The sequence below is a fragment of the Nocardioides sp. P4_G10 genome, assembly GCF_056401175.1.
On the sequence record NZ_JBFUJV010000002.1, the window covers coordinates 115,343 to 170,191 of the forward strand.

The window sequence follows — 54,849 nt, forward strand, 5'->3', positions numbered from 1 at the left end:
GCCGGTCGCGGTGACGACGACGTCGGCCTCGAGCCGCTCCCCCGACTCCAGCTCGAGGCCCGTCTCGGTGAAGGTGGCGATGCGGCCGGTGACCACGTCCGCCCGGCCGTCACTGATCGCGCGGAACAGGTCGCCGTCGGGCACCAGGCACATCCGCTGGTCCCACGGGTCGTAGCTCGGGTTGAAGTGGGTGTCGACGGCGTAGCCGGGCGGGAGCTGGGCGACGTTGGTCCTGCGGACGAGGCGGCGCACGAGGTCCGGGCGCTTCCGGCTCACGCGGTAGAGCGCGGACTGCAGCGCGATGTTCTTCCACCGCGTCGCGACGAAGGACCGCTCCTCGCCGACGAGCCGGGTCAGCCGCCCCTTCACCGCGTCCCTGGCCGGCACCGAGAGGACGTACGTCGGTGAGCGCTGCAGCATCGTGACGTGCGCGGCGCCGTCCGCGGCGAGGGCGGGCACGAGGGTGACGGCGGTCGCGCCGGAGCCGATGACGACGATGCGCTTCCCCGTGGCGTCGAAGTCGTCGGGCCAGTGCTGCGGGTGGACCACCTGGCCGCCGAAGCGTTCCTGGCCCTCGAAGTGCGGCGTGTAGCCCGCGTCGTAGTCGTAGTAGCCGCTGCACGCCCACAGGAAGTCGGCGGTCGTCGTGCGCCGCTCCCCGCCGACCTCGGAGGTCACCGTCCACCGCGCGGCGCTCGAGTCCCAGTCGGCCGCGACGACGCGGTGGCCGTAGCGGACGTGGCGGTCCACGCCGTACTCGCGCGCCGTGTCGCGGAGGTAGTCGAGGATCGAGGCGCCGTCGGCCAGGGCGGTGTCACCGCGCCAGGGCCGGAACCGGTAGCCCAGCGTGTGCATGTCGGAGTCGGAGCGCACGCCCGGGTAGCGGAACAGGTCCCACGTCCCGCCGCTGACCTCGCGCCGCTCCAGGACGGCGTACGACGTCGCGGGCAGGTCCTTGGCGAGGTGGGCCGCGGCGCCGATGCCCGACAGTCCGGCTCCGATGATCAGCACGTCGACGTGCTCGGCAGTCGTCACGCGACAAGCGTAACCGTGAGTTACGAGAGTCCTCAGGTCCGCGCGTACAGCTCCACGAACCGCGCCAGCAACCGCACCGGCTCGGTCACCATCGCCTCGCGGGCGGCGGTCTTGAGGTGCTCCTGCTCGTGCGGCTCGTAGTAGCCGTGGGCGCTGTAGGCGTCGATCCGGTCGCAGATCGCGACGGCGTCGAGCTCGGGGTGGAACTGGGTGGCGTAGACGTTGCGGCCGATCCGGAAGGCGTGGACCGGGCAGGTGTCGGTGGAGGCGAGCAGCACCGCACCGCCGGGCAGCCGCGCGACCGCCTCCTTGTGACCGAGGTATGCCGTGAACTCCACCGGCAGCGCGCCGAAGAGCGGGTCGTCCCGACCCGCGTCGGTGAGTCGCACGGGCAGCGCTCCGATGGGCTCGCCGAAGGTCCGGTCGACGACCCCGCCGGGCAGGATGCCGAGCACGCCGATGCCGTAGCAGGCGCCGAGGAACGGGACGTCGGCCGCGACCACCCGTGCCGCGAGGGTGCTGAGGTCGGCCTCGGCCCGGCGCTGGGCCGGCGACTTCGCGTCCTCGGGGTCGGACATGTTGTAGGGCCCACCGCCGAGGATGATCCCGGACCACTCATCGAGGTCGACCTCCCCCAGCGGGCCTGCCTCGAGGCGGACGCGCACCAGCTCGTCGGACCGCAGGCCGCAGCCGGCGAGCACGGCGTCGTACTCCTGCTGGGCGACGTCGTCCTCGGCGCGGGTGCCGAGGAAGAGGAAGGGCCTCACGCCTGCACCGCGGCCCCGCCTGCGATCAGTCCGTCGACGTCCTCGATGCCCCAGGCGGTGAGCGCCGCCCGGGTGTGCTCCCCCGGCAGCGCTGGCCCGCTGCTGATGGTGGACGCGGTCCGCGAGAAGCGCGGCGCGGGCGCCGGCTGGGTGACGCCGTCGCGCTCGACGAAGGTGCCACGCGCCGCGAGGTGCGGATGGGCGGGCGCCTCGGCGAGGGGTACGACGGGCGCGACACACGCGTCCGTGCCGTCGAAGACCTCGGCCCACTCGGCCTGCGTCCGCTCCTTGAACCGCCTGATCAGGGCGCCGCGGATGGTGGCGTGGTTGGCCGGGTCGTCGCGGTCGGGCAGCTCGACGCCGATGCGCTCGACGAGCGCAGCCCAGAACTGCGGCTCGAGCGCCCCGACGCTCACGTGCCGGCCGTCGGCGGTCTCGTAGACGTCGTACCAGGGGGTGCCGCCGTCGAGCAGCCCCGAGCGGCGCGTGCCGGTGTCGAGGCCGAGGGCAGCGAACGTCGAGGCCATCGCGTTGAGGTGGGCCGTGCCGTCCACGATCGCGGCGTCGACGACCTGTCCCCGACCGCTCGTGCGCGCCTCGAGGAGCGCGGCGAGGATGCCGATGACGAGGTAGGTCGAGCCGCCGCCGAAGTCGCCGAGCAGGTTGCCCGGGAAGTGCGGCCGGTCGCGGTCCTGGCCGAGGCCGTGGAGCGCGCCGGTGATCCCGATGTAGTTCATGTCGTGGCCCGCGGCCTGGCTCCACGGCCCGTCCTGGCCCCAGCCCGTCATCCGGCCGATGACCAGCCGTTCGTTGCGGGCGTGGCAGGCGTCCGGGCCGAGCCCGAGCCGCTCCATCGCGCCCGGGCGCATCCCCTCGACGAGCACGTCGGCCCGCTCGACGAGGTCGAGCACGGCCTCGATCGCCTCCGGCCGCTTCAGGTCGAGCGCGACGCTCGGCCGGCCGCGGTTGAGCACGTCGGCCCGCCCGCTGGCGAACATCCCGCCGCCCGGCCGGTCGATCCGCACCACGTCGGCACCGAGGTCGGCCAGCAGCATGCACGCGTGCGGCCCGGGCCCGATGCCCGCCACCTCGACCACCCGCACGCCCCGCAGCGGCCCGGTCCCCTGCCCCAGCTCGTACGTCATGCGCCGATCATGACACCGCCGCTGTCAGGGTCGGCGTTCCAGTGATCCCCGGCTGACCGGGGACCACTGAAGTTGTCAGGCTTTGCACGGGCCGACAACGTACGGAATCCCCGGTCGACCGGGGATCGCTGGCGACGAGCGGCCGAGTGATCTTCGACCTAGATCCTTGCAACTCGTTGCATAGGTCGGGCACCATGGCCCGCATGGCCCTCGAGCACGCCCTCCTCGTCGCGCTCAGCGAGCGCCCGGCGAGCGGGCTCGAGCTGACCCGGCGGTTCGAGAAGTCGCTGGGGTTCTTCTGGCACGCCACCCACCAGCAGATCTACCGCGTGCTGGCGCGGATGGAGGCCGACGGATGGGTGGGCGTCGAGGTCGTCGAGCAGGAGGGCCGGCCCGACAAGCGGGTCCACACGCCGTCGACCGAGGGGCGACGGGTGCTGGCCGAGTGGCTGGCCACGCCGATGCCGATGGAGACGTTCCGTAGCGAGCTGGCGGTCAAGCTGCGCGGGGCGTCGTACGGCGACCGCGCCGCGCTGGCCGCCAACCTCCTGGACGCCCGGGCCGACCACGCCACCCGGCTCGCGCACTACGAGGGGCTCGAGCGCGAGCAGTTCCCCGACCCGACCGCCCTCGACGGGGCCGGGCTCGACCAGTGGCTGGTGCTGCGCGGCGGCATCCGCCTCGAACGCTTCTGGATCGACTGGATCACCGACTACCTGCACGCCCACGCGAAGGACTGACATGACGCACCCCCTCTACCCCCACCTGCTCGAGCCGATCACCCTCGGCGACGGGCCGGACGCGCTGACGCTCCGCAACCGCGTCGTCATGGGCTCGATGCACACCGGGCTCGAGGACCACCCGTGGGACATCGACAAGCTCGCGGCGTTCTTCGAGGAGCGGGCGCGCGGGGGTGTCGGCCTGATCATCACCGGCGGCTACGCGCCGACCAAGCGTGGCTGGCTCAAGCCGTTCGCCTCCGAGATGACCAACCGCCTCCACGCGAAGCGGCACGAGCGGATCACCGGCGCCGTCCACGACGCGGGCGGCGCGATCGCTCTGCAGGTCCTGCACGCCGGCCGCTACGGCTACCACCCGCTGTCGCAGAGCGCGTCGGACAAGAAGTCGCCGATCACGCCGTTCAAGCCGAGCGCCATGTCGACCAAGGAGGTCGACCACACCGCGACCGCCTTCGCCAGGAGCGTCGCGCTCGCGAAGAAGGCCGGCTACGACGCCGTCGAGATCATGGGCTCCGAGGGCTACCTCATCAACCAGTTCCTCGCCGCCCGCACCAACGACCGCGACGACCAGTGGGGCGGGTCGGCCGCGCGCCGCATGCACTTCCCCGTCGAGGTCGTACGACGAACGCGTGAGCTGGTCGGCGACGACTTCCCGATCGTCTATCGGATCTCCCTGCTCGACCTGGTCGAGGGCGGCCAGACCTGGGAGGAGACCGCCGAGCTCGCCCTGCACCTGCAGGCCGCCGGTGTCACCGTCTTCAACACCGGCATCGGCTGGCACGAGGCGCGCGTCCCGACGATCATCACGCAGGTGCCGCGCGGCGCCTGGCGCTCGTACACGGCGCGTCTCAAGGAGGTCGTCGACGTCCCGGTCTGCGCGTCCAACCGGATCAACACCCCCGAGCTCGCCGAGGACATCCTGGCCGCCGGCGAGGCCGACCTGGTCTCGATGGCGCGACCGCTGCTGGCCGACGCGGCCTTCGTCGCGAAGGCGATGGACGAGCGCGCCGACGAGATCAACACCTGCATCGCCTGCAACCAGGCCTGCCTCGACCACGTCTTCAGCAACGAGCGCGCCTCCTGCCTGGTCAACCCGCGCGCCTGCCACGAGACCGAGCTCGTCCTCATGCCCACTCTCCGCAAGCAGACCGTCGCGGTGGTCGGCGCCGGCCCGGCCGGCCTCGCCGCCGCCACGTCGGCGGCCGAGCGCGGCTTCGCCGTGACCCTCTTCGAGAAGTCGCCCGAGCTCGGCGGCCAGTTCCGCTTGGCCATGGCGGTCCCCGGCAAGGAGGACTTCGCCGACACCCTGCGCTACTTCACCCGACGCCTCGAGGTCCTCGGGGTCGACGTACGCCGCTCGACGGAGGCCGCCGCCGACGACCTCGCCGGCTTCGACCAGGTGATCGTCTCGACCGGCGTCACCCCGCGACTCCCGGAGATCGCCGGCATCGACCACCCGAGCGTGGCGTCGTACGCCGACGTGCTGAGCGGCGCGGTCGTCCCGGGCAAGCGGGTCGCGGTGATCGGCGCGGGTGGCATCGGCGTCGACGTGAGCGTCTTCCTCACGCACGAGGAGGAGGACCTCGACGACTGGATGGCCCACTGGGGCGTCGGCGACCCGTCGCTGACCGCGGGCGGGCTCACCGAGGCCAAGCCGCGCACGCCCGCGCGCGAGGTCACCCTGGTGCAGCGCAAGACCACCCCGATCGGCATCGGGCTCGGCAAGACGTCCGGCTGGGCGCACCGCGCGGTGCTCAAGCAGTCGCGGGTGACCCTGGTCAGCGGGGCGGCGTACGACCGCATCGACGACGCGGGCCTCCACGTCACCGTCGACGGCGCCACGCGCGTGATCGAGGCCGACACGATCGTCGTGTGCGCCGGCCAGGACTCCGTGCGCGACCTCTACGACGGACTCGGGCGCGAGGCGCACCTCATCGGTGGCGCCGACGTCGCCGCCGAGCTCGACGCCAAGCGGGCGATCAAGCAAGGGACCGAGGTCGTCGCGGGGCTGTGAGGCCTCCGGCCCGGGCGGCGCCGCACCCGCTCCGAGCGATACGTTGGGAGCGTCGCGGCCCCCTCCCGCGACGATGGACGTGAGGAACACCGTGCCGGCTCAGCAGCCCCCGTGGGCAGAGTCCTACGCCCCGGGCGTGCCCCTGCACCTCGACTACGGCGACACCACGGTGCTCGACCTGTGGGACGACGCAGTGCGCCACCACGGCGATCGCCCCGCGGTCGACTTCCTGGGCCGGGTGTCGAGGTACGCCGAGGTCGACGAGGAGGTACGCCGCGTGGCGGGCGGCCTGCACGCGCTCGGCGTACGTCCCGGCGACAACGTCGCACTGGTGATGCCGAACTGCCCGCAGAACGTCATCGCCTTCTTCGCGGTGCTGCGCCTCGGCGCCGCCGTCGTCGAGCACAACCCGCTCTACACCGCGGCGGAGCTGCGTCGCCCGTTCGTCGACCACGCCGCCCGGGTCGCGATCGTGTGGGACAAGGTCGTGCCGGTCGTCGAGGAGCTCGTCGCCGGCTCGGCCCTCGAGCACGTCGTCGCCGTCGACATGACCACCCGGCTCCCGTGGCGCAAGCGGCTGGCGCTGCGCCTGCCGATCGCGAAGGCGCGCACGGCCCGGGAACAGCTGACGGCACCGGCGCCCCAGGTCATGCAGTGGGCCGACCTGGCCTCCGCCGCTCCGCTGGACGACTCGCACCCGCGACCGCACCGCGACGACGTCGCGCTCCTGCTCTACACCTCCGGCACGACCGGCGTGCCGAAGGGCGTGCCGCTGCTGCACCGCAACCTCGTCGCCAACGTGATGCAGGGTCGCGCCTGGGTGCCGGGGCTGAAGGAGGGCGAGGAGTCCTTCCTGGTGGCGCTGCCGCTGTTCCATGCCTACGGCGTGACGGTGAGCGTGCTGCTCGGCGTGGCCCTCGCCGCCAAGCTGGTGCTGCTGCCCAAGCCCGAGATCGGCCTGATCATGGACGCCGTCGCCCGCGAGGTGCCGAGCTTCGTGCCGGCGGTGCCGCCGCTCTACCAGCGCATCGTCGACGAGTCGCAGCGCCGCAACGTCTCGATCAAGGGCATCCGCTACGGCCTGTCGGGGGCGATGCCCCTGCCCGCTGCGCTCGTCGAGCGCTGGGAGGCCGTCACGGGCGGGCTGCTCGTGGAGGGCTACGGCCTCACCGAGACGTCGCCGGTGATCGTCGGCAACCCGATGACCGGCGCGCGCCGCCCGGGTGCGATCGGGGTGCCGTTCCCCGACGTGGAGATCCGGATCGCGAACCAGGACGACCTCGACAGCGCAGTGCCGCAGGGCGAGCGCGGCGAGCTGCTGGTGCGGGGTCCGCAGGTCTTCGCGGGGTATCGCGGCCTGCCGGACGAGACGGCGGCCGCGTTCCACGACGGGTGGTTCCGCACGGGCGACGTGGTGACCATGTCGCCCGACGGGTTCCTGACGATCGTGGACCGGATCAAGGAGGTCATCATCACCGGCGGGTTCAACGTCTACCCCTCCGAGGTGGAGGCCGTCCTCCGCACGCACGCCGGGGTGGTGGACGTGGCGGTCGTCGGCCTGCCGCACGAGGACGGTGGCGAGGAGGTCGTCGCCGCCGTCGTGCTCGTGGAGGGCGTACCCGTGCAGCCGGACGAGCTCCGGGCGCACACACGGCAGGACCTCACGCCCTACAAGGTGCCGCGCCGGGTGGTGTTCGTCGAGGAGCTGCCGACCAACCCGATGGGCAAGGTCCTGCGGCGCGAGGTCGTCGCCCTGCTGCAGGATCCGCGCGACTGACGTTCCCCGGCCCACACGTGGCTGGGAGGATCGGCGGGTGAACCGTCGCGCCCTCGTCCGCCGCCCCAGCCCCCGCCTCGCCGAAGGCCTGCTGACCCACCTCGACCGTGTCCCGGTCGACGTCGACCTCGCTCAGCGCCAGTGGGAGGCGTACGTCGCCGCGCTGCAGGCCGAGGGCTGGGAGACGATCGAGGTCCCGCCGGCACCGGACTGCCCCGACTCGGTCTTCGTCGAGGACACGGTGGTGATGTACGACGACCTGGCCGTCCTCACCCATCCCGGCGCCGACGAGCGCAAGGCCGAGGTCGCCGGCACCGAGCAGACGCTGCGCGAGCTGGGCTTCCGGATCGCCCGCATCGAGTCGCCCGGCACGCTCGACGGCGGTGACGTCCTCAAGCACGACGGCACGGTCTGGGTCGGTCTCGGCGGGCGCACCAACCAGGCCGGCATCGACCAGCTCGCCGCGTACCTCGCACCGCTCGGCGCCTCCGTGGTCGCCGTACCCCTGACCAAGGCGCTGCACCTGAAGTCGGCGGTCACCGCGCTGCCCGACGGCACCGTCGTGGGGTGGGAGGAGGTCGTCGACGACCCGTCCGTGTGGGACTCCTTCCTCGGCGTCCCGGAGGAGCCTGGGTCGCACGTCGTGCTGCTCGACGAGGCGACCGTGCTGATGTCGTCGGCGGCGCCCCGGACGCGCGCCCTGTACGAGGAGCGCGGGCTGCGGGTGGTCGCCGTCGACGTCACCGAGTACGAGAAGCTCGAGGGCTGCGTCACCTGCCTGTCCGTGCGCCTGCGCGGCTGACGCCCTCCCGGTCCGGACCGGCGGACCGTGCCCTTGCCAGCGCCTCGTGGCGCGGAGGACTCTGGCCGGAGACACGGACCGAGGAAGCGGGACACGGATGGGCGAGCCGTCGCTGGAGCTGACGCCGCAGACGGCCGCGCTCGCCGGCGCCGCCGACGCCCTGGACTCGGCGGGCCTCGAGCACTGGTTCTTCGGCGGGTGGGCCGTGGACCTGTGGGTCGGTCGCCTCACCCGCGCGCACGACGACATCGACGTCCTCGTCCAGCGCGTTGACGAGGCCGCGGTCGACGCAGCGCTCACCGTCGCCGGCTGGGTCCACACGCCTCGCGACGACGACCTGGTCGGCACCGAGTATGCCGGGGACGGGTACGCCCTACAGCTGACGTTCGTCGAGACCGACGACCAGGGCCGGGTCGTCGTGCCGGTGCCGGGACAGCCGATCGTGGTGTCCGCCGGACCGCTCGACCACGCCCGTCGCCCGCTCGGCCACCTCCGGGTCCGCGTCCTGACGCTGGAGAAGATGATCGAGGGCAAGGGTGTCCCGCGGCCCGACGATGCGGGCGGCGAGAAGGACCGGGCGGACCTCGCCGCGCTCCGCGCCGTCGTCGCGACGAGGTGAGCCGGGACGCTCACCGAGCACGTACGGGCCACGACCGCCTGGCACCGACGGGCCGGGTCGTCAGACCCGGCCCGTCGGGCAACCCCTGCCGATGTGGTCGGACCACTGTTCACGGATCACGGTCGCCGCGCAGGTCGAGCCTGCGGAGCTCGTCCGCCCCAGGGGTGGGGCGAGGGCTCGAGGCTAGCCCGCGACCATGGCGGCGCGCACCCGACTTGTGCGGCACGGACCCGTCCCCGTGCCCCTACGCCCGAGACACGGCGTGCTGGCCCACGGCCGCCAGGTCCTCCTCGCGGGTACGCATCGTGCCGCGGCCGGTCAGGATCCTCTGGCGAAGGCTGTCGGTGATGTAGTGCCGCCAGGCGTCGTGGCAGACGTCGAAGCACTGGTCGCCCGCCGCGATGCCCTCGTGCGTGAACGTCACCCGCGTCCGGCCGTCGTCGGCGGTGATGTCGAAGCGGGCCGTCGTCCCGATCCACTCGCCCTTGTCGGCGATGAATCCGAGGTGTCCGTCGGTGAACTCCCACACGACGCGCTCGCCGGGGACGAGCTCGGCGGTGCGCTGCTTGGAGTAGTGGAGGTCCGGCACCAGGTAGAACCAGTCGGCTCCCAGTCGGTCGGTGTCGCCGACGATGTTGGTCGCGCCCCACCAGGAGCGGACGTCGATGATGGCCTCATAGGCCTCCTGCGGCGTCGCGTCGACGGTGAAGGTGTGGGTCAGGTCGTTCATGTCGATCCTTTCGTGTGGGGGCGGAGGGTCCGCCGGAGGATTCAGTCCTTGCGCTCGTTCTGAAGGGCCTCGGCGAGGCGCTTGATCCGTCGGAGCCGGCCGTCCCAGGCCGTGCTCACGGCGTCGAGCTGCGCCAGCGCGCGGGCGAGCTCCTCCTCGTCGATCCGGTAGTGCCGCTCCCGCCCGGCCGTCTGCCCGTGCACGAGCCCCGCCCTGTCGAGCACGGCCAGGTGCTTCGCGACCGCTTGTCGGCTGACCGGGAGCCGCTCGCTCAACGACGTCGAGGTGGCGGACCCAGCCGCGAGCAGCAGGTCGATCATCCGGCGCCGAGTGGGGTCGCCGATCGCGGACCACAGCGCGTCATCGACGAGTTGCGTCATGGCCGGACGTCCAGGGCCGCGGCGTGCGTGACGAGGCGCGGCAGGAAGTAGTCCCACCCGCGGACGTGGTCCTCGTAGGTCGCCTGCTCCACGGCGGCTGCCCAGCCGCGCTCACGGAAGCCGGTCTCCCGGAAGCGCACGAGCGTGCCCGTGCCTCGAGGGACGAGCTCGAAGGTGACGAGCAGCGAGTTGCCCTCCACCGCCTCCTCCCCGGCCGGGTGTGTCCAGCGGAAGGAGAAGCGGGTGGGAGGCTGCATCTCCACGACGGTGAACGCCTCGACCTTCCCGCCGTCGGCGTCGGCGAACAGGATCTCGCCCTCCGACCCGACGACGGCCTCGTAGCGCGCGTCGTCGGACCACCACTGCTTCACGTGGGCCGGGTCGCTCACCACCTCGAAGACGACAGCGGGGGTCGCCTCGACGTACAGCTCCCGCTCGATGGTCCCCAGCTCCATGACAGCCTCCCGCAACTCTTGGTTGCTCATCACCGTACGCGGGCCGCCGCCCACGCGCAACCATCAATTGCGCGACTGGCCGCGAGCGCGAGGCTGGTGGACCTGCTTGCCCGACGTACAGTCCCGGCATGCCCTCCCGCACCTGGCCGACCGGCGCGGCCGTGCTCTCCGCCACCGGCCTCCGGTCCCGTGCCAGGGCCCGCGACGACGCCCGTGACCTCTCCCGCCCCGACGGCCCGCCGACGCCTGTGACGATGTTCGGCGAGCTCGCGGCGCCGCTCGACGCGGCCCGCCTGGTCGCGGCCCTCCCCCGGCTGGCGGCGGCGCCCCGCGGCGACGGCCACCTCGTGGTCGACATCCCCGGCTGGAAGGCCCCCGAGCTCACGGGTGCGCCGCTGCGCGCCTACCTCAACCGGCTCGGGTACGACGCCCGCGGCTGGGGCTTCGGCACCAACACCGGCGACCCGCGCCGCGACGTCGAGCGGCTGTCGAGGCGTGTGCTCGAGCTGGTCGACGAGAAGGGCGAGCCCGCCTCGCTGGTCGGGTGGAGCCTCGGCGGCGTCATCGCCCGGGAGGTGGCGCGACGCCACCCGGACGCCGTACGACGTGTCATCACCTACGGCACGCCAGTGGCCGGCGGGTCCCGCCACACGAGCGTCGCCCGCTCCTCGAACGCCGGGGCCGACGCCCACGCCGACCGCGTCGCCCGCCGGCTCGACGCGTCCTCCCCGATCCGGGTGCCGCTCACGGTGCTGTTCTCCCGCCGCGACGGCGTCGTGTCGTGGCAGGCGTGCATCGACCGCGCGACGCCGTCGGCCGAGCACGTCGAGGTGTCGTCGACGCACCTCGGGATGGGGTTCGACCCGGACGTGTGGACGGTCGTGGCCGACCGCCTCGCCCGCCCGACCTGACTCGCGTCAGGGCACGAGCAGTCAGGGCACGAGCACGAGCTTTCCACCGGGGTGCTGGCCCATCAGCAGCTCGGTCGCGGCGAGGGCGTCGGCCAGCGGGAACGAGCGGGCCACGGGCACGACGAGCTCGCCCGCTCCCGCACGACGGACCAGCTCGGCCCGTACGGATGCGCGGAACTCACGGCTGGCGGGCCGCGCACCCGCGATGGCCAGGAAGCCCTCGTCCCGCGCCCGGTCCGCGGCCGCGATCGTGACGATGCGACCGCGGTCGGCGACCAGGGACAGCGACACCGCGACTGCCTCCTCGGTGCCCACGCAGTCGAGCGCCGCGGCGACGCCCTCCGGTGCGGCGGCGCGGACGCGCTCCTCGAGTCCGTCCCCGTAGGCGACCGGCTCGCCACCGAAGCGGCGTACGACGTCGTGGTTGGCCGGGCCGGCCGTGCCGATCACCCGTGCGCCGATCCACGCGGCCTGCTGCAGCACGCTGACGCCGACGGCACCGGACGCACCGTGCACCACGATCGTGTCGCCGCGGGCGACGCCGACCACGTGCAGCATCTCGGCGGCGGTCGTGCCGGCGAGCAGCAGGTTGGCGGCCTCGCCGAACGACAGCGACGGCGGCTTGGCGAAGACGTCCTGCGCCGGCACGGTCACCTCGGTCGCCCAGCCGCCACTGATGCGGAAGGCGAGGACCTCGTCACCCACCGCCACCGGTCCCGAGCCGATCTCGGCCCCCGGTCCGACCGCGGTGACGACCCCGGCGACCTCGTAGCCGATCGCCCTCGGGAAGTCGCCGGCGCCGGTCGCCACGTGCTTGGCGTCCGCGGGGTTCATCCCGGCGGCGCGGACGGAGATCGTGACCTCGCCCGCCTGCGGGGCGGGGACGTCGTGCTCCTCGAGCACGAAGACGTCGAGGCCGCCAGGACGGGTCGCGATCCACCGATGTGCCATCGCCCGAACCTAGCCGGGACCCCGTGACCGCCCGGGAACCGGACCGGCTCGGACCTACTCCTGAGCGAGCGGCGGGACGGTGACGACCTGGCCGGCGTAGCTCAGCCCGGCACCGAACGCGATCAGGAGCGCGGTGTCGCCGGCCGCCGCCTCGCCCTTGCGCAGCATCGCCTCCATGGCGAGCGGCACCGACGCGGCCGAGGTGTTGCCCGAGTCGACCACGTCGGTGGCGATGGCGACGGAGTCGGGGAGCTGGATGTTCTTGGCGAGGGTCTGGGTGATCCGCAGGTTGGCTTGGTGCGGGATGAAGGCGTCGAGCTCGTCGACGGAGACGCCGGCCAGGTCGAGCGCCTCGTGCGCGACCTTCGCCATCGCGAACGGCGCCCAGCGGAAGACGGCGGTGCCCTCCATCTGGACCACCGGGTGGTCGGCCCCCTCGCGCCCGGAGTGGCCGCCGATGCAGCTCGGCGTCTGGGTGATGACGTGGGCCTGCGAGCCGTCGGAGCCCCAGGCCGTGGGACCGATCCCGGCTGCCTCGGACGGACCCACCACGACCGCACCCGCGCCGTCGGCGAAGATGAACGCGGTGCCCCGGTCGGTCGGGTCCATGAAGCGGCTCAGCTGCTCGACCCCGATGACCAGCACGTGGCTCTCGGCGCCCGCGCGCACCATCGACGCGGCCAGGTTGAGCGCGTGGCAGAAGCCTGCACACCCGGCGGAGATGTCGAACGCTGCCGCCGTGATACCGAGCGCGGAGGCGACCTGCGGGGCCGAGGCGGGGGTGTGCTCCGGGTGGGTCGACGTCGCGACGATGACGCAGCCGATCTGCTCGGCACCCACACCGGCGGCCTGCAGCGCCTTCTCGGCCGCCGAGATCGACATGCCGATGAGGGTCTCGTCCTCGGCGGCGAAGCGCCGGGTCTTGATGCCCGACCGGGTCTGGATCCACTCGTCGGAGGAGTCCAGGACCTCGCAGACCTCGTCGTTGGTCACGACCCGCGCGGGACGGTGGACACCGAGCCCCAGCATCGCGGCGTGGGTGAGGTCGGTCGACTGCTGGATGGTCATGGGGCGAGCATAAGCAGGCCTGCGACGAGCGTCACAGGTCGCTGGTGGGCTGGGTCTCCGGGACGGGCGAGTCGGGCACCTCGCCCGGGTCGATCGGGTCGAGGCCCGGGTCGCCGGAGGGCACGATCTCGGGGTCGGAATCGGGTTCGACTGGTGTGGTGGTCATCCTCCAGTCCTACGCCGACCACCCGGACGTGGCAACGCCTTCCCACCCTGAGTGATGGGAGTGCGCCCGTACGTTGGCCGCGTGCCCGCCACCCCGTCGCGCGCCGCCCTGCTCGGCGCGCTGGTCCTCCTGCTGCGGCCCACCTACATCGCTGCCGAGGTCGTCACGGCCGCCGCCACGACGGGCGGCTACAGCTTCGTCGCCGACTCGGTCAGCCGGCTCGGCGAGGTCGGGTGCACGGCGTCGTACTGCTCACCGCGGCACGAGGTGATGAACGGCGCCTTCATGGTCTACGGCGTCGCGCTGGCCGTCGGCGCGCTGCTGCTCGCGAGGCAGCTCGGGCCCTGGGTGACCGGGCTGCTCGTGGTGTCGGGACTGAGCTCGTACGCCACGGGGCTGGCGCCACTCGACCAGGACGCCGCGCTGCACGCCCTCGCCGCGACGCCGCTGTTCGTCGCCCAGCCGCTGGCGCTGCTGCTGCTCGGGCGTCAGGTGCGCCGGGAGCGGCCGCGGCTGGGCAACGCGCTGCTGGCCACCGGGGTGCTCACGGCTACGGCAGCGGTGGGGTTCGTGGTCTCCGGCGACGGGCGGGCGGCCGGAGCGATCGAGCGGGCCGCGCTGTGGCCGGTACTCCTCGGCCTGGCGGCGTACGCCTGGGACGCCGGCCTGCGCCGGCGCCCGCGAGGCTCGGCCGCTCAGTAGCGCTTGCCGCCGCGGCGCTCCTGCACCTTCTGCACGGCCTGCTTGATCTTGGCCTGGTTGTGAGGCTTGCGCGCCTCGTCGTAGACCTTCTTGGCGATGCCGAAGGCCGCGATCTTCTTTGCCATACCCATGTCCGGACCGTACCCAGCAGCGGCAAGGTGATCCGTGGCAATCCGTGAGCCGGATCACTCCGAACACAGAGGGAGCCGCCGGTCCCGGCGGACATGTCGACGAAGGGTCCCAGACCGATGCGCTTCCCCTCTCTCCGCCGCCCCTCCCCCTCCATGGCCGTCTCCGTGATGGCGCTCGTCGTGGCGTCCACCGGGACGTCGTACGCGACGGGGCTGATCGGCTCCGACGACATCCGCAACAACTCGATCCAGTCCAAGGACATCAAGAACAAGACGATCCAGGGCAAGGACATCAAGAACGACACGATCGGGGCCCGTCAGGTCAAGGACGGATCGCTCCGCTCCCGCGACTTCAAGGAGGGCCAGCTGCCCGCCGGCCCGAAGGGCGCCCAGGGCCCCGCCGGGGTCGGTCGTTGGGCGCTCGTCGACGCGACCGGCGCCATCGTCGCGCAGTCCGGCGGCTTCTCCGTGACCGCCGCCTACCCGACCCTCGCGGCGGCAGGCCCCGACACCGCCGGGCTCCGTGCCAACGGCAACGTCTACATCGACGCCGGTGAGAACCTCACCAACAACGGCGTCCTGGCCGTCGTCGCCCTGCAGAACACCGTGGACCAGAACGGCGACGGCGTCACCAACGGCCGCGCGACGGGTGCGGACGCCAACCCGGAGTTCGCCGGCGAGATCTCGGCGGCGATGTGCCAGCCCGGCGTGGTCAACTGCGCGCCCCCCGGCACCGGCAACACGAACCACCTCGTGGTCAGCCCGCGCAACAGCGACGGCACCGTCACCGCCGACGGCACCCGCAAGCGGTTCTACGTCGTCGTGACCGGGGACTCCTCCGAACGCGGCTGACCCGCCCACCCGGGCCGGCGCGGTAGACATGCCTCATGCGCCTGCTCGAGCACCTTCTGGTCCTCGCAGCCGACCTGGTGCGGGCCGCAGCCTCCCAGCGGCCCCACCAGGTCTTCGTGCCCGCACCGCTCGCAGCTGCCCCACGTGACCTCCCCACCGGACTCGTCCAGCCGGACCGCACCACGTGCGGCTCGGCGTGCCTGGTCGTGGCGCAGATGCTGGGCGACCGCGACTACGCCCGGTGGTTGGACACCGGCGAGGCCGCCGGCCGCACGCGTGACCCGCGGCCGCGCCGGCGCCGCTTCGCCGACGAGGTGCTCGCCACGCACGTGCGCACCAACCGCTGGTACGGCGCCTCCGGTGCGCTGCAGGTCGCGTGGCCGCGGTCCCTCGGCACGGCCCCCTGGGCGCTCGCCCACGAGCTCACCGTCACCGGCGGGACGTCCGCCCCGGGCACCCGCCAGCGGGTGCTCGCCGTCTCGCCGCGACGCCGCGGTGAGGCGTACGACGACGTGGTGCGCGCCGTCGCGCTGGGCCACGCCGTGCCGCTCTACGTCGGCAACCGGACGCTGCCGCGCCACGTCGTCCTGGTCGTCGGCGGGGACGACGCGACGTTGACGGCGTACGACCCCGCGAGCGGAGGTCCGGTGACGATCACGCGCGACGCCTTCGACCGCGGCGCCCTGCGCGTCGCGGGCTGGTCGGAGCCGTGGTTCGCGGTCCTGCCGGCCTGACGTGGGGCAGACTGACCGCGTGACCACGAAGATCTCCGTCGCGGGCCTCGGCTACGTCGGCCTGTCCATGGCCGTGCTGCTCGCCCGGCACAACACCGTCGTCGGCCTCGACCTCGACGCCCCGCGGATCGACAAGCTGCGTCAGGGCGAGAGCCCGATCCACGACGACGACATCTCGCGCTTCCTGGCCGAGGAGGAGCTGGACGTCACCTTCACGACCGATGCGGAGGAGGCCCACACCGGCGCCGACTTCGTGATCATCGCGACGCCGACCAACTACGACCCGGTCACCAACTACTTCGACACCAGCTCGATCGAGGCCGTCATGCGCGACGTGCACCGCATCGAGCCCGGCGCCACCATGGTCGTGAAGTCGACCGTGCCGGTGGGCTACATCGAGGACGTGCGCGAGCGGCTGGGGATCGCGGACGTGATCTTCTCCCCCGAGTTCCTGCGCGAGGGGCGAGCGCTGCACGACAACCTCCACCCCGCGCGGATCGTGGTCGGCGAGGACTCCGAGCGGGCGCGCGCGTTCGCCGAGCTGCTCGTCAAGGGCGCCGACGCCGACGACGTCCCCGTGCTCTTCACCGAGCCCACCGAGGCCGAGGCGATCAAGCTCTTCGCCAACACCTACCTCGCGATGCGGGTCGCCTTCTTCAACGAGCTCGACTCCTTCGCCCTCTCCCGCGGCCTCGACAGCCGGCAGATCATCGACGGCGTCGGCCTCGACCCGCGGATCGGCACCCACTACAACAACCCGTCCTTCGGCTACGGCGGCTACTGCCTGCCCAAGGACACCAAGCAGCTGCTGGCCAACTACTCCGACGTCCCGCAGACGTTGATCTCCGCGATCGTCGACGCCAACACGACGCGCAAGGACTTCATCGCCTTCGACATCCTCGACCGCGCCCCGGAGGTCGTGGGCATCCACCGGCTGATCATGAAGGCCGGGTCGGACAACTTCCGCGAGTCGTCGGTGCAGGGGATCATGAAGCGGCTCAAGGGCAAGGGCGTCGAGGTCGTCGTCTACGAGCCCGAGCTCGCCGTCGACTCGTGGTTCGGCTCCGAGGTCACCGCCGACCTCGCCGCCTTCAAGGAGCGCGCGGACGTCATCGTCGCCAACCGGATGGTCGACGAGCTCCGAGACGTGGCCGACAAGGTCTACACGCGCGACCTCTTCGGCGCTGACTGACCGGGCACTTCCTCGCGCACCAGACCACTGACCGGGCACTTCCTCGCACACCAGACCACTGACCGGGCACTTGCTCGCGGAAGACGGGTGCCGTAGCGCGAGGAAGTGCCCGGTCGGCGCGTCGTAGCGCGAGGAAGTGCCCGGTCGGCGCGTCGTAGCGCGAGGAGGTGCCCGGTCGGCGGATCAGCGGCGGCGGCCGAAGAGCCCGCGCCGGTGCTCCTCCTCGACCGGGGCGACCGTCGGACCGGGCGCGTCGACCGGGCGCTCGGCGGCCTTGTCGAGGGACTTGCGCAGGCGCTTCTCCGACTTGTCGGGGTCCATGGGTGGGCGGGCGCCGAGGACGAAGCGCTCGACCACGCGATCGGCGACCGGCACCCAGCCGACCGACGTCGCGGGATAGGTCTTCACGCCGAACGACTCGTCGAGCAGCGCCTCGCGGTCGTCGTCAGGACCGGCGAGGCGGTCGACGCGGGCCAGTGCCGAGGTGCGCTCGAGCCGCGCGGCCGCGCCCGAGTCGTACGACAGCACGCGGGCGCCGTGGTGGGTGCGCTCGAGGTCGTCGAGGAGCGCCGCCACGGCAGCGGGCTGCGGGGCGAGCGAGACGTCAGGGAGCGTCAGCACGAACTCCGCGTCGGAGCGTGACGGCGCCTCCTCGACGAGGCGCACCCGCGGCTCGTGGAGGAAGGACCGGTGCACCAGGCGGGTCTCCAGCACCGGGTCCTCGACCGGCTGGACGCGGTCGTCGTGGACGCTCGACCACGGGCCGACGACGCTCACCCGGAGGTCGGGGACGTCTCCGTCGAGCAGCGAGTCGACGAGGTGGATCGTCTCGTCGGCGGGACCGGCCTCGAGGACGACCTCGAGGTAGGGCACCTGGTAGGCGCGCCCGTGGCGGTTGCGCTTGGGGCGCATCGTCGGCACGAGGTCGGCGAGGTAGGGGTCGTTGAACCGGTTGACCTGTTCGGCGCGGCGCAGGACCTGCGAGCGGCCGAGGTGCCAGCTGCGCGCCTCGCGGTCGACCACGAAGACACCGCCGGCCTGGGCGAGCGAGTGGCCGAGGTGCATGTCCTCGCCGAGGCGCAGGGTGCGGTCGAAGCCGTCGGAGTCGAGGTAGAGCGCCTTGGTGACCGAGCCGGTCATGCCGATGTGGAAGCGCTGGGCGCGCGGGCCGGCCTCGCGGAGGTCGTGGGTCTTGGCCCAGTAGTCCTCGACCCACTGGTGGGGCTCGTGCTCCTGGCCCGGGAACAGCTCGCCCGCCTCGCCGGCGGCCACCCGGTCGCGCACGACGGCGGGGTCGACCTCCAGCAGGGGGGCCGGGTCGACGAAGAGCTTGTGTCCGCCCGGGACGGCGTAGTCCACGAGGTGGTGCCAGCGCGCGTGGGCCTCGACCTCCTCGCGGTGGGCGAGCATGTCGGCGTCGTACCAGTGCAGGACGTCGCCGTCGGCCGCGAGCGCGCCGAGGTGGCACGCGTTGGCGCGTCCCCAGCCCTCCTCGACCCGGATCAGCCGCGTGTTGTCGGGGCGCACCTCGGGCAGCTCCTGCGCCGGCGAGCTCTGGTCGTCGACGACGAGCACCTCGAGCAGGTGCGAGGGGTAGGACTGTCCGGCGAGCGCGGCGAGGACGTAGGGCAGCGTGCGCTGGTAGTTGAACGTCGGCACGACGACCGTCACCGACAGCGTCGGCTCCCACCCACCGAGGGTCGGCGGGGTGAGCGACCCCCAGTCGTTGTGGCGCACCACCGGCTGCCGTGCCATGTCCTACCTCCCCCCGTCAGGCCGGTCGAGCGGGTCGACCTCCAGCGCCAGGCTCGGCTGGAAGCCCTCCCACTCGGAGGCCACGATGTCAGGTCGGCGGAACTCCTCGTCGTCACGCTGCCAGGTGTGTCCCGCTCCGGTGCGCCGCAGGACGTAGCCGAGGCCGTGGGTGCGGTAGATCCGGCCGCCGGACGCCTCGACCCCGGCGAGCAGCTGGGCGTCGACGAACTTCCGCACGCGGCGGAAGTCTCCGAGCGAGCGGAGCAGCCCGCGGTCGAGCAGGAGCGTGCCACCGGCGACGAAGCGGGCGAAGAGCTCCGAGGGGTGGTTGCGCCGGACGGTGAGGTCGTCGCGGTCGTCGTTGGCGTGGAGGTAGACGAACTCCGACGGCATCCCGACCACGTCGGCGCCGGAGAACCGGCGGGCCATCAGCAGGTCGTGCACGGCGTCGGGTGAGTACCAGTCGTCGTCGTCGACCTTGAGCAGCACCTCGCTCGACGCGGCCCGCGCCGCGGCGGTGAGGACGTCGCCGAAGAACGTCGACTCGTCGAAGCTCAGCACCTGGTGCGGGCGGTCGCCGAGCGCGCGGCGTACGGCGTCGCGGTCGGGCTCGAAGCCGTGCGCGGCCAGGACGAGCTCGACCTCCGCGCCCCGCTGCCGCGCGACCTGCCGCAGCGCGAAGTCGAGCATCTCGGGCCGCTTGGTCGACAGCAGGGCGCTGACCGCCGGAAGCCCGACGTGGCGCACGCCGGCGCGCGCGGCGAGCGCCGAGCGCCAGGCCAGGGTGGAGTGGTGGTCGAAGGCGGCGCGACGCACGACGAGGCTGTGCTCCTCGCGGCGGAGCGGGTCGTCGAGGTCGACCGTCGCGTCGAGCGCGGCGGCGAGCGGCGGCGCCACGTCGAGCACGCCCTCCGTGACCACCGGCACCCCGGAGATCGCCAGCGCGAGCAGGTCGGCGGTGCTCGTGTCGGCCGGCAGGCGCACGGCCTGGAAGGCGCGGGCCGCCGCAACGACGTCCTCGGTGACCGGGCCGCGGCCCGAACCGGCGACCAGCCGGGCGAGGTCGACGACGGGGTGGTCCCAGTCCTTGCGGAAGCCGATCGGGTTGAAGACCAGCTCGTCGACGGGCTCGGGACCGGGGTCGGTGACGACGGTCGGCGCGCGGTCGATGACGTGGTGCTCCGCGACGTCCCCTCCGCGACGGGCGACGACCACGTCGGGCGGCACGTCGCGCTCGGCGTCGCCGGCACCCGAGACGTCGGGCAACAACACGGCCCGGGCGTCGAGACCGGGGGCGGCGGGACGACCGGCGTACGACACGACGAGGCCGCCGTGGGTGGTGTCGCCGGGGCCGGCGGCCTGGCGGGCCATCTCCATCACGACGAGCTGCGCGCGGGCGCCGGAGGCGAAGCGGGCGACGGTGAGCACCCCGCGGTCGTCGGCCTCACGGGCGGCGAGGTGGACGAGTCGCGGCCACTCCGGGCGCGGCACGAGCACCCACGGGGTGGGCGCGTCGGTGAGCCAGCAGGCGACGGCCTTGCACTGGCCGAGGAGGGGTACGGCGCTGGCCATCCGCCGCAGGCGGGCGCGGTCGGCGGCGACGACGAGCACCGAGCCCCAGCCCTTGCGGGGACCGTCGAGCGTGGACAGCGGCACGACGGTCGGCTCGATGCCGGGCAGGTCCTCGATGCCCTGCAGCGCGCCGAGCGCGAGGCTGTCGGAGTCGTCGACCAGGACCAGCGTGGGGCCGGGCAGCCGGAGGTCGTGGAGGGGATGCGTCACGGTCGTGCGCGCTCCTTGAGGTCTGGGCTGAGGTCTCGGTGCTTGAGGGAGGCAGGCAGCGAGTGCTGCACGAGCGGGCGGGGCTGGCGCCAGAGCCAGTCGCGGCTGACGTGGTCGATGATGTGGACGCCCTCGGGAGCGGTGACCCTGACCAGCCCGCCGAGCGCCTCGGGGTCGCCGTTGCGGATGGCCTCGTCGACCTCGAACTCCCGCAGCTTGCGGTAGAGCCGGGTGTTGGTGAAGTCGACGCCGTCGCGCCGCCAGTGGGCGTACTCGTCGGCGTCGAGCCACTTCACCTCGAGCACCAGGCCCTGCTGGAGCACGATGCGCTCGACACCCGGCGGGAACTCGCGGATCTCCCAGTCGAAGGCCTTCACGAAGGTGAACTCCGGCCCCATGGGGTAGATCCACGGCTCGAGGAACCGCAGCGACAGGTCGAGCCAGCCGGTCGTCTCGTCGACGACGGTCAGCGGGTGTCGCGGCATCGCGACGATCGCGCGGGTGGACTGGAGCTGCCACGACAGGTCGCGCAGGATGCCCGTGCCCTCCGGGGTCAGCACCATGTCGCCGTCCCACTTCATCGAGTACGTCGTGCGGACGTGGGAGAAGCACCAGTTGTAGAAGTGGGTCAGCGAGTGGACGCTCGTCGCTGGCGTCGCGAGGTGCTCGCCGCCGGCGCGCGAGACGCGGTGGGGGTAGTCGAGGACGGTCAGCCGGTCGGCGGCGCCGCACTCCTCGGCCACCGCGCGCGCGACGTCGGCGGTGCCGTCGTCCGAGCCGTTGTCGACGACCAGCACGTGCTGGACGGCCGCGAAGATCGGCGGCAGCACCCACGGCAGGTTGCGCGCCTCGTTGCGGACCCGGAAGACGCACGTCAGCCCGGGGACCAGCGGCTCGCCGGACGTCCAGGGCCACGTGACGTCGTACGCCGGGTCCCCCTCGAGGGAGGCGATGTCGGGCATCAGGCCCGATCCTGCTGGGACGAGCGCTCCCGGCCGATCGCCTTGCGCAGCTTCTGCCGGGCCGCGGGCGGCACCATCGCGCGGACGGCGTGGGGCACGCGGTCGGCGCCGCTGCGGGTCTCGCCCGTCGCGCCGGCCTCGCGGCGGGCCTCCGCGGCGGCCGCGCGCCGCTGGGCGACGACCGTCGAGTGTGCGAACGCCTCGGCCTCGGCGTACTGCTCCGAATAGGCGGCCCGCAGCTGGTCGCACCGTTCCCGGGACGCGGTCGAGTCGTCCCGGGCGATCGCGTCGAGCGCCTCCCAGGTCTCGTCGGCCAGCTCCCGGAGCCGCGTGGGGACGCCGATGTCGTCCCACGTCATCGTCACCCGCCGCAGCGACGGGTCGATGAAGCGGTGCACCTCGGCGATGTCGACGGCCATCGCGGTCTTCACCGCGGCGAGGTCGAAGGCCTCCCCGAGCGCGAACACCGGCTGCGTCCAGTCCTCGAGCAGGTCGCCGTAGTGGACGAACGCCCGCTGCTGGCCGCGGGTGGCCCGCTCGGTGTGGAGCATCATGTTGACCCATGCGGCGGTGCGGGTGACGGCGCCCTGGTCGGAGCCGGCGCCTCTCCGCCCTCCAGCGGGCCCGTAGTAGGTCTGCTTGGAGCCGACGACCTCGGTGACCGGCCGCAGCATCGTGACGTACGACGACGTGGCACCGCAGCGGTCGGCGGCCGCCCGCCACAGGCCGAGGAACCAGGCGGCGCGGGGGTCCTTGATGACGAGCTCGTCGCCGAGGTCGAACTGCTGCTCCAGCCACGCGGTGACGCGCTCCCGGGTGGCGTGGTCGCCGCTGGTCGTGCCGGTGTCGAGCCACGCCCGCGGCCGAGCGTCGGAGACCTGGACGTTGCTGCGCGCGAGGAGCTCGGCATGCAGGTCGACGACCCAGCGCGGCTCGCCGAACCCCTTCGGGTTGGTCGCGTCGGCGACCACCTCCGGCTGGGGCACGTGCAGGCCGAGCGTGCGCAGGGTGCCGGCCATCGTGCTCGTGCCGCTGCGGCCCGAGCCGACGACGAACACGACGCGGCGGCTGGTGGGCTCGGTCATGATCGGAGCCTATCGGGGGCGCCGGGCACCGATCAGTGCTCGGGGGTGGCCCGCTCCTGCTGGGCCCGCGCGGCGGCGTCGGCCTCCTGGAACGCGTCGTCGTGCTCGAGCTCCTCGCGCAGTGCGGTCAGGCTGGTGCCGAGGTGGGTGCGGGCGGCCTCCGCCGTCGGGTCGTCGTCGGCGCCGGAGGCGATGTCGCGCCACGAGGTCTCGCCGGCGTCGACCCGGCGCTGGAGGCGCTCCTGGTCGGGGCCGAGCTCGCCGCGGCGGGCCTGCGCCTGCAGGTCCTGGATGCGGCGGGCCGACTCGGCGCGGAACTTGTCGCGCTCGGCTCCGAGGTGGGCGGCGAGCTGGCGCAGCGACGCGGTGGCCTCGTTCGCCTGGCGGCGCGAGTCCTGGAGGGCGGCCTGGAGGCCGGGGTCGTCGGAGAGGGCCATCAGAATCCTTGCTGGGCGGAGTCGTCGGTGCGGTTGCCCGCGCTGGCGTGCTGGGCGGTGCTGATCGAGGTCAGGACCGCGTTGGCGCCGCCGAGCCCGGCGTTGACGTAGCGCAGCACCTTGAGCAGGGCCTGCGCGGCCTGGGTGAGCTTCTCGATCGCGCGCAGGCCGTCGTGGATCAGCTCGATGATGCGCCGGGCCTTGCCGGGCGCGCTGACGCCCGCCTTCAGCCAGCCGATGGGACCGGCGAGCCCCGAGATGATGAGCTCCTGGATGACGCCGTCGATGAAGTCGATGGCGATGACCAGCACGTCGAGGGTGGCCTTGCCGACCTCGATGACGTGCCCGAGCTGCTCGGCGATGTAGCCCGAGGCCTCCTGCTGGTCGGCGTGCATCTGGCCGACGTCGGCCATCCGCGAGGCCGCGGCGCTGCCGGCCGGGCCCTGCCAGACGGCGGGCAGCTGCTGGCCGAGCGAGGTGTAGTTCTGGCCCACGCCGGCGCAGGCATTGCCGACGTTGCCCCACGCGAGCTGCATGGACGACACGGCGTTGAAGTCGCCGGCCACCGGCTTGAAGAGCGCCTCGAGGAGGCTCCATCCGGTGATCTTGTCGACGATGCCGTCGATCGCCGGGATGATCAGCCCGCACTCGCCCTTCTTGTCCTCGATGTACTGGCCCTGGGTGCCCGGGGGCGTGCCGCCGGCCACCGCCGACACCGGGTTGACGTGCTCGGTGATGGTCGTCATCGTCCGGCCCACTCCTGTGCGCTCGTGTCCTCGTCCTGGGACTGGTAGTCGTCGTACTCGCCGAGGTCGTCGGCGTTGTCGCCGATCTCGTCGACGTTGTCGACCAGGTCGTTGACGTTGTCGACGACCTGCTTCCCCTCGTCGTAGAGGTCGGTGTAGGTCGACGCCGTCTCGCCGATGTCACGACGCCGGTCGTGGTCGGCGGAGTCGCGCGAGCGCGAGTCGGCGTAGGCGTCGTTGGCCCGCTCGCGGGCGTCCTCCGGGCTGGCCCCGTCGGCGATCGCCCGGTCGTACTCGGCGTTGTAGGCACCTTCGGCGGTGCGGTTGATCCGGTCGTGGTTGATCGTGTCGGCGTGCGCGTCGATCCCGTCGGTCTTGGCGTACTGCAACGCCTCCTCGTCGGAGTAGCCCAGCGAGCGGTAGTACTGGTACTCGTCGGTGCGGCGCTCGAACGCGTCGGTCACGGCGTCGGAGGCGGCCTTCTTCGGGTCCGTCCACGGCGGCGGCTTGTCGACGTCGTTGCCGGGCTTGACCTTGTCGCCGACCGCGGAGGCGCCGTCGGAGATGCCGGGGTGCTTGTCCTCGAGGTCGGGGATCTTCGTGCCGTCCTGCGGGGCGTCGGACAGCGGGGCGCCCGGGGTGTCGTTGCCGCTGCCGGCCGGGGCGTAGGGCGGGAAGCCGGACGGGTCCGGCGCGAGGGCGCGGAAGCGGTCGTAGGTCGCCTCGTCGGTGTCGAGGTAGTCGTCACGCGAGTCGATGAACGCGTCGCGCACCTTGTCGGCCACGGACCGCGAGTCGCGCAGCCCGTCGTGGGCCGTCGAGACCGCCGACTCGTAGCTGCCCTGGAACAGGTTGAGCACCCCGGAGAAGGCACCGAAGTTGCTGCAGGACGAGCTGATGTAGTCGTCGATCGTGCCGATGTGGTCGTGCTGCCTGGTCGCGAGTCGCGACGCCGCGGTCAGCGCATCGGGGTCAACCTGGAAGCTCACGGGCGGGTCCTTCGTCGATCTCGTCTGGGGCGGTCGGGTCGACCCCAGTCCTACCCGGCGACGTCGCCGCCAAACCCGGAAACCCGCGTCAGACGGGCGATTCGTCCTTCTTCGCCCTCGACCTCACCCGGAACCAGCCGGCGACCATCGCGAGCAGGGCGACCATCCCGAGGGCCCACAGGAGCGTCGAACCCCACGCCCGCTCGACCGTCGTACGCCACTCGCCGCCCTGCTCGTAGACGGTGATCTCGTCGCCCTTCTCGACGTCGCCGAGGCGGCGCAGCTCGTAGAGGGCGGAGGCCTGCTGACCGTCGGGCAGCTCGAAGACGACCGAGGAGTACTCGGTCGACTTCTGGCCGGCCCGGCTGGGCCCGAGCTCCTCGAACCCGACGACCGTCGCCTGCTGGGTGTCGACGCCGGCCGGCGGCTGCCGGCTGTCCCAGAAGTCGAAGAGCCGCCACCCGACCACGACGACCATCAGCAGCAGCAGGGCCAGCGCCACCCAGGTCATGCCGTGGTTGCCCGACCGGCCACCCGAGAAGCCGCCGTCGGCGCCGGGGGCGCCCGGTCGGTCGGGGACGGGTCGGTCGGGGGCGGGTCGGTCGGGAACGGGTCGGTCGTCGGCCATGCCGGAAGTGTGCCAAACCGCTGATCTCGATACGGCCTCGTCGCGTCTTCGTGCCTCGGACGCGGGCCCACTCGATCTGGCCGAGCCCACGCGCCGACCTCGTGCCTCGGTCGACGCTGCTCGACTCAGAGGTGCTGGGGCTGGGCCCTGATCAGGTCGGCGTACCAGTGGAACGACTTCTTGCGCGTCCGCTGGAGGGTGTCGTAGTCGACGTGCACGAGGCCGAAGCGCTGGGTGTAGCCCTCGGCCCACTCGAAGTTGTCCATCAGCGACCAGCAGTAGTAGCCGCGGACGTCGACGCCGCGCTGGATGGCCTCGGAGACGGCGTTCACGTGGGCACGGAGGTAGTCGATGCGCGCCTGGTCGTCCACGACGCCGTCCGCGTCGGGGCCGACGTTGTAGCTGCAGCCGGACTCGGTGATCACGATCGGCGGGAGCGCGGCGCGGAAGCGGGCGCGGAACATGACCAGCCACTCGCGCAGCGCGTCGGGCACGATCGGCCAGCCGAAGTCGGTGGTCGGGTAGCCGACGACCTCGCGCAGGTCGAAGGGGATCTCGGCGTCCTCGTCGGCCGCGGCGACCTTCATCGGCTGGTAGTAGTTCACGCCGTAGAAGTCGAGCGGCTGGCGGATCGTGGCGAGGTCGCCGTCGGCCATGACGTCCTCGAAGAGCGGCATCAGGTCGACCGGGTAGCGGCCGAGCAGCATCGGCTCGAGGAACGTGCCGTTCCACAGGGCGTCGAAGATCTTGCTCATCCCGACGTCGGCGTCGTCGTCGCTGGCAGGCCAGATCGGGGCGTGGTTGTTGGCGCACCCGACCGACGTCGCCCCGGCCTTGCGCAGCTCGATGGCCGCGCGGCCGTGGGCCAGGAGCAGGTGGTGGGCGGCGGGCAGGCAGTCGAACAGCATCGCCTTGCCGGGCGCGTGGGTGCCGAGCCCGTAGCCGAGGATCGAGGCGACGTTGGGCTCGTTGACCGGGATCCAGTGCGCGACGCGGTCGGCGAACCGCTCGCCGACGATCGCGGCGTACTCGGCGAAGCGGTCCACCGTGTCGCGGTTGAGCCAGCCGCCGTCGTCCTCCAACGCCTGCGGGAGGTCCCAGTGGTAGAGCGTGACCATCGGCTCCTGGCCGTTGGCGAGCAGCGTGTCGATGAGCCGGTCGTAGAACGCCAGGCCCTTCTCGTTGGCCGGCCCGCGACCGGTCGGCTGGATGCGGGGCCAGGCGATCGAGAAGCGGTAGCCGCCCGTGCCCAGCTCCTTCATCAGCGCGACGTCCTCGTCCACCCGGTGGTAGTGGTCGCACGCGACCTCGCCGGTCGCGCCGCCGGCGACGCGGCCCGGCTCGGCGGCGAAGGTGTCCCAGATGCTCGGGCCGCGGCCGTCCTCGGCCACCGCGCCCTCGATCTGGTAGCTCGCCGTGCTCGTGCCGAAGCGGAAGCCGGGAGGGAGCAGGGGGAAGTCGTGCGGGGCGGCTGCATCCGGGGGTGGCACATCCGCGAAGATATCGGCATGAGCATGGCCCTGTACGCCGGTTCGGACAGGTCGTCGGACACTGTCAAGGGGCGCTTGACCAGCCATTCCTTCTCGTTCGGGCCCCACTACGACCCGACGAACCTCGGCTTCGGACCGCTCGTCTGCCACAACGACGACCTGCTCGATCCGTCGGCGTCGACGGTCGCGGGCTACCCCGAGCACCCGCACACCGAGCTCGAGATCGTGACCTGGGTGCTCGAGGGAGCGCTCGTGCACACCGACTCGTCGGGCCACCGGCACGTCGTCGAGGCCGGCCGCGCCCAGGTGCTCTCCGCCGGCACCGGCGTCCGCCACAGCGAGGTCGCCGACGTGCGGTCGGGGCGCTGCCGGTTCGTCCAGGCCTGGCTCACCCCGTCCGCGCCGGGCACCGAGCCGTCGTACGTCCTGGGCGAGGCGCCGCCGCGCTCGTCGGGGCTGGTGGCCGTGGCGGGCGGCGACGGCCTGCCGATCGGGACGACCGGCGCCCGACTCCTCGTCGCGCGCCTGGGCGCCGACGAGTCCGTAGCGCTCCCCGACGACCCGCGCCAGCACGTCTTCGCCGCGACCGGGGCCGTCTCGCTCGACGGTCTCGACCTCCGGCCCGGCGACGCCGTACGCCTCACCGAGGAGCCCGGCCACGTCGTCACGGCCGCCGAGCCCACCGAGCTCCTGGTCTGGACCTTCGCCTGAGGCGCCCCTCGGCCGACGATGTCCGGCCATCGCCGACCGAGGAGGGTGGGCGGACCTACTTCCTCTTCTTCCTGCCCTTCTTGACGACCTTCAAGGTCAGGGTCCGGCTGCTGGCCGCGGCGTACTCCTCACTCGCGACCACGTGGACCCGGATCCGGTGCTTGCCGACCTTCAGCTTCGGCAGGGTGATCGTCTTCCTCCCGGTCACCGAGCGGGTGCGGATCACCTTCCGGCCGTCGTACACCAGCACCGTCGAGGTAGCGGTGGAGCCGATCGCGACCCGGACCCTGGCCTTGACGCCTTCCTTGACCTTCGCCTTCACGAGCGTGGCGGTGACACTCGGCGCGTCCCGCGTCACCTTGACCGTCGCGGTGGCGACGCTCGCGGCGACCGTCGGGGAGCCGGCGTAGGTCGCCGTCACCAGATGGGTGCCGACCGGAGTGGTGGCCGGGAGGGTGACGGTGGCGGCGCCACCCGCGAGCGGCCCGGAGACGCTCGCTCCCGCGACCTCGACCGAGACGGTCCCGGTGACCGCGGCATCCGCCGCGACGGTCACGGTCGCCGTCGTCGGTACGCCGTACGTCGTCGCGGTGGCGCCGAGGCTCACCGAGGTCGTCGACGCGGCAGGTCCGCTCCAGGCCAGTGCGGGGGCGAACTCGGTCTGCATCGCGGCCTTGGCCTGCTGCTCGACGGCGAATGCGTAGCCGAGCACAGCGGCGTCGTCCCAGGCCCGGCCGACGATCTGCACGTTGTTGGACTGGCCCTCGTCGTTGGCCCCGATGGGCAGGATGGCCGTCGGTAGGCCGGGGCCCTGGGTGATGACCCCCGAGGCGCGGTCGGAGCTCATGATCGCCGACGCCGCGTCGTTGTTGCCGATGCTGGTGAGGAAGCCGGGGTAGATCACCGCGTCGACCGACGGACCGAACGCTGTGTCCATCCACGACGCGGCGTTGACCTTGTAGGCATCCCGCCGGGCCAGCAGGTTGGCGACGCTCGTGTCGTCCATCGGGTTGTAGTTGTAGTTGCCGGAGACGTTGTAGGGCAGGTTGGCAGGGTTCTCCAGCAGCTGCTCGGCGGTCATGGGGAAGGTCGCGGGACGCTGCTCCGCGATGTAGCGCTCCCAGCCCTCGGAGCCGGCGCTGCCCGAGGTCGGGTAGTTCGCGGCAGGCGGGTTGGTGGGTGCGGTCGCGGCCCCCTGGGGCAGCGCCACGAGCGTGCCGCCCGCCGCCTCGATCGCAGCCCTGGCGTCGGCAAGGGCGACCTGACCGGCGTTGTCGTCGATGATCGCGGTGGAGGCGAAGGCGGTCGGCACGTAGCCGATGACCTTGCCCTCGAGCGCGTCCGCCTCGAGCGAGGACTTCCACTCCTCCGGGCGCAGGCTGTTGTCGACACGGCTGGTGAGCAGGTCGTCGGGGTTGTTGCCGGTCGTGCGGCTCGATGTGGCGTCCAGGAGGGACGCAACGTCGGTGACCGACCGGGCCATCGGGCCGGCGTAGTCCGTCGCCCAGGTCAGCGGCATGACGCCGTTGGTGCTGGCGAGGCCGTCGGTGCCACGGAAGGTCGTCAGGCTGGCGCCGGTCGAGGGGGCGTAGAGGGACACGCCGGTCTGGGTGCCCATGGCCGCGGCCGCGAGGTCTGCGGCGACCGCGGTCGCCGAGCCGCCGCTGGAGCCGAACGAGGTCTTGGAAGGGTAGAGCGCGTTCCAGACCTGCTTGAAGCCGCTCTCGCTGAAGGAGCCGGAGTTGGCGAACTCAGACAGCACGGTCTTGCCGATGATGACCGCGCCAGCCTCACGGAGCCTGGCCACCTGCCAGGCGTCCTTCTTCGGCTCCCAGTCCTTCAGCGCGAGCGTGCCGCCGGAGGTGGGCATGTCCCGGGTGTCGTAGATGTCCTTCAGCGCGATCGGGATGCCCAGCAGGTCACCGGTGCGACCGGCCGTGCGGGCCGCGTCGGCGGCCAGCGCCTGGGCGACGGCGTCCTTCGCGACGGTGATGAAGGAGTGGAAGCCGAGGGCACCGTCGTCGTAGGCCTCGATCCGGTCGAGGTAGGCCTTGGTGATCTGCACCGAGGTGACCCTGCCCGCGACCATGTCGGCCTGGAGCTCGGCGATGGTCTTGCCCGTGACGTCATAGGCGACGTCGGTGGTGTGCTCGACCGCGGTGGCGGCGGACGGCAGCTTCAGCGGTTCGGCGCCGGTGCAGGCAGCGGCGTACGACGTGAGGTCGACGTTCTGCAGGGTGCAGATCTCGTCGATCGTGAGCGCCGACAGGTCAGGCGTCGTCGCCAGCGCCTGGGTGTCGGTCACGATCTGGGACGTGTCGCCGAGGGCTCCCACGACGACGTGCTGCAGCAGCGACTCGGTGGCACCGGGCTCGACGGTGAGGGTGCGGATGAAGCCCAGGTCGTTCGCGCGGCTGCCGGTCGGCACGTAGGCGGTCTCGAACGGGTTGGACTGCTGGTCGCCCAGCGAGTCGACGCCGGGGCCGACCACGACGCCGGTCGGGCGGGTGTTGCCCGGGGTGGCTGCGGCGATCCACGTGTCGCCCGGGTCGACAGCCGCGTCGCCGCTGCCCGAGGCGCTGATCGTGGCCTTGTTGGGGCTCGTCGTTGCCGTCAGGCCGGAGCCCAGCGAGCCGCCGAAGGACACGTCGAGGGTGATCGGCTTGGTCGAGGCGTTGGTGAAGGTGTCGAAGAAGCTCGTGGTGCTGCTCGCGGTGGCGACCCGGACCTTGCGTGTCATGAGCACGTCGCCGAGGCGGACGGACTTCGTCGATGCGTACGAGCCAGGGCCGACCGCTGTCAGGCCGAAGCCGCGCATCATCTGGCCGTTCATCCGCGGCTCCTCACCGGCTGGCGCCTCGACGTGGACGAAGAGGTTGCCGAAGCCCTCCAGCCGGGACCCGCTGACGTTGCGGATCGAACCGGTGTCGAGGCCGGGCCGACGGGCGTCATTGATGTTGATGGTCGCGCCGTCGGCGGTGGTGACGCTGGTCAGCGCCTGCGTGGCGGGCGTGACGGCAAGGGCGCCGAGGGCGACCGACGCGGCCGCCGGTAGGGCGACCAGACGGGCGGCGCGGCGCCCGGGCGTGGCAGGAGGCATGGAGGATCGAGGGCCTTTCGGGCGGAGGGTGGGTGAACGCCCTGCATTTGTATGAGCCGCGCATGTCGGTCGAGGGCGACGCTCATTTCGCGCGTGTAACGTTTCACCCGCAGGCCGCCGCTCGGGCGCTACGTCATACCGATCCGCATCCATGGCTGCCGTTCCGCATGACGCCTCCCCGGCAGGGACTTTCGCGGCCCTGGGGGTATGGCCTCGCCTCCGGACTGCACGGCTACGTCATACGAAGCCGCACCCATACGTCCCGATTCGTATGACGCGGCCGAGGGGCTAGGGGATGAGCACCCCCGGGTTGAGGATCCCCGACGGGTCGAGCTCGGCCTTGACCGCGCGGAGCACCCGCACCCCGACGTCCCCGATCTCGCGGGCGAACCACGGCTTGTGGTCGGTGCCGATCGCGTGGTGGTGCGTGATCGTCGCGCCCGCCGCGATGATGGCGTCGCTGGCCACGGCCTTGGCCGCCTGCCACTGGGCGATCGGGTCGTCGCCCTGGCGTGCCGCGACGGTGAAGTAGAGCGAGCAGCCGGTCTCGTACACGTGCGAGACGTGGCACAGCACCAGCGATCCCTCGCCGAGCGACGCGGTGAGCGCGTCCTTGACGTCGGCGTACAACCGCTGGCGGTTCGACCAGAAGGTCGCGGTCTCGAGCGTCTCGACGAGCACGCCGTGGTCGAGGAGCGCGTCGCGGAGGTAGGGACCGTCGAAGCGCCCGTGGGCCCACTTCTCCCCCGGCTCGGTGCCGAGCGCGGTCCCACCGAGACCGGCGAGGGCGGCCGTCACCGCCGCGCGCCGGGCCGCGACCTGCTCGTCGGTGCCCTCGTAGCCGGTGACCATCAGGCAGCCGGGGTCCTCGGCGCCACCGATGGACGAGGGGTCGGCGAGGTTGATCGCCGTCTCGGACTCGTCCGACAGCCGCAGCACGGTCGGCATCAGCCCGGCCTGCGCCAGGGTGCGCATCGCTTCGGAGCCGGCGTCGAAGGACGGCCACCGCCAGCCCTCGTACGACGTCACGGCGGGCGCGCGCCGTACGCGCACCGTGACGGAGGTGATGACACCGAAGGCGCCCTCCGAGCCCAGCAGCAGCTGACGCAGGTCGGGCCCGGCGGCGTTGGCCGGCGCGGAGCCGAGGCGCAGCGTCCCGGTCGGCGTGGCGGCGGTGAGACCCACGACCATCGCGTCGAAGCGTCCGTAGCCGGCGCTGGACTGCCCGCTCGAGCGCGTGGCTGCGAAGCCGCCGATCGAGGCGTGCTGGAAGGACTGCGGGTAGTGGCCGAGCGTCAGTCCGTGCTCGGCGAGGAGGGCCTCGGCCTCGGGGCCGCGCAGCCCCGGCTCGAGGGTCGCGGTCATCGAGACCTCGTCGACGGCGAGCAGCCGCTTCATCCGCACCAGGTCCAGGCTGACCAGCCCCGCGAACCCGTCGCGGCGCGCGGCCAGGCCGCCGGTGACCGAGGTGCCGCCACCGAAGGGGACCACCGCCACCCGGTGCTCCACGGCCCAGGCGAGGACGGCCGCCACGTCGTCGTGCCCGTCGGGTCGGACGACGGCGTCGGGTGCGTCGTCGAGGTCGCCGGCGCGGGCGCGCAGCAGGTCGGGGGTGGACTTCCCACGCGTGCGGAGCGTCCGCGTCGCGTCGTCGGTGAGCACGTGCTCGGCCCCGACGGTCGCTCGGAGGTCGTCGAGCAGCGCATCGTCCAGCGCGGACGGCGGCGGCACGGCCCCGCTGACCGGCGGACGGTCCTGCAGCCCGAAGGCGAGCTCGACGAGCCCGAGCGCGGAGCCGGGCAGGACGGTGGCGGCCGCAGGGTCGCCCCAGCGCTGCGGGTGCATCTCGGTGGGGGTCGGCTCGGTCGACATGCGTTACAGTGTGACACATGACGTCACTTCGTCACACAGGTGCGGCCGCCGACCCACGACTCGACGGCTACCTCGACGCTGCCCGCGCCTGCATCCTCGACGTCGGCTGGCGGCGTACGACGCTCACGGAGGTCGCGAAGCGGGCCGGCGTCTCCCGGATGACGATCTACCGCGCATGGCCCGACATGGGCTCGCTGCTCGGCGACCTGATGACCCGCGAGTGGGTCGGCATCGCCGCCGCGACGCAGGTCGCCGCCGCCGACACGACGACCCCCGAGGGCATCGCCGAGGCCGCGCTCGCGACGGTCCGCGCGCTGCGCGACAACGAGCTCTTCGTCCGGATCGTCGAGCTCGACCCCGACCTGATGCTGCCCTACCTGCTCCACCGGCGCGGGCGCTCGCAGGAGGCGCTCGTCGAGATCCTCGCGGCCGAGATCGCCAGCGGCCAGGTCGACGGCGCCATCCGGTCCGGCGACCCGGTGCTCATGGCGCGGTCGCTGACCCTCGCGGCCCACGGCTTCGTCTTCTCGGCGATGACGATGACCGACGACCGGATCGGGCTGGGCGACCTGGACGCGGAGTACGTCCGCGGCGTCGCCCGCGCCCTGGAGCCCTGATGCAGCCGGCCCGCCGCATCGCCCCCGGCCTCGCCGACGTCCCCGACGAGGTGGACGTCGTGGTCGTCGGCCTCGGCATCACCGGCGCCGGTGTCGCCCTCGACGCCGTCACCCGCGGCCTCACGGTGCTCGCGGTCGACGCACACGACCTGGCGTTCGGCACGTCGCGCTGGTCGTCCAAGCTCGTGCACGGCGGCCTGCGCTACCTCGCGCAGGGACAGCTCGCCATCGCCCGCGAGAGCGCCGTCGAGCGCGGCATCCTCATGGAGGTCACGGCGCCCCACCTCGTCCACCCGCTTCCGATGCTGACCCCGGTCAACGACGCGATGCCGCGCAGCCGGACGGCCTTCACGTGGGGCGGGCTCCAGGCTGGTGACGTGCTGCGGCGCAGCGCCCACACCACCACCCGGACGCTCCCGCGTCCGCGCCGGCTCAACACCACCGAGACCCTCGGCCTCGCTCCCGCCCTGCGCGCCAACACGCTCCGCGGTGGGCTGCTCGCGTGGGACGGGCAGCTCGAGGACGACGCCCGCCTCGTCGTCACCGTGGCCCGCACCGCAGCGTCGTACGGCGCCCACGTGCGCACCCGCGCCCGCGTCACCGCCGCGACCGGCGCCGGCGTGACGGTCCGCGACGAGCTCACCGGGGCGACGTACGACGTCCGCGCGAGGGCGGTCGTCAACGCGACCGGCGTCTGGGCCGGCGGCCTCGACGAGCAGGTCCGGCTGCGCCCCAGCCGCGGCACCCACCTCGTCCTGCGCGGGTCGGCGCTGCCGCACACGCGGGTCGCGGTGATGGTGCCGATCCCGGACACGACGTCGCGGTTCGCGATGGTGCTGCCGCAGCCCGACGGCACGATCTACGTCGGCCTGACGGACGAGCCCGTGACCGGACCCGTGCCCGACGTGCCCCAGCCCAGCGAGGCCGAGATCGACTTCCTGCTCGGTGTCGTGGCCTCGGCGTTCACCACGCCGCCGACGAGGGACGACGTCGTCGGAGCCTTCGCCGGTCTGCGGCCGCTGCTCGAGGTCTCCGGCACCGACGCGACGTCCGACCTGTCCCGGCGCCACGCCATCCTCACGTCCGCCACCGGCGTGACGACCGTGGTGGGCGGCAAGCTGACGACCTACCGGCGGATGGCGCAGGACACCCTCGACGCGCTCGTCGCCGCAGGACGCCTGCACGCGGGCCCGTGCCGCACCGCGTCGCTCCCCCTGCTCGGCGCCGCCGCACCGGACGACCTGCGCCGCACGTCGGCGCCCGCCCGGCTCGTACGACGCTTCGGCACCGACGCCGGGCTCGTGCTCGCCACCGCCCGCGAGGTCACCGGCCTGGCCGACGACGAGCTGCTCGTCCCGGTGTCGGAGATCGTCCCGGTGACGCTCGCCGAGCTGGTCTTCGGCGTCACCCACGAGGGCGCGCACGACGTCGCCGACCTGCTCGACCGGCGTACCCGCGTGGGCCTCGTCACCACCGATCGCGCGTCCGCCGAGCCGCTCGCCCGGCGCGCCCTGGAGCTCGCCGGAAGGGCCGCCGGCGCCACGTGATCCAGACGACAGCAAAATCCCGCCGGTAGTTCCCACGAAGTCCGGACAGGACGCGGAGCCGATGGGATCGTTCTCCACGGCGCGCCCCTTGCCGACCCCATGCGGCAAGGGGCGCCCAGTCCATTTCAGGCCTGGGTTGCGGGCTTTCCGCTCACTCGACCGTGACCGACTTCGCCAGGTTTCGCGGCTTGTCGATGTCGTGACCGAGGTGCTGGGCCGCGTGGTACGCCAGCAGCTGGAGCGGGACGTTGAGCAGGATCGGGTCGAGCTCGGGCTCGTTGCGGGGTACGACGATCCGGCGGGCGCTGACCTCGCCGAGGTCGACGTCCTCGTGGGTGATCACGACGAGCGGGCCCTTGCGCGCCTCGATCTCGTGCAACGCACCGACGTTGCGCTCGGCCAGCTCGTCGTGCGGCACCAGCGCAACGGTCGGCACCTCGGGGTCGATGAGGGCGAGCGGGCCGTGCTTGAGCTCGGAGGTCTGGTAGGCCTCGGCGTGGCGGTAGCTGATCTCCTTGAACTTCTGCGCGCCCTCGCGGGCCACCGGGAACCCACGCACGCGACCGATGAAGAACAGGCTGCGCGCCTCGGCGAGGTCCTTCGCGACCTCGACCAGCTCGGCCTCACCGGCCAGGACCTCCTCGATCTGGCCGGGCAACCGCTCCAGGCCGGCGACCAGGCGCTTGCCGTCGGCGATCGACAGGTCGCGCACGCGGCCCAGCTGGAGGGCGAGCAGCGCGAAGGCGAGGAACATGTTGGTCAGCGCCTTGGTGCTCGCGACGGCGACCTCGGGCCCGGCGTGCAGGTAGATCCCGCCGTCGCACTCGCGAGCGATGGCCGACCCGACGACGTTGACCAGGCCGACGCAGCGCCCGCCCTTGCGGCGTACCTCCTGCACCGCCAGCAGGGTGTCGATCGTCTCGCCTGACTGGCTCACGGCGACGTAGAGGGTGTCGGGCTCGATCACCGGGTTGCGGTAGCGGAACTCGCTCGCCGCCTCCGCGTCCGCGGGGATGCGGGCCAGCTCCTCGATGAGCGCTGCTCCCATCTGGCCGACGTAGTAGGCCGAGCCGCAGCCGAGGATCTTCACGCGGCGCACCGCCCGCAGCTCGCGTGCGTCCATGTCGAGGCCGCCGAGGTGGGCGGTGCCGAAGCGCTCGTCGAGGCGACCGCGGAGCACGGCCTGCGCCGTGGTCGGCTGCTCGAGGATCTCCTTGCGCATGAACGACTCGTGCTCTCCGGCCTCGTACGCCGACGCGTCGACGTCGACCTCGGCCGCGGTCTTGCCGGTGGCGACGAGGTCGCTGTGGCGCATCGTGCTGAACCCGGCGGCGGTGACGGTGGCCATCTCGCCGTCGTCGAGGACCGCCACGGTGGTCGTGTGCCGCACGATCGCGGCCAGGTCGGAGGCGACGTACATCTCCTTGTCGCCCACGCCCACGACCAGGGGACTGCCGTTGCGGGCCACCACGATGCGGTCCGGGAAGTCGGCGTGCAGCACGGCGAGGCCGTAGGTCCCCACCACCGCACCCAGCGCGTCGCGGACCTTGCCCTCGAGCGTGTCGGCGTTGCTGCGTGCGACGAGGTGGGCGAGCACCTCGGTGTCGGTGTCGCTGGCGAGGGTGGTGCCCGCGTCGGCCAGCTCGGCGCGCAGCGCGGCGGAGTTGTCGATGATGCCGTTGTGCACGACCGCCACCCGGCCGGCCTCGTCGGTGTGCGGGTGGGCGTTGGCGTCGGTCGCCGGCCCGTGCGTCGCCCAGCGGGTGTGCCCGATCCCCGTGGCGCCGGCGAAGCGCTTGGGCAGGGCGTCCCCCAGGTCGCGCACCCTCCCGGCCTGCTTGGCCACCCGGATCCCGCGGTTGCCGAGGACCGCGACGCCCGCCGAGTCGTAGCCGCGGTGCTCGAGCCGGGTCAGGCCCTCGAGGACGACCGGGGCCGCCTCCTGACGGCCGATGTAGCCGACGATTCCACACATGACGTTGCGTCCTATCCGTAGATGATGCGTCGCAGCTGGCGCTCGGAGAGCTCGGGGGCGGCCACGACTCGCTGGCCGAGCTCCTCGGCGATGCGCGCGAAGATCTCGGGATTCCTGGCGCCGTACGTCTTGAGGCTCGCGTGGCGAGCCCGGACGTAGTCCTCCACCGGCTGGGCGTGGAAGGCGATGACGTCCTCGACGACCCGGGCGGCCTCACCGGGCGTCAACGACGTGGTGGCGACCACATGGGCGACGAGGGCGGGGTCCGGCACCGGTTGATCATCCGCCTCAGCGGCGAGACTGACAACTTCCTGCCCGAAATCGGGCAAGAAGTGCTCGACTTGTCCCGCAAAAGCATTGCGGAGCCGCGACCCACCCGTCACAAGTGGGGCACTGACCCGCTTGCCGCCCCTTTGAAGGAGGCGCAGGTGGGGGACATCCGCCCCCTGTGAGCGAAACAATGGTGCACAGGTGGGGACGTGCTACCCTAGGTGAACACAAGGTGAACGGGAGGTGTCACATGAGCAAGCAGTTGATGACCGACAGGCCGGTCTGCGCCTGGGTCGCCGTCACGGACGCGTCGGGCCGCACCCACATGGAGGCACGCTGGTCGACCGTCGAGACGGTCGCCACCCACGCCGCCTGACCGGCGCCCGACCCAGCTCGCACGCACGAGCCACGCCCACCAGGGCGTGGCTCGTCGTCATTTCCACGCCCCACGGAAAATCCTTGCGTCACCCGGGAATGAACCTGGACAGTCGGCCGTTATGGTGGTTGAAAGTTCTACCAACCACCGCCTTCCGCGAGGAGCTCCCATGACCACCGGTTTCGACGCCCCCACCACCGCCATCGACGACATCACCGGCGACTACACGATCGACACCAGCCACAGCCGCCTCGGCTTCGTCGCCCGCCACGCCATGGTGACCAAGGTCCGCGGCCAGTTCGGCGCCTTCGAGGGCACCGCCCGCATCGACGAGGCGAACCCGTCGGCGTCCAAGGTCGACCTCACCATCCAGGTCGCGTCCGTCGACACCGGCAGCGCCGACCGCGACGGCCACCTCAAGTCCGGCGACTTCTTCGACGTCGAGACCTACCCCACGATCACCTTCACCTCCACCGAGGTGAAGCGCGACGGCGCCGACTGGGCCGTCACCGGCGACCTGACCATCAAGGACGTCACCAAGCCCGTCACGATCGAGTTCGAGCAGACCGGCTCCGCCGTGGACCCGTTCGGCAACACCCGCGTCGGCTTCGAGGGCGAGACCACCATCAACCGCAAGGACTGGGGCCTCACCTGGAACGCCGCGCTCGAGACCGGCGGCGTCCTCGTCTCCGAGAAGATCAAGCTCGAGTTCGACGTCTCGGCGATCCGCAACGCCTGATCCCACCGGGCAGTTCCGTCGCGCTCCACACAGCCGACCGGGCAGCTGCTCGCGCTAGACACAGACGACCGGGCGCATCCTCACTGAGGATGCGCCCGGTCGCTGCATGTCAGCGCGAGGAAGTGCCCGGTCGACCGCTTGAAGCGCGAGGAAGTGCCCGCTCAGCGGGGGTTCTTGCCCTTGTAGCCGCCACCCTTGCCGCCGTGGCCGCCGCCGGGACGACCGCGGAACGGGCCGTTGTCGGGCTTGATCTCGATGAGCTTGCCGGAGATGCGCGTGCCGGAGAGCCGGTCGAGCGTGCCAGCCGGGAGGTCGGCGGGGAGCTCGACGACGGAGAAGTCAGGCTTGATCGAGATGTAGCCGAAGTCGCCGCGCGACAGGCCGCCCTCGTTGGCCAGGGCGCCGACGATCTGCCGCGGCTCGACCTTGTGGCGCTTGCCGACCTCGATGCGGTACGCCGCCATCGGCTGTCCGCTGCGCGACTCGCGGGGACCGCGGTCGGCCTTGCCGCCATGCGTCGGGCGCTCGTCGAAGCTGCGGTTGGCGCGCTCGGGCTCCGGCTCGAGGAGCAGCGGCTGCTCGCCGTGCATCACCGCGGCGAGGGCGGCGGCCACGTCGACCTCGGAGACGTCGTGCTCGCTGACGTAGTGGGAGACGACGTCGCGGAAGAAGTCGATCCGCTCCGGCTGGGTCAGCGCCTCGGTGATCTGGTCGTCGAAGCGCGTCAGGCGGGTGGCGTTGACGTCGTCGACGGTCGGCAGCTGCATCTGGGTCAGCGGCTGGCGCGTGGCCTTCTCGATGGCGCGGAGCAGGTGGCGCTCGCGCGGGGTGACGAAGGCGATCGAGTCGCCCGATCGGCCCGCGCGGCCGGTGCGGCCGATGCGGTGCACGTAGGACTCGGTGTCGGTCGGGATGTCGTAGTTGACGACGTGGCTGATCCGCTCGACGTCGAGGCCGCGGGCCGCGACGTCGGTGGCGACGAGGATGTCGAGCTTGCCGGCCTTGAGCTGGTTGATGGTGCGCTCGCGCTGCACCTGCGCGACGTCGCCGTTGATGGCCATGGCGGAGTAGCCGCGGGCGCGCAGCTTCTCGGCGAGCGTCTCGGTCTCGTTCTTCGTGCGGACGAAGACGATCATCCCCTCGAAGTTCTCCACCTCGAGGATGCGCGTGAGGGCGTCGACCTTCTGGGGGTACGACACGATGAGGTATCGCTGGGTGATCGAGGAGACCGTCGACGTCTTGCTCTTGACGGTGATCTCGACCGGGTCAGCGAGGTACTTCTTCGAGATCCGGCGGATCTGCGCCGGCATCGTCGCGGAGAACAGCGCCACGTGCTTGCTGTCGGGGGTGTCGGCGAGGATCGTCTCGACGTCCTCGGCGAAGCCCATCTTCAGCATCTCGTCGGCCTCGTCGAGGACGAGGAAGCGCAGCTCGCTCAGGTCGAGCGTGCCCTTCTCGAGGTGGTCCATGATGCGGCCCGGCGTGCCGACGACGACGTGCACGCCGCGACGCAGCGCGGACAGCTGCACGCCGTAGCCCTGGCCGCCGTAGATCGGCAGCACCTTGACGCCCTTCATGTGCGCGGCGTACTTCTCGAAGGCCTCCGAGACCTGGAGCGCGAGCTCACGGGTCGGGGCCAGGACGAGTGCCTGCGGCGTCTTCTGCGAGAAGTCGAGCTGCGACAGGATCGGCAGCGCGAACGCGGCCGTCTTGCCGGTGCCGGTCTGGGCCAGACCGACGACGTGGCGCCCCTCGAGGAGCGGGGGGATCGTCAGGGCCTGGATCTGCGAGGGGGACTCGTAGCCGACGTCCGCCAACGCCTTGAGGACCTCCGGCGCGAGGCCGAGGTCGGAGAAGGTCTGCTCGGGTGCTGCGGGCTGGTCGTCACTCACCCTCCAACGGTAGGGCCTCAGGCGTGAACAGGACATTCCCCGAGGCCGGATAAGGGCGCGACAAGCCCGCACGTGAGCAAGCACACTCCCCTCATGCGAGATGCGATGCCCGACCTGCCCGAGGGGCTCACCACGCGGCCGCTGGAGAGGTCCGACGCCCACGACGTCTTCGTGCTGATGGCCGCCCAGGAGCAGGAGGACATCGGGCACGTCGCGATCGAGGAGGCCGACATCGTCAGCGACTGGGCCAAGCCCAGCCACGACCTCGGTGCCCGCTCGATCGGCGTGTGGGACGGCGACACCCTGGTGGCGTACGCCGAGCTGATGGGCGCCGACCGCGCCGACACCTCCGTCCTGCCGAGCCACCGCGGCCGCGGCATCGGCACCTGGCTGGCCCACTGGCTCGTCGACCTCGGCCGCAGCGTCGGCTCGTCGGTCGTCGGGATGCCCGTCCCGCAGGGCTCGCCGGGCGACCGGTTGCTCGAAGAGCTCGGCTTCCGGGTCCGGTGGACCAGCTGGGTGCTCAAGCTGCCCGAGGGCGCCACCATCCCCGAGCGGGCGCTGCCGGAGGGCTACGTCGTCCGCACGGCTGGGCCCGACGAGCTGCGCGCGGCCCACGCCGTCCTGGAGGACGCCTTCCTCGAGTGGTCGGTGCGCGACCGGGAGACGTTCGAGGACTTCGCCGCCGCGACGAGCGGCCGGCCGGGGTTCGAGCCGTGGAACCTGCGGGTGGCGCTCGACGAGGACGGCGCCGTCGTCGGCGTCTCGCTCGTCCTCGTGTCGGACGACGGGGCGACGGCGTACGTCGACCGGCTCGCCGTACGACGTGACCAGCGCAATCGTGGGATCGCCCAGGCGCTGCTCGTCGACTCCTTCACCCGAGGGCGTGAGCACGGCACCCGCACCTCCGAGCTGAGCACGGACTCACGCACCGGAGCACTCCCGATGTACGAGCGTGTCGGGATGATGGTGGACCACGTGTGGGTCAATCGCGGGATCGACCTCGCCTGAGCCACGGAAAGCGCACCCCACGGGGGCCAATCACTTCAGATTCCGTCAAGATGAGCCGGTCTAGACAGCCCGTTCATCCCTCAGACCTCTCCTAGTTCTCCGCCGTCGATGGCATTAGCATCGAGCGACATCGTCCGGGCGGTGTCACGGCGAGGGCGTGGGGCCCTTGCCTACGCAAATGTGGGGGTTTGACGTGCAAGAGCTACATGCATTGGTCGTCGAGGACGATCCAGACATCTCGTCAGCGCTGGTGGAGACTCTCGAGGGGGCGGGTTTCCGCGTCACCTCGGCGCTCGACGGTCGCCAGGCGGTGAGCGCGGCGGCAGCCGACCCGCCCGACCTGGTGACGCTCGACCTGACGCTGCCGCACATGGACGGCATCGAGGTCTGTCGCCGCATCCGTGAGACCAGCGACTGCTACATCGTGATCGTGTCGGCGCGCTCCGACGAGGTGGACAAGCTGATCGGCCTCGAGGTCGGGGCCGACGACTTCGTCCTCAAGCCGTTCTCGCCGCGCGAGCTCCGCGCGCGGGTCGCGGCGCTGTTCCGACGTCCGCGGACCGGGACGGTCACCGAGGAGCCGGCGAACGGCCGCAGCCCGCAGGTGCCGAGCCCGGCGCAGCCGGTGGACGAGCCGTCCACGATCAACGCCGGAGCGGGCCTGGTGATCAACTCCGCGCGCCGCGAGGTGCAGATCGACGGCTCGATCGTGGAGCTGACCCGCATCGAGTACGACGTCCTCGAGTACCTCGCGACGCACCTGTCGCGGGTGTGCACCCGCGAGGAGATGGTGCTGGCGATCTGGAGCAGCGCGCTGACCCACGACCACCACCTGGTGGACGTGCACGTCGCCAACCTGCGCGGCAAGCTGCGGCGCCACACCGACGCCACCTGGATCCACACCATCCGCGGCATCGGCTACCGGATGGACCGCGAGGGGGACGAGCAGCAGGAGCGCCGCGCCGGCGGTGGCCCCTACCTCGTCGCCCGGATCGACTCGGAGGACTGGGCCCGCGGCCTGGACTTCTGACGGTTGACCTGTCGGGGCCACCCCGACGGGCGCTGGCGACCCCTCCTAGGGGCGTGCTGCGCCCCGATCGACCACGCTTCCCGCCCGCCGCCGCCTAGCATCGACAGGGCGGGGAGCACCGGTCGCGCCCGCCTGGTTTCAGGTGGGGTGCGGCAGGGTAGGTGAACGGTCAACTTGGGGAGCAGGGACGGATGATGAACGCACGGACAGCCGTGGTCGTCGAGGACGACCACGATGTCGGCGACGCCATCTCCAAGCTCCTCGACCAGGCCGGCTTCGACGTCGTCGTGGCGCGAACCGGCACCGAGGCGCTCACGCTGGTGGGCGAGGGCCGTCCCGACCTGGTCACGCTCGACCTCACCCTGCCCGACATCGACGGCGTCGAGGTCTGTCGCCAGATCCGCACGGTCAGCGACTGCTACGTGATCGTCGTCAGCGGCCGCGCGTCCGAGGTCGACCGGCTCGTCGGGCTCGAGGTCGGCGCCGACGACTACCTGGTCAAGCCGTTCTCGATGCGCGAGCTGCAGGCGCGCGTCGCCGCCCTCTTCCGCCGTCCGCGCAGCAGCGATCCGGTCCCGGACGTGGCCGCAGCACAGGTCGCGGTCGACCCGGTGCCCGAAGCCGACCCCACCAGCTTCGAGGGCTGCAGCGACCTCACCCTCAACCGCGGAGCGCGGGAGGTGCGGGTGTCGGGCCGCGAGATCGACCTGACCCGCACCGAGTTCGACCTGCTGGCCCACCTCGTCGGCAACCCCGGCGTCGTGGTCCCCCGCGAGCAGCTGATGCGCGCGGTGTGGGCCGGCGACTTCGTCCCCGACAGCACCCACGTCGTCGACGTCCACCTCGCCAACCTGCGCCGCAAGCTGCGCGGTGCCGCCTCCGGCAACCAGTGGATCCGCACGATCCGCGGGGTCGGCTTCCGGTTCGACCCCTGCTGCCCCTGACCCCCCAGGCGCGTGCGACCCGGCCGTAGGGGTGGGATCGTCGCGGGCCGTGACCGTGGGTTCCCCCCCCGACTCGCCCGTCCGGGGGTTCAACGGCGGCAAACAGCAGTACCTTGACCCCATGGTGATTCGAGTCGCGCTGGTCAACGACGACGAGGTCGTCGTCCGTGGCCTCGACGCGATGATGCGCAGCTACGGCCACCGCGTCGAGGTGGTCGAGCTGGTGGCGGGCAAGCCCGTGGCCCAGCCGGTCGACGTGGCCCTCTACGACACGTTCGGGATGGGCCAGGGCAACGGCCCCGCCGTACGCCACCTCGTCGACAGCACGCAGGTGCGCGCGGTCGCGGTCTACACGTGGAACTTCCAGCCCTGGCTCACCCGCGACACCCTCAGCCAGGGCGTGCGCGGCTACCTCTCCAAGAGCCTGCCGGCGGCCCGCCTCGTCGACGCCCTCGCCGCCATCTCGTCGGGGCAGCTCGTGGTCTCGCCGTCGCGGGGGCGCTCGCCGCTCGTCGGCGGCGACTGGCCCGGGCGCGAGGAGGGCCTCACCGCGCGCGAGGCCGAGGTGCTGTCCCTGATCACGATGGGCCTGAGCAACCAGGAGATCGCCGAGCGCACCCTGCTGTCGCTCAACTCGATCAAGTCCTACATCCGCTCGGCCTACCGCAAGATCGACGTCGACTCGCGCTCGCGGGCGGTGCTCTGGGGCGTCGAGCACGGGATGCGCGCCGACCGCGTGCGGATCAACGGCTCGCCGGCCCGCGAGGGCTGACCCGACGTCCCACGCCCCGCGCGATCCCCGGTCGACCGGGGATCGCTGAGGTTGTCAGGCCGTGCACGGGCCGACAACGTACGGGATTCCCGGATGACCGGGGATCGCTGGACGCGCCGTAACCTCCTCCACGTGACACAGCAGCAACCCGGTATCGACCCCGACGACCTCGCGACGACGCTCCGGGTGCTCGCCTCGCTCCACCACCTGCCCGGGGACCACCCCGACCACGTGACGGTCAAGCGCGCTGCGTCGCACATGTACAAGTCGATCAAGGCCGAGCGCAAGCTCGCCAAGCGAGCCGCCGAGCTGGCCCACGACCGCGACATCATCGAGCGGACCGCGACCGGGTCGCCGATGCGCATCGACGACGAGACCGCTGGCATCCCGCTGGTCTCGAGCGCGGCCGGGGCGTTCGCCGGCGAGCTGCTCGTCCCCCGCGGCTGCTACATCTGCAAGCAGGACTTCACCCTGGTCGACGCGTTCTACCACTGGCTCTGCCCCTCGTGCGCGGCGATGAGCCACAGCAAGCGCGACCAGCGCACCGACCTCACCGGCAAGCGGGCGCTGCTCACCGGCGGGCGCGCGAAGATCGGCATGTACATCGCGCTCCGCCTGCTCCGCGACGGCGCCCACACCACCATCACCACCCGCTTCCCCAAGGACGCGGTGCGCCGCTTCTCCTCGCTGCCCGACAGCGAGGACTGGATCCACCGGCTCAAGGTGGTCGGCATCGACCTGCGCGACCCCACGCAGGTCATCTCGCTCGCCGACGACGTCGCGGCGGCCGGCCAGCTCGACATCCTGATCAACAACGCCTGCCAGACCGTACGCCGCACGCCGGGCGCCTACGCCCCGCTGGTCGAGGCCGAGGCGCTGCCGCTGCCGGACGACTCGGTCCCGGAGCTGGTGACGTTCGACCACATCTCCGAGGCCCACCCGGCCGCGATCGCCGGGGCGCTTGCGCCGACCCCCGTCGCCCACCACGAGGGCGAGTCGGAGGAGCACGCGATGGCTGTGCACAACGCCGCGACCCTCACCGCCCTGGCGCTCAAGGCCGGGCACGCCTCGCTCGACGCGCACCTGGCCGGCACCGCCGTCGACGCCGGCGGCCTGCTGCCCGACGTGCAGACCAACAACTCGTGGACCCAGACCGTCGGCGAGGTCGACCCGCTGGAGCTGCTCGAGGTGCAGCTGTGCAACTCCATCGCGCCGTTCCTGCTGGTCTCCCGGCTGCGCCCGGCCCTCGCGGCGGCCGCGTCGGCAGCGACCTCGCGGCGGGCGTACGTCGTCAACGTCTCCGCCATGGAGGGCCAGTTCTCGCGCCGCTACAAGGGCGCCGGGCACCCGCACACCAACATGGCCAAGGCCGCGCTCAACATGATGACCCGCACGTCGTCGGGCGAGATGTTCGAGACCGACCAGATCCTGATGACGGCCGTCGACACCGGCTGGATCACCGACGAGCGCCCGCACCACGAGAAGCTGCGGATCGCGGCGGAGGGCTGGCACGCGCCGCTCGACCTCGTGGACGGCGCCGCCCGCGTCTACGACCCGATCGTGCTCGGGGAGGGCGGCACCGACCTCTTCGGCTGCTTCGTGAAGGACTACCAGCCGTCCCCCTGGTGACCTGACCTCCGCCACGCGTGGACGCGCGGACAGAAGTCTCGTCAACCGTCGGTCGTCACGCTCGACGTGGCAGGTGCCGGCGGGTTCGGTCCGCGCGTCTGCGGCCGCGTGCTGGTTGACTCGACGCCATGAGCCTCGAGACCGCCGAAGAGTTCCACGCCCGCGTCGCCGCGGCCACCGACGCCGAGGGACGACTGCCGGTGGCCATCGAGGCGATGCCCGGGTGGGACATCTTCCCCTTCGAGCTCGACGGGCTCCGGATCAAGTCGCTCGAGCCGCTGCAGGACGTCGAGCCGCCCCGCGAGGGCGAGGACCCGGCCGACTGCTCCTGCCGGCAGCCGATGCCCCCCGATCGGGCCGCGCAGGTGGCGTGGCGCAACGAGCGCTGGCTGCTCGTCGCGCTCGACATGAAGCTGCCCGTCTCGCTGATCCTGAGGCCGGTCGACCACTTCGACATCGCCGACCTGCCGGACGACATGGCTGCCGAGATGGGCGTACTGATGGTGCGGGTCACCGCCGCGGTCGAGGAGCTACCCAGCGTCGGTCGCTGCCACATCGGCCGCTACGGAGACGGCGGGGCGCACGCCCACCCCTTCTTCTTCGGGCGGCCGGCCCGGATGGCGCAGCTGCGCGGGTCCTGCCTGCTCGACTGGGAGGAGAACCTGCCCGAGGTGCCCGAGGACGTACGCCGCGCCAACGCCGGCCACGTCGGTCGCCGCCTCGTCGAGCGCCTCGGCGGCGAGGGCCCTGCCTGGGAGGCCTGAGCCGCGTCGAGAGCCATCACCGCCACACGGGTCCGGGAAGTCGCCCTCAGCCGGTGCGCGCCCGCGCGGCGTCCCAGAGCCGCCGGCACTCGCGGACGTCCTGGCCGTAGACCGCGACGAGCTCGGGCGGGAGCCCGTCGGGGTGCGCGGCGAGGAAGTCCTCGAGGGCGGCGTACGCCTCGACGAAGGCCGCGGTGTCGGGGTCGGAGACGTCGGTGGAGTCCGCCGAGGTGAGCGGCGCGAGGGGGTCCGTCACCGCGCGGGTCCACTCCTCGCGGATCGCCTCGTGCCGCTCCCGGGAGACGGCGAGGAGACCGGCCAGGGACGGGTCACGGGTGACGCCGTCGCGCTCGCTGTCGCCGTACGACGCCTCCAGACGGCCGACGTCGCGGCGGGCGCGCTCGCGCAGCACCCAGAGGCCGGCGAAGCCGAGGGCGTCGACCGCGAGCAGCACCGGCACGGCGACCGTCGTCACGTCGAGCTCCCAGAAGAGCGGGACGAGGAAGACCGCCTGCAGGACGAGCAGCACGATCGCGACGCCGGTGATCGGGTAGTCGGCCCGGACCCGAATCCGGTCGGCGCGGACGGTGCCCGCGTGGACGCGCGCGGACGCGGGCGCGGGGTCGGCCCGCCAGGCAACGAGGTCGGGCACGCGTCAGGACGCGGCGCCGGCGATGTTGAACAGCCAGCTGATCCCGAAGCGGTCGACGAACATGCCGAACTCGTCGCCCCACGGCGCTGCCTCGAGGGGCTGGCGCACCTCGCCGCCCTCGGACAGCGCGGAGAACCAGCCGCGCAGCTGCTCGGCCTCCTCGTCGGACCCGGAGATGCTGACCGACACGTTGTCGCCGAAGGTCACCTGCACCATCTCCGGCGGTGCGTCGGCTCCCATCAGCGTGAGGCCGGAGGGCGTCTCGAGCTGGCCGTGCATGACCTGCGTGGCCATCGGTCCCTCGGTGCCCATGTCACCGAACGTCATGACGTTGAGCTCGCCGCCCAGGACGGAGGCGTAGAACTCCATCGCCTCGCGCGCCGTGGCATCGGCGAAGTTGAGGTAGGGGTTCAGGGTGACCATCGCGTGCTCCTTCGGAGGTCGGGTGTCCCCAACCTAGTGATGGGGTGCGGGCCACGGAAGACAGGACCAGACACGCGACGCCCCGGACGAGCGTGTCGTCCGGGGCGTCGTCGCGGGGGTGCGCTGGGGTCAGCGGCTGGAGTACGGCGTGTAGTAGTCCGTGTGATGACCGCGGGAGTCGTCGTTCCAGTCGTCCTTGTCGTAGTCCGGCGCGGACTTGATCTGGTCCTTGGTGAGGTTGACCATCACGGTCTTGTCCTCGTGGTCGATCCCGGTGACCGCGCCGGCGGGGATGAGCCGCTTCTTGCCGAAGATCCAGAAGCCGGTGTCCACGACGAGCCACTGGCCGCTGGCCTCGTTGCTGGCCTCGTCGATCTTGCCGATCGACCCGTCGCTCGCCTCGACGTCGTAGCCGATGAGGTCGCTGTCCTGGCTCCACGCGGTGTCGCGGTAGCTCCACACTGTGTCACTCATGGTTCCCTCCCAAGGGATCGGTTGTGCCGAGCCATCGACGCAACCACCAGTCCCGGGCGGCAGACACACCCGTGGGGCGGTGTCACCGTCGTTCACCGCCCTACGGATACGCCCGCAGGGGTACGACGAGCGCGTCCGTCAGTCCGGGAGGACCGCTGGGCGGTCAGTCCAGCCAGGCCAGCACCGCGAGCACCCGCCGGTTGTCGTCGGGCGCGAGCGGCAGGTCGAGCTTGGTGAAGATCCCGCTGGCGTGCTTGTCGACCGACTTCTCGGTGATCACCAGCCGCGCCGCGATGGCGGCGTTGGACCGCCCCTCGGCCATCAGCGAGAGCACCTCACGCTCGCGGGGCGAGAGGCGGTCGACGGCCCGCGCCCGCGGTCGGGCCATGAGCGCGGCGACGACCTCGGGGTCCAGGACGGTGCCACCGCCGGCGACCCGGCGTACGGCGTCGACGAAGTCGCGGATGTCGCCGACCCGGTCCTTCAGGAGGTAGCCCACCCCGCCCTCGCCGCTGGCCAGCAGCTCGCGGGCGTAGAGGTGCTCGACCCACTGGGAGAGCACCAGCACGGGAAAGCCCGGACGGGCGGCGCGCACCGCGATGGCGGCCCGCAGGCCCTCGTCGGTCAGCGTCGGAGGCAGGCGTACGTCGAGGACCGCGGCGTCGACCTCCGGGTCCGTCAGCGCGACCTCGAGCTCTGGTGCGTTGGCGACGGAGTGCCGGATGGTGAGGTCGTGCGCCTCGAGGATCCGGGTCAGGCCGTCCCGGAGGAGGGCGTTGTCCTCGGCGAGGACGAGCTGCACGGCACCTCCAGCGTCACGAGCGTCGGTCCACCCGACGGGCTCGAGACTCTCACGGTGCCGTCGAGCGCCGCCAGCCGCCGCGCGACCCCACGCAGGCCCGTCCCCGCAGCCGGGTCGGCGGCGCCGCGGCCGTCGTCGCCGACCACCACGGTGAGCAGGTCGTCGACGTGGCGGAGGTCCACCCAGGCGTGCTCGGCGGCGGAGTGCTTGCCGACGTTGGCCAGGCACTCCACGACGGCGAAGTAGACGGCCGACTCCACCGGCGCCGGCAGGCGGTCCGGGAGGTCCGGGGTGACCGCGACGGGCACCGCGAGGTCCAGGGCGATCGCCTCCACCGCTCCCGCGAGCCCGCGGTCGGCCAGCACCGGCGGGTGGATCCCACGGACGACGTCGCGGATGTCGCCGAGCGCGGCGCCGGTCGTCGCCGCTGCCTCGGCGAGGAGCGTCTGGGCGGCCGTCGGATCCGACTCCACGAGCTCCTGCGCGAGGCCGAGGTGCATCCGCAGGGCCACGAGTCGGGCCTGGGCGCCGTCGTGGAGGTCGCGCTCGATGCGCCTCAGCTCGGCGGCGGAGTCCTCGACCCGCTCGGCCCGGGTCTCGGTCAGCACCGCGACCCGCTCCTCGAGCAGCTGGTGGCTGCCCCGGCTCAGCAGGCGGGCGTCGAGCAGGCTGCGGAGCGTCATCAGCTGGGGCGTCGCGAACCACCACAGCACCAGCGTCACGACCAGCAGCGCCAGCAGCACCACGGTCAGCGAGATCGCCAGCCCGACGGTCGTCGAGACGACGGCCCAGGCCAGCTCCCGCCACGACATCGGGTCGGCGGCCCAGGTCTGCAGCCGGCGCAGTGCGTGCTGCCCTTCCACCGACCGCCGCTCGGTCGGGACGGGGTGCCCGAGGGCCTCGGCGGCCAGCGTGCGGTGCCGGTCGGCGATCCACCGCAGCATCGGCAGCCCCACGAGCACGACCGGGATCCCCACCACCAGCAGCGCCGTCGCCCCGCCGACCACCGTGAGCACGAGGGCCAGCAGCGTCGGGAGGGCGAGCAACACCTGGAGCAGTGCGTTGCGCGTCAGTCGCGCCGGTCCCGCCGTGCTTGCCATGTCCCCATCCTCACGGATCCGCGCGCTCCGCACGGTGGGGTTGACCCCACTCCGGCTCGGGAGGTGCCCCCGCTGCGCCGTCCGCCGCGCGGCGCGAGGTTGGAGGACGACCCCACCACCCACCGAACGGAGCACGGCCATGGCCGCCGACCTGATCACCCGGATCCCGCAGCGGGCCGCGCGCTGGAGCGCCGAGCACCCGTGGCGCGCGATCCTCACCTGGCTGGTCCTCGTGGTGGCTGCCACGAGCCTGGCTGTCCTCGTCCCCACCCAGCAGGCGGAGGAGGCCGACTACCGCATCGGGCAGTCCGGTCGGGCCGACGCGATGGCCGAGCAGGCGGGCCTGTCGGCGCCGCCGGGCGAGGTGGTGCTGCTCCAGAGCGACGCGGGAGACCGGGCCGGCCGGGCCGAGCTGCCTCGCGCGGCGAAGGAGGTCGCCGCCGGGATGGCCGACGCCGACGGCGTCGCCGAGGTCGACGCCCCGGTGTGGAACGACGCCCGGACCGCGATGCTGGTCGCGGTGTCGCTGGACGAGGGCGTGGAGGACCCCGCACCACTGGAGGCCGTGACCGCCACCGTCGCCGCGGACCACCCGGACCTCACGGTCCGGCAGGCGGGTGACCTCACCACGGACCGGGACATCAACGACCAGGTCGCCGACGATCTGTCCTCCGCGGAGGGGATCAGCCTGCCGGTGACCCTCCTGCTCATGCTGCTGGCCTTCGGTGCGCTCATCGCGGCCGGCATCCCGGTCCTCCTGGCGCTCGGCAGCGTGGCGGCGACCATGGGCATCGCCGCGGCCGCGTCCCACTTCGTGCCCGCCGAGCCCACGGTGAACTCGATGATCGTGCTGATCGGGATGGCCGTCGGCGTCGACTACTCGCTGTTCTACCTCAAGCGCGAGCGCGAGGAACGCGCCCGCGGCCGCACCACCCTCGACGCCGTCGAGATCGCCGCCCAGACCTCGGGCCACTCGATCGTGGTCTCCGGTCTCGCGGTGGCAGCGTCCATGGCGGGCCTCTTCCTGGTCGACGTCGTCACCTTCGACTCCCTCGCGCTCGGCGCGATCGTCGTGGTCGCGGTGGCGGTCGTCGGGTCGATCACGGTGCTCCCCGCGCTGCTGGTCGCGCTCGGCCGCTGGGTCGACCGGCCGCGGGTGCCGCTGCTCTGGCGGCTCAACCGGCGCATCGGCGCCGGCGGGATCAGCCGCCGCGTCCTCGCCCCGGTCGTACGCCACCCGGCGGCCGCGCTGGCCGCGTCCGTCGCGGTCGTCGGCGTCCTCGCCGTCCCGGCACTCGGCATGACGATGCACGCCTCGAGCCTCGAGACACTGCCCCGCGGCATCCCGGCCGCCGACACCCTTCGCGCGGTGGCCGAGGAGTTCCCCAGCGAGGGCACGACCGTCACCGTCGTCGCCCGCGGCGACGACGCCCGCACCGCGCTCGCCACGCTGGAGTCCACTGCCGGACGTGGCGACTTCGAGGCTGTGCCCGACGGTCTCGTCGACGCCGCGGACGGCGCCACGTCCACCCTGACCATGTCGCTGCCCTGGCCGGAGTCCGACGACCGCAGCGCCGCGGCGATCAACGACCTGCGCGACGACCTCGCCCCGGCGGCGTTCGCCGGCTCGGGCGCCGAGTGGGCGGTGGGCGGGGCCGCCGCGTCCAACCTCGACTTCGACGACCGCCTGCGAGCGTGGATGCCGGGGGTGATCGGGTTCGTGCTCCTGCTGACCCTGGTGATGATGGGGACGGCGTTCCGCAGCGTGCCGGTCGCGCTGCTGTCCACCTTCCTCAACCTGGTCTCGGTCGGCGTCGCCTTCGGCGTGCTCACACTGGTGTTCCAGCACGGCTGGCTCGAGGGCCTGCTCGACTTCACCAGCCCGGGCTTCGTCATCGACTGGATCCCGCTGTTCGTGCTCGTGGTGCTGGTCGGGCTGTCGATGGACTACCACGTGTTCGTGATGAGTCGGATCCGCGAGCTGGTCGGGCGCGGCCTCCCGACCCGCCTCGCCGTCGAGCAGGGCATCCGCGACAGCGCGTCCGTCGTGACCAGCGCCGCTGCGGTGATGGTGTCGGTCTTCGCCATCTTCGCGACCCTGAGCATGCTCGAGATGAAGATGATGGGCGTCGCCCTGGCGACCGCGATCCTCGTCGACGCCACCCTGATCCGGCTGGTGATGCTGCCGGCCGCGCTCGTGCTGCTGGGCGAGCGGGTGTGGTGGCCGCGCCGCCCGGCAGCGCCCCTCGGCGAGGTCGTCGGCGAGGACGACGCCCGTGGCGCCGGTCTCGAGCCGGAGCTCGCGTCGGCGCGCTGAGACCGAGCGGGGTGCGTCGGCGGGGCTCAGGCCTCGCCGGCGTGCCCGCGGAGCAGGTCGCCGAACGGCGTCACGTCGGCCGCGACCTGCGTGCCGGACGTACGCCGCGGGCGCGCCGCGAGGTCGGGGGCGAACCCACCGACGCCGTAGCCGCCCTGGCTGAGCACCAGCGCGGCGAGCTCGGCGGCGGCGCGGGTGATCCGGTCGGAGAGGCCGTGGCTGCCGAAGTCCTCGGTCGCGGCGAAGATCCCGGTGGGTACGACGACCGCGCGGAGGTAGGCGAACAGCGGCCGCAGCGCGTGGTCGAGCACCAGCGAGTGCCGGGCACTCCCGGCGGCCGCGGCGATCAGCACCGGCGTACCGGCCAGCGAGTCCTTGTCGAGGGCGTCGAAGAACATCTTGAACAGCCCGCTGTAGCTGCCGTTGAAGACCGGCGTCACGACGATCATCCCGTCGGCCGCGGCGACCTGCTCGCGCAGCTCGGTCAGCCGCGGCGTCGGGATGCCGCCGGTGACCATGAAGGTCGCCAGCTCACCGGCGACCTCGCGCAGCTCGATGAACTCGATGTCCGCCGACTCGCCACGGGCGGTGACCTGCGCGGTCGTCGCCTCGGCGAGCTGGTCGGCCAGGAGCCGGGTGGACGACGGGACGGTCAGTCCCGCCGTCACCACGACGATGCGTCGGCTCATCCTTGCGCCTCGACAGACACGGCCTCGGCCTGCTGCGCGAGCTCCTCGGCGCGGGCCCGGGCGGGCTCGACGAGGTGGTGCGGGGCATCGGGACCGGCCGCGACGAGGGACGCGTGGGTGGGCGGGTCGCTGGGCACGTGGGCCGGGCGACGGCGCTCGAACTCCGTGCGCAGCACCGGCACGACCTCGGTGCCGAGCATCTCGATCTGCTCGAGCGCCAGCGAGGTGGGCAGGCCGGCGTGGTCCATGAGGAACAGCTGGCGCTGGTAGTCGCCCACGTAGTCGGCGAAGCCCAGGGTGCGCTCGATGACCTGCTCGGGCGTGCCGACGGTCAGCGGGGTCATCTCGGTGAAGTCCTCCATCGACGGGCCGTGGCCGTAGACCGGGGCGTTGTCGAAGTAGGGCCGGAAGACGCGCTTGGCCTCGGCCTCGGTGGAGGCCATGAACGCCTGGCCACCCAGGCCGACGTAGGCCTGGTCGGCGGCGCCGTGGCCGTAGTGCTCGAAGCGGCGGCGGTAGAGCTTCACCATCTGCTCGGTGTGCTCCTTGTTCCAGAAGATGTGGTTGTGGAAGAAGCCGTCACCGTAGTAGGCCGCCTGCTCGGCGATCTCGGTGCTGCGGATCGACCCGTGCCACACGAACGGCGGCGTGCCGTCGAGCGGCGCGGGCGTCGAGGTGTAGCCCTGCAGCGGCGTGCGGAACTGGCCCTGCCAGTTCACGACCGGCTCGCGCCAGAGCTTGCGCAGCAGGTGGTAGTTCTCGACCGCGAGCTTGATGCCGTCGCGGATGTCCTTGCCGAACCACGGGTAGACCGGGCCGGTGTTGCCGCGGCCCATCATCAGGTCGACGCGACCGCCGGAGAGGTGCTGGAGGAACGCGTAGTCCTCGGCGATCTTCACCGGGTCGTTGGTGGTGATCAGCGTGGTGCTCGTGGAGAGCAGCAGCTTCTCGGTCTGCGCCGCGATGAAGCCGAGGTGCGTGGTCGGGGACGACACGACGAACGGCGGGTTGTGGTGCTCGCCGGTCGCGAAGACGTCGAGGCCGACCTCCTCCGCCTTGAGGGCGTACTGCGTCATCGCCGAGATGCGCTCGGCCTCGGACGGGGTGCGTCCGTCGGTCGGGTCCGTCGTGACGTCACCGACGCTGAAGATGCCGAACTGCATGAGGTCCTCCTGCGATTGGTTCCAACCGGTGGTTGAAGTTTGTACCACCTCCAACGGGACTGCCGCGCCCAGTATTCCTCGCGATCGGCCGTGGAATCGCCGGGGCACCTGCTGCGTTGGACCGGCATCCGGGCGCACGCTCGGATGGATCCCGCCGTCGACCTGTCCTCCCGACACCCGGCGGAACTGCTCTGCGAGAGGAGCGACGATGACCGACTTCACCCCCTTCGAGGACCTGCTGCGCGGACACGCGGGGCTGCTCGAGGACACCACCCACGACCGCTGGCTGCGGGCCCAGGCGCTCTTCGCGGAGCGCGGCTACCGCGAGGCGGCGGTCCTGCTGGCCGAGCTGCTCGACGACCCCGGCGACGTGGGGCACGAGCTCACCGACGTACGCCTGCTCCTGGCGCGCTCGCTGTTCCACTCGGCCCAGCTCGACGGCACGATCCGGGTCGCGACCGAGCTGCTCGAGCACGACCCCAACGAGCCCTACGCCCACCTGCTGGTGGGGCGCGCCCTCGAGCGCAAGGGGCTCAAGGACGAGGCGCAGCCGCACCTGCGCCTGGCCGAGCTGCTCGGCGGCTACCGCACCTGATCCGACCCACGGCGTGAGCGTTCGGGGGACGTCGTACGACGCCCTCCGGGCGCGCGTGCGAAGCCTCGGTGAACACTCGCCCGGAGCCCTCCTCCCGGCGCGACAGGGTCCGCCGACCGGCACATGCTGGGCACGTGACCAGCTACGGCGACCACACCGGACCGCTCGCCATCGCCCACCGGGGTGGCATGGGGCTCGCCCCCGAGAACACGCTCGCTGCCTTCGGCCGGGCCACCGCGCTCGGCCTGACCCACCTCGAGACCGACGTCCGCACGACCCGCGACGGACACGTCGTGTGCTTCCACGACCCCGCGCTGCGCCGGGTCACCGGCCATCCCGG

At 72.4% G+C, this 54,849-nt stretch carries 55 protein-coding genes (2 of these 55 only partly in view); 24 read left to right on the top strand and 31 right to left on the bottom strand.

Going from position 1 to position 54,849, the window contains the following annotated elements; all coding sequences use genetic code 11:
* The 3 genes in view from AC1DP1_RS04150 to AC1DP1_RS04160 are tightly spaced (at most 32 nt apart) and all read right to left on the bottom strand, a layout consistent with a single transcriptional unit that may run on beyond the window.
* A protein-coding gene (locus tag AC1DP1_RS04150; protein ID WP_477505767.1) for a flavin-containing monooxygenase crosses the window boundary here: on the bottom strand, positions 1 to 1,035 show its 5' portion. It extends 414 nt beyond the left edge of the window; the window shows 1,035 of its 1,449 coding nt (coding positions 1-1,035); the start codon lies at positions 1,033 to 1,035; its stop codon lies beyond the left edge, outside the window.
* A gap of 32 nt (positions 1,036 to 1,067) precedes the next feature.
* Entirely contained in the window at positions 1,068 to 1,802 is a 735-nt protein-coding gene (locus tag AC1DP1_RS04155; protein ID WP_477505768.1) for a glutamine amidotransferase, read from the bottom strand.
* Positions 1,799 to 2,947, bottom strand: coding sequence for a CaiB/BaiF CoA transferase family protein (locus tag AC1DP1_RS04160; protein ID WP_477505769.1), 1,149 nt, complete (start codon positions 2,945 to 2,947; stop codon positions 1,799 to 1,801). Before AC1DP1_RS04160 ends, AC1DP1_RS04155 begins: the two co-directional genes overlap by 4 nt.
* A gap of 203 nt (positions 2,948 to 3,150) precedes the next feature.
* Here AC1DP1_RS04160 and AC1DP1_RS04165 point away from each other — a divergent pair, with 203 nt between their 5' ends.
* From AC1DP1_RS04165 to AC1DP1_RS04185, 5 genes are all read left to right on the top strand, one after another.
* Positions 3,151 to 3,687, top strand: a complete 537-nt coding sequence (locus tag AC1DP1_RS04165) for a PadR family transcriptional regulator (protein WP_477505770.1) — start codon at positions 3,151 to 3,153, stop codon at positions 3,685 to 3,687.
* A gap of 1 nt (position 3,688) precedes the next feature.
* The gene (locus tag AC1DP1_RS04170) at positions 3,689 to 5,701 is read left to right on the top strand and encodes an oxidoreductase (protein WP_477505771.1); all 2,013 of its coding nucleotides are present in this window, start codon (positions 3,689 to 3,691) and stop codon (positions 5,699 to 5,701) included.
* Positions 5,702 to 5,780: 79 nt separating this feature from the next.
* On the top strand, positions 5,781 to 7,478 hold the full coding sequence (locus tag AC1DP1_RS04175) for a long-chain-fatty-acid--CoA ligase (protein ID WP_477505772.1): 1,698 nt from the start codon (positions 5,781 to 5,783) through the stop codon (positions 7,476 to 7,478).
* A 37-nt stretch (positions 7,479 to 7,515) separates the two neighbouring features.
* Positions 7,516 to 8,280: a dimethylargininase gene (gene ddaH, locus AC1DP1_RS04180; RefSeq protein WP_477505773.1), complete on the top strand. Its 765-nt coding sequence runs from the start codon at positions 7,516 to 7,518 to the stop codon at positions 8,278 to 8,280.
* A gap of 97 nt (positions 8,281 to 8,377) precedes the next feature.
* Entirely contained in the window at positions 8,378 to 8,899 is a 522-nt protein-coding gene (locus AC1DP1_RS04185) for a nucleotidyltransferase domain-containing protein (protein ID WP_477505774.1), read from the top strand.
* A 244-nt stretch (positions 8,900 to 9,143) separates the two neighbouring features.
* On the opposite strand, the gene AC1DP1_RS04190 is transcribed toward AC1DP1_RS04185, so the two are convergent.
* The 3 genes from AC1DP1_RS04190 to AC1DP1_RS04200 are packed head-to-tail and all read right to left on the bottom strand — an operon-like array spanning position 9,144 to position 10,464.
* Positions 9,144 to 9,629, bottom strand: coding sequence for an SRPBCC family protein (locus AC1DP1_RS04190; protein WP_457187907.1), 486 nt, complete (start codon positions 9,627 to 9,629; stop codon positions 9,144 to 9,146).
* Between the two features lie 41 nt (positions 9,630 to 9,670).
* Positions 9,671 to 10,009: an ArsR/SmtB family transcription factor gene (locus AC1DP1_RS04195; RefSeq protein ID WP_477505775.1), complete on the bottom strand. Its 339-nt coding sequence runs from the start codon at positions 10,007 to 10,009 to the stop codon at positions 9,671 to 9,673.
* Positions 10,006 to 10,464 carry an SRPBCC domain-containing protein gene (locus tag AC1DP1_RS04200; RefSeq protein ID WP_477505776.1) on the bottom strand — a complete coding sequence of 153 codons (459 nt, stop codon included), beginning with the start codon at positions 10,462 to 10,464 and terminating at the stop codon, positions 10,006 to 10,008. Before AC1DP1_RS04200 ends, AC1DP1_RS04195 begins: the two co-directional genes overlap by 4 nt.
* Positions 10,465 to 10,592: 128 nt before the next feature.
* Here AC1DP1_RS04200 and AC1DP1_RS04205 point away from each other — a divergent pair, with 128 nt between their 5' ends.
* Positions 10,593 to 11,375, top strand: coding sequence for an alpha/beta fold hydrolase (locus AC1DP1_RS04205; protein WP_477505777.1), 783 nt, complete (start codon positions 10,593 to 10,595; stop codon positions 11,373 to 11,375).
* A 21-nt stretch (positions 11,376 to 11,396) separates the two neighbouring features.
* Here AC1DP1_RS04205 and AC1DP1_RS04210 read toward each other — a convergent pair whose 3' ends face one another.
* Genes AC1DP1_RS04210 through AC1DP1_RS04220 form a run of 3 tightly spaced genes read right to left on the bottom strand, consistent with a single transcriptional unit; the run spans position 11,397 to position 13,560 of the window.
* Entirely contained in the window at positions 11,397 to 12,326 is a 930-nt protein-coding gene (locus AC1DP1_RS04210; protein WP_477505778.1) for an NADP-dependent oxidoreductase, read from the bottom strand.
* A 54-nt stretch (positions 12,327 to 12,380) separates the two neighbouring features.
* Positions 12,381 to 13,394: a beta-ketoacyl-ACP synthase III gene (locus tag AC1DP1_RS04215; protein WP_477505779.1), complete on the bottom strand. Its 1,014-nt coding sequence runs from the start codon at positions 13,392 to 13,394 to the stop codon at positions 12,381 to 12,383.
* Positions 13,395 to 13,425: 31 nt separating this feature from the next.
* Positions 13,426 to 13,560, bottom strand: coding sequence for a hypothetical protein (locus tag AC1DP1_RS04220; protein ID WP_477505780.1), 135 nt, complete (start codon positions 13,558 to 13,560; stop codon positions 13,426 to 13,428).
* 81 nt (positions 13,561 to 13,641) lie between these two features.
* Between AC1DP1_RS04220 and AC1DP1_RS04225 the strand changes: the two genes are divergently transcribed.
* A complete protein-coding gene (locus AC1DP1_RS04225) occupies positions 13,642 to 14,262 on the top strand; it encodes a DUF998 domain-containing protein (protein ID WP_477505781.1) in 621 nt (206 codons plus the stop codon).
* Here AC1DP1_RS04225 and AC1DP1_RS04230 read toward each other — a convergent pair.
* Positions 14,256 to 14,393 (bottom strand): hypothetical protein, encoded by a 138-nt coding sequence (locus AC1DP1_RS04230; protein ID WP_191193652.1) that lies wholly within the window; start codon positions 14,391 to 14,393, stop codon positions 14,256 to 14,258. The genes AC1DP1_RS04225 and AC1DP1_RS04230 overlap by 7 nt on opposite strands.
* A gap of 117 nt (positions 14,394 to 14,510) precedes the next feature.
* Between AC1DP1_RS04230 and AC1DP1_RS04235 the strand changes: the two genes are divergently transcribed.
* The 3 genes from AC1DP1_RS04235 to AC1DP1_RS04245 all read left to right on the top strand — a co-directional run bounded on the left by AC1DP1_RS04235 (position 14,511) and on the right by AC1DP1_RS04245 (position 17,171).
* A complete protein-coding gene (locus AC1DP1_RS04235; RefSeq protein WP_457187949.1) occupies positions 14,511 to 15,245 on the top strand; it encodes a hypothetical protein in 735 nt (244 codons plus the stop codon).
* Between the two features lie 35 nt (positions 15,246 to 15,280).
* Positions 15,281 to 15,979, top strand: coding sequence for a hypothetical protein (locus AC1DP1_RS04240; RefSeq protein ID WP_477505782.1), 699 nt, complete (start codon positions 15,281 to 15,283; stop codon positions 15,977 to 15,979).
* A 61-nt stretch (positions 15,980 to 16,040) separates the two neighbouring features.
* Positions 16,041 to 17,171 carry a nucleotide sugar dehydrogenase gene (locus tag AC1DP1_RS04245; protein ID WP_477505959.1) on the top strand — a complete coding sequence of 377 codons (1,131 nt, stop codon included), beginning with the start codon at positions 16,041 to 16,043 and terminating at the stop codon, positions 17,169 to 17,171.
* A 183-nt stretch (positions 17,172 to 17,354) separates the two neighbouring features.
* Here the strand turns inward: AC1DP1_RS04245 and AC1DP1_RS04250 are convergent, their stop codons facing one another.
* The 9 genes from AC1DP1_RS04250 to AC1DP1_RS04290 form a co-directional block, all read right to left on the bottom strand.
* Entirely contained in the window at positions 17,355 to 18,926 is a 1,572-nt protein-coding gene (locus AC1DP1_RS04250) for a glycosyltransferase (RefSeq protein ID WP_477505783.1), read from the bottom strand.
* A 3-nt stretch (positions 18,927 to 18,929) separates the two neighbouring features.
* On the bottom strand, positions 18,930 to 20,708 hold the full coding sequence (locus AC1DP1_RS04255; protein WP_477505784.1) for a glycosyltransferase: 1,779 nt from the start codon (positions 20,706 to 20,708) through the stop codon (positions 18,930 to 18,932).
* A complete protein-coding gene (locus tag AC1DP1_RS04260) occupies positions 20,705 to 21,670 on the bottom strand; it encodes a hypothetical protein (RefSeq protein WP_477505785.1) in 966 nt (321 codons plus the stop codon). The genes AC1DP1_RS04255 and AC1DP1_RS04260 overlap by 4 nt, the downstream gene beginning before the upstream one ends.
* Positions 21,670 to 22,755: a sulfotransferase family protein gene (locus AC1DP1_RS04265; protein ID WP_477505786.1), complete on the bottom strand. Its 1,086-nt coding sequence runs from the start codon at positions 22,753 to 22,755 to the stop codon at positions 21,670 to 21,672. The genes AC1DP1_RS04260 and AC1DP1_RS04265 overlap by 1 nt, the downstream gene beginning before the upstream one ends.
* 32 nt (positions 22,756 to 22,787) lie before the next feature.
* The gene (locus tag AC1DP1_RS04270; protein ID WP_457187961.1) at positions 22,788 to 23,192 is read right to left on the bottom strand and encodes a hypothetical protein; all 405 of its coding nucleotides are present in this window, start codon (positions 23,190 to 23,192) and stop codon (positions 22,788 to 22,790) included.
* A complete protein-coding gene (locus AC1DP1_RS04275; protein ID WP_300048155.1) occupies positions 23,192 to 23,938 on the bottom strand; it encodes a hypothetical protein in 747 nt (248 codons plus the stop codon). Before AC1DP1_RS04275 ends, AC1DP1_RS04270 begins: the two co-directional genes overlap by 1 nt.
* The gene (locus AC1DP1_RS04280; protein WP_477505787.1) at positions 23,935 to 24,927 is read right to left on the bottom strand and encodes a hypothetical protein; all 993 of its coding nucleotides are present in this window, start codon (positions 24,925 to 24,927) and stop codon (positions 23,935 to 23,937) included. The genes AC1DP1_RS04275 and AC1DP1_RS04280 overlap by 4 nt, the downstream gene beginning before the upstream one ends.
* Positions 24,928 to 25,015: 88 nt before the next feature.
* The gene (locus tag AC1DP1_RS04285) at positions 25,016 to 25,555 is read right to left on the bottom strand and encodes a hypothetical protein (protein ID WP_477505788.1); all 540 of its coding nucleotides are present in this window, start codon (positions 25,553 to 25,555) and stop codon (positions 25,016 to 25,018) included.
* A 125-nt stretch (positions 25,556 to 25,680) separates the two neighbouring features.
* Positions 25,681 to 27,045, bottom strand: a complete 1,365-nt coding sequence (locus AC1DP1_RS04290) for a GH1 family beta-glucosidase (RefSeq protein WP_477505789.1) — start codon at positions 27,043 to 27,045, stop codon at positions 25,681 to 25,683.
* Positions 27,046 to 27,120: 75 nt separating this feature from the next.
* On the opposite strand from AC1DP1_RS04290, the gene AC1DP1_RS04295 reads away from it, so the two are divergent.
* Positions 27,121 to 27,756 carry a pirin family protein gene (locus AC1DP1_RS04295; RefSeq protein WP_477505790.1) on the top strand — a complete coding sequence of 212 codons (636 nt, stop codon included), beginning with the start codon at positions 27,121 to 27,123 and terminating at the stop codon, positions 27,754 to 27,756.
* Between the two features lie 55 nt (positions 27,757 to 27,811).
* On the opposite strand, the gene AC1DP1_RS04300 is transcribed toward AC1DP1_RS04295, so the two are convergent.
* Both AC1DP1_RS04300 and AC1DP1_RS04305 read right to left on the bottom strand, forming a co-directional pair.
* Positions 27,812 to 30,856, bottom strand: coding sequence for an amidase family protein (locus AC1DP1_RS04300; protein ID WP_477505791.1), 3,045 nt, complete (start codon positions 30,854 to 30,856; stop codon positions 27,812 to 27,814).
* 288 nt (positions 30,857 to 31,144) lie between these two features.
* The gene (locus AC1DP1_RS04305) at positions 31,145 to 32,728 is read right to left on the bottom strand and encodes an FAD-binding oxidoreductase (RefSeq protein WP_477505792.1); all 1,584 of its coding nucleotides are present in this window, start codon (positions 32,726 to 32,728) and stop codon (positions 31,145 to 31,147) included.
* A 17-nt stretch (positions 32,729 to 32,745) separates the two neighbouring features.
* Here AC1DP1_RS04305 and AC1DP1_RS04310 point away from each other — a divergent pair, with 17 nt between their 5' ends.
* Positions 32,746 to 33,345 carry a TetR/AcrR family transcriptional regulator gene (locus tag AC1DP1_RS04310; protein ID WP_477505793.1) on the top strand — a complete coding sequence of 200 codons (600 nt, stop codon included), beginning with the start codon at positions 32,746 to 32,748 and terminating at the stop codon, positions 33,343 to 33,345.
* A complete protein-coding gene (locus tag AC1DP1_RS04315; RefSeq protein WP_477505794.1) occupies positions 33,345 to 34,892 on the top strand; it encodes a glycerol-3-phosphate dehydrogenase/oxidase in 1,548 nt (515 codons plus the stop codon). Before AC1DP1_RS04310 ends, AC1DP1_RS04315 begins: the two co-directional genes overlap by 1 nt.
* 151 nt (positions 34,893 to 35,043) lie before the next feature.
* On the opposite strand, the gene glmS is transcribed toward AC1DP1_RS04315, so the two are convergent.
* Both glmS and AC1DP1_RS04325 read right to left on the bottom strand, forming a co-directional pair.
* Positions 35,044 to 36,867, bottom strand: a complete 1,824-nt coding sequence (gene glmS / locus AC1DP1_RS04320) for a glutamine--fructose-6-phosphate transaminase (isomerizing) (protein ID WP_477505795.1) — start codon at positions 36,865 to 36,867, stop codon at positions 35,044 to 35,046.
* 11 nt (positions 36,868 to 36,878) lie between these two features.
* Positions 36,879 to 37,139: a hypothetical protein gene (locus tag AC1DP1_RS04325; protein ID WP_477505796.1), complete on the bottom strand. Its 261-nt coding sequence runs from the start codon at positions 37,137 to 37,139 to the stop codon at positions 36,879 to 36,881.
* A gap of 248 nt (positions 37,140 to 37,387) precedes the next feature.
* On the opposite strand from AC1DP1_RS04325, the gene AC1DP1_RS04330 reads away from it, so the two are divergent.
* Both AC1DP1_RS04330 and AC1DP1_RS04335 read left to right on the top strand, forming a co-directional pair.
* A complete protein-coding gene (locus tag AC1DP1_RS04330; RefSeq protein WP_477505797.1) occupies positions 37,388 to 37,513 on the top strand; it encodes a hypothetical protein in 126 nt (41 codons plus the stop codon).
* Between the two features lie 169 nt (positions 37,514 to 37,682).
* Positions 37,683 to 38,252 (top strand): YceI family protein, encoded by a 570-nt coding sequence (locus tag AC1DP1_RS04335; RefSeq protein ID WP_300048175.1) that lies wholly within the window; start codon positions 37,683 to 37,685, stop codon positions 38,250 to 38,252.
* A gap of 161 nt (positions 38,253 to 38,413) precedes the next feature.
* Here the strand turns inward: AC1DP1_RS04335 and AC1DP1_RS04340 are convergent, their stop codons facing one another.
* Positions 38,414 to 40,144 (bottom strand): DEAD/DEAH box helicase, encoded by a 1,731-nt coding sequence (locus AC1DP1_RS04340; RefSeq protein WP_477505798.1) that lies wholly within the window; start codon positions 40,142 to 40,144, stop codon positions 38,414 to 38,416.
* Positions 40,145 to 40,237: 93 nt separating this feature from the next.
* On the opposite strand from AC1DP1_RS04340, the gene AC1DP1_RS04345 reads away from it, so the two are divergent.
* The 6 genes from AC1DP1_RS04345 (at position 40,238) to AC1DP1_RS04370 (ending at position 46,294) form a co-directional block, all read left to right on the top strand.
* Entirely contained in the window at positions 40,238 to 41,155 is a 918-nt protein-coding gene (locus AC1DP1_RS04345; protein WP_477505799.1) for a GNAT family N-acetyltransferase, read from the top strand.
* A gap of 178 nt (positions 41,156 to 41,333) precedes the next feature.
* Positions 41,334 to 42,185, top strand: a complete 852-nt coding sequence (locus AC1DP1_RS04350) for a response regulator transcription factor (RefSeq protein ID WP_477505800.1) — start codon at positions 41,334 to 41,336, stop codon at positions 42,183 to 42,185.
* 194 nt (positions 42,186 to 42,379) lie between these two features.
* A complete protein-coding gene (locus AC1DP1_RS04355) occupies positions 42,380 to 43,129 on the top strand; it encodes a response regulator transcription factor (RefSeq protein ID WP_477505801.1) in 750 nt (249 codons plus the stop codon).
* 121 nt (positions 43,130 to 43,250) lie between these two features.
* Positions 43,251 to 43,901: a response regulator transcription factor gene (locus AC1DP1_RS04360; RefSeq protein ID WP_477505802.1), complete on the top strand. Its 651-nt coding sequence runs from the start codon at positions 43,251 to 43,253 to the stop codon at positions 43,899 to 43,901.
* A 132-nt stretch (positions 43,902 to 44,033) separates the two neighbouring features.
* The gene (locus tag AC1DP1_RS04365; protein WP_477505803.1) at positions 44,034 to 45,530 is read left to right on the top strand and encodes an SDR family NAD(P)-dependent oxidoreductase; all 1,497 of its coding nucleotides are present in this window, start codon (positions 44,034 to 44,036) and stop codon (positions 45,528 to 45,530) included.
* 128 nt (positions 45,531 to 45,658) lie between these two features.
* Positions 45,659 to 46,294, top strand: coding sequence for a hypothetical protein (locus AC1DP1_RS04370; protein ID WP_477505804.1), 636 nt, complete (start codon positions 45,659 to 45,661; stop codon positions 46,292 to 46,294).
* A 46-nt stretch (positions 46,295 to 46,340) separates the two neighbouring features.
* Here AC1DP1_RS04370 and AC1DP1_RS04375 read toward each other — a convergent pair whose 3' ends face one another.
* From AC1DP1_RS04375 to AC1DP1_RS04395, 5 genes are all read right to left on the bottom strand, one after another.
* The gene (locus tag AC1DP1_RS04375; protein ID WP_477505805.1) at positions 46,341 to 46,946 is read right to left on the bottom strand and encodes a hypothetical protein; all 606 of its coding nucleotides are present in this window, start codon (positions 46,944 to 46,946) and stop codon (positions 46,341 to 46,343) included.
* Between the two features lie 3 nt (positions 46,947 to 46,949).
* Positions 46,950 to 47,369 (bottom strand): VOC family protein, encoded by a 420-nt coding sequence (locus tag AC1DP1_RS04380; RefSeq protein ID WP_477505806.1) that lies wholly within the window; start codon positions 47,367 to 47,369, stop codon positions 46,950 to 46,952.
* Between the two features lie 129 nt (positions 47,370 to 47,498).
* Positions 47,499 to 47,843 (bottom strand): PRC-barrel domain-containing protein, encoded by a 345-nt coding sequence (locus AC1DP1_RS04385; protein ID WP_477505807.1) that lies wholly within the window; start codon positions 47,841 to 47,843, stop codon positions 47,499 to 47,501.
* A 163-nt stretch (positions 47,844 to 48,006) separates the two neighbouring features.
* A complete protein-coding gene (locus tag AC1DP1_RS04390; protein WP_457188001.1) occupies positions 48,007 to 48,645 on the bottom strand; it encodes a LuxR C-terminal-related transcriptional regulator in 639 nt (212 codons plus the stop codon).
* Positions 48,597 to 49,745: a sensor histidine kinase gene (locus AC1DP1_RS04395; RefSeq protein ID WP_477505808.1), complete on the bottom strand. Its 1,149-nt coding sequence runs from the start codon at positions 49,743 to 49,745 to the stop codon at positions 48,597 to 48,599. The genes AC1DP1_RS04390 and AC1DP1_RS04395 overlap by 49 nt, the downstream gene beginning before the upstream one ends.
* 139 nt (positions 49,746 to 49,884) lie before the next feature.
* Between AC1DP1_RS04395 and AC1DP1_RS04400 the strand changes: the two genes are divergently transcribed.
* Complete coding sequence (locus AC1DP1_RS04400; RefSeq protein WP_477505809.1) at positions 49,885 to 52,062, top strand: MMPL family transporter; 2,178 nt, start codon at positions 49,885 to 49,887, stop codon at positions 52,060 to 52,062.
* A gap of 26 nt (positions 52,063 to 52,088) precedes the next feature.
* Here AC1DP1_RS04400 and AC1DP1_RS04405 read toward each other — a convergent pair whose 3' ends face one another.
* Positions 52,089 to 52,751 (bottom strand): FMN reductase, encoded by a 663-nt coding sequence (locus AC1DP1_RS04405; protein WP_300048204.1) that lies wholly within the window; start codon positions 52,749 to 52,751, stop codon positions 52,089 to 52,091.
* Positions 52,748 to 53,914, bottom strand: coding sequence for an LLM class flavin-dependent oxidoreductase (locus AC1DP1_RS04410; RefSeq protein ID WP_477505810.1), 1,167 nt, complete (start codon positions 53,912 to 53,914; stop codon positions 52,748 to 52,750). The genes AC1DP1_RS04405 and AC1DP1_RS04410 overlap by 4 nt, the downstream gene beginning before the upstream one ends.
* A 208-nt stretch (positions 53,915 to 54,122) precedes the next feature.
* Here AC1DP1_RS04410 and AC1DP1_RS04415 point away from each other — a divergent pair, with 208 nt between their 5' ends.
* Both AC1DP1_RS04415 and AC1DP1_RS04420 read left to right on the top strand, forming a co-directional pair.
* Entirely contained in the window at positions 54,123 to 54,509 is a 387-nt protein-coding gene (locus tag AC1DP1_RS04415) for a tetratricopeptide repeat protein (RefSeq protein WP_300048208.1), read from the top strand.
* Positions 54,510 to 54,643: 134 nt separating this feature from the next.
* Positions 54,644 to 54,849: the 5' end (the start) of a glycerophosphodiester phosphodiesterase family protein gene (locus tag AC1DP1_RS04420; protein ID WP_477505811.1), read on the top strand. 619 nt of this gene lie beyond the right edge of the window; 206 of the gene's 825 nt are visible here — the first part of the coding sequence; it begins with the start codon at positions 54,644 to 54,646; its stop codon lies beyond the right edge, outside the window.

Excerpts from the sequence above, each read along its gene's own strand:
- AC1DP1_RS04215 (WP_477505779.1), bottom strand. The coding sequence starts at position 13,394 with ATGACCATCCAGCAGTCGACCGACCTCACCCACGCCGCGATGCTGGGG.
- AC1DP1_RS04355 (WP_477505801.1), top strand. The coding sequence starts at position 42,380 with ATGAACGCACGGACAGCCGTGGTCGTCGAGGACGACCACGATGTCGGC.
- AC1DP1_RS04210 (WP_477505778.1), bottom strand. The coding sequence starts at position 12,326 with ATGGCACATCGGTGGATCGCGACCCGTCCTGGCGGCCTCGACGTCTTC.
- AC1DP1_RS04250 (WP_477505783.1), bottom strand. The coding sequence starts at position 18,926 with ATGGCACGGCAGCCGGTGGTGCGCCACAACGACTGGGGGTCGCTCACC.
- AC1DP1_RS04315 (WP_477505794.1), top strand. The coding sequence starts at position 33,345 with ATGCAGCCGGCCCGCCGCATCGCCCCCGGCCTCGCCGACGTCCCCGAC.
- AC1DP1_RS04370 (WP_477505804.1), top strand. The coding sequence starts at position 45,659 with ATGAGCCTCGAGACCGCCGAAGAGTTCCACGCCCGCGTCGCCGCGGCC.
- AC1DP1_RS04270 (WP_457187961.1), bottom strand. The coding sequence starts at position 23,192 with ATGGCCCTCTCCGACGACCCCGGCCTCCAGGCCGCCCTCCAGGACTCG.
- AC1DP1_RS04345 (WP_477505799.1), top strand. The coding sequence starts at position 40,238 with ATGCGAGATGCGATGCCCGACCTGCCCGAGGGGCTCACCACGCGGCCG.
- AC1DP1_RS04350 (WP_477505800.1), top strand. The coding sequence starts at position 41,334 with ATGTGGGGGTTTGACGTGCAAGAGCTACATGCATTGGTCGTCGAGGAC.
- AC1DP1_RS04310 (WP_477505793.1), top strand. The coding sequence starts at position 32,746 with ATGACGTCACTTCGTCACACAGGTGCGGCCGCCGACCCACGACTCGAC.
- AC1DP1_RS04415 (WP_300048208.1), top strand. The coding sequence starts at position 54,123 with ATGACCGACTTCACCCCCTTCGAGGACCTGCTGCGCGGACACGCGGGG.
- AC1DP1_RS04275 (WP_300048155.1), bottom strand. The coding sequence starts at position 23,938 with ATGACGACCATCACCGAGCACGTCAACCCGGTGTCGGCGGTGGCCGGC.
- AC1DP1_RS04330 (WP_477505797.1), top strand. The coding sequence starts at position 37,388 with ATGAGCAAGCAGTTGATGACCGACAGGCCGGTCTGCGCCTGGGTCGCC.
- AC1DP1_RS04305 (WP_477505792.1), bottom strand. The coding sequence starts at position 32,728 with ATGTCGACCGAGCCGACCCCCACCGAGATGCACCCGCAGCGCTGGGGC.
- AC1DP1_RS04195 (WP_477505775.1), bottom strand. The coding sequence starts at position 10,009 with ATGACGCAACTCGTCGATGACGCGCTGTGGTCCGCGATCGGCGACCCC.
- glmS (WP_477505795.1), bottom strand. The coding sequence starts at position 36,867 with ATGTGTGGAATCGTCGGCTACATCGGCCGTCAGGAGGCGGCCCCGGTC.
- AC1DP1_RS04235 (WP_457187949.1), top strand. The coding sequence starts at position 14,511 with ATGCGCTTCCCCTCTCTCCGCCGCCCCTCCCCCTCCATGGCCGTCTCC.
- AC1DP1_RS04220 (WP_477505780.1), bottom strand. The coding sequence starts at position 13,560 with ATGACCACCACACCAGTCGAACCCGATTCCGACCCCGAGATCGTGCCC.
- AC1DP1_RS04410 (WP_477505810.1), bottom strand. The coding sequence starts at position 53,914 with ATGCAGTTCGGCATCTTCAGCGTCGGTGACGTCACGACGGACCCGACC.
- AC1DP1_RS04335 (WP_300048175.1), top strand. The coding sequence starts at position 37,683 with ATGACCACCGGTTTCGACGCCCCCACCACCGCCATCGACGACATCACC.
- AC1DP1_RS04200 (WP_477505776.1), bottom strand. The coding sequence starts at position 10,464 with ATGGAGCTGGGGACCATCGAGCGGGAGCTGTACGTCGAGGCGACCCCC.
- AC1DP1_RS04185 (WP_477505774.1), top strand. The coding sequence starts at position 8,378 with ATGGGCGAGCCGTCGCTGGAGCTGACGCCGCAGACGGCCGCGCTCGCC.
- AC1DP1_RS04205 (WP_477505777.1), top strand. The coding sequence starts at position 10,593 with ATGCCCTCCCGCACCTGGCCGACCGGCGCGGCCGTGCTCTCCGCCACC.
- AC1DP1_RS04160 (WP_477505769.1), bottom strand. The coding sequence starts at position 2,947 with ATGACGTACGAGCTGGGGCAGGGGACCGGGCCGCTGCGGGGCGTGCGG.
- AC1DP1_RS04190 (WP_457187907.1), bottom strand. The coding sequence starts at position 9,629 with ATGAACGACCTGACCCACACCTTCACCGTCGACGCGACGCCGCAGGAG.
- AC1DP1_RS04230 (WP_191193652.1), bottom strand. The coding sequence starts at position 14,393 with ATGGGTATGGCAAAGAAGATCGCGGCCTTCGGCATCGCCAAGAAGGTC.
- AC1DP1_RS04240 (WP_477505782.1), top strand. The coding sequence starts at position 15,281 with ATGCGCCTGCTCGAGCACCTTCTGGTCCTCGCAGCCGACCTGGTGCGG.
- AC1DP1_RS04265 (WP_477505786.1), bottom strand. The coding sequence starts at position 22,755 with ATGACCGAGCCCACCAGCCGCCGCGTCGTGTTCGTCGTCGGCTCGGGC.
- AC1DP1_RS04170 (WP_477505771.1), top strand. The coding sequence starts at position 3,689 with ATGACGCACCCCCTCTACCCCCACCTGCTCGAGCCGATCACCCTCGGC.
- AC1DP1_RS04165 (WP_477505770.1), top strand. The coding sequence starts at position 3,151 with ATGGCCCTCGAGCACGCCCTCCTCGTCGCGCTCAGCGAGCGCCCGGCG.
- AC1DP1_RS04285 (WP_477505788.1), bottom strand. The coding sequence starts at position 25,555 with ATGGCCGACGACCGACCCGTTCCCGACCGACCCGCCCCCGACCGACCC.
- AC1DP1_RS04395 (WP_477505808.1), bottom strand. The coding sequence starts at position 49,745 with ATGGCAAGCACGGCGGGACCGGCGCGACTGACGCGCAACGCACTGCTC.
- AC1DP1_RS04260 (WP_477505785.1), bottom strand. The coding sequence starts at position 21,670 with ATGCCCGACATCGCCTCCCTCGAGGGGGACCCGGCGTACGACGTCACG.
- AC1DP1_RS04400 (WP_477505809.1), top strand. The coding sequence starts at position 49,885 with ATGGCCGCCGACCTGATCACCCGGATCCCGCAGCGGGCCGCGCGCTGG.
- AC1DP1_RS04380 (WP_477505806.1), bottom strand. The coding sequence starts at position 47,369 with ATGGTCACCCTGAACCCCTACCTCAACTTCGCCGATGCCACGGCGCGC.
- AC1DP1_RS04385 (WP_477505807.1), bottom strand. The coding sequence starts at position 47,843 with ATGAGTGACACAGTGTGGAGCTACCGCGACACCGCGTGGAGCCAGGAC.
- AC1DP1_RS04300 (WP_477505791.1), bottom strand. The coding sequence starts at position 30,856 with ATGCCTCCTGCCACGCCCGGGCGCCGCGCCGCCCGTCTGGTCGCCCTA.
- AC1DP1_RS04405 (WP_300048204.1), bottom strand. The coding sequence starts at position 52,751 with ATGAGCCGACGCATCGTCGTGGTGACGGCGGGACTGACCGTCCCGTCG.
- AC1DP1_RS04360 (WP_477505802.1), top strand. The coding sequence starts at position 43,251 with ATGGTGATTCGAGTCGCGCTGGTCAACGACGACGAGGTCGTCGTCCGT.